Genomic DNA, 57,671 nt, shown 5'->3' with positions numbered 1-57,671 from the left:
CGGCATCCCCAATGCCATTGGAGACGGCTTGCGCCGCGCTCTGTCCGTCGAAGCCGTCGTTGACGATCAGCGGGCCGTGAAAATGGCGGCGTGCCAGCGCAAAGGCGTCCAGTGCGGGATCAGGAGAGCGGCTCACGTGCAGATACGCGAGGCCCATTGGCGATACGGCGTCGAGCAACGCGCCGTAGGTGGCGGCCGGATCGTCGTCTTGCATGTCGTTGTAGGGGTTGCCAGGACAGATGCGCAAGCCGACCCGCCCAGCACCGACTGCAGCGGCGATGGCTTCGAGCGTCTCGACCGGGAAGCGAATCCGTCCTTGCAGTGTCTGGCCGTATTCGTCGGTGCGCCGGTTCGAGCATGCGAGCAGGAACTGCATCGGCAGATAGCCGCTGCTGCAATGCAGTTCGACGCCGTCGAAGCCGGCGGCCATCGCATTGAGGGCGCCGCGACGATACTCGTTGATCACGCTGGCGATCCCGGAGCCGGTGAGCGCGCGCGGCACGTCCATTTCGACGGCGCCATACGTGTCGGAATAAAGCGCTCCACGCGCGTGAATCGCCGACGGCGCGACCGTTTGCGCGTCGGGCGCCTTGTTGTGGCGCGTCGCAATCCGCCCGACATGCATCAGCTGGAGAACGATCTTGGCGCCGCGTTCGTGTACTGTGTCGGTCACGCGGCGCCATGCGCCGATCTGGGCATCGGTGACGATACCCGGGGTGCGGCAGTAGCCTTTGCCGTGATGGCTCGGGTAGGTGCCCTCGGCAACGATCAGCCCCGCACTTGCGCGCTGCGCGTAATAGGTGACGTGCAGGTGGTCCGGTGCATCGTTTTCGTTCGCACGACTACGCGTCATCGGCGCCATCACGACACGGTTGGCAAGCGCGAGTTCGCCGAGCTGTACGGGTTCAAACAGGTTTGCTGTCATGCTGGGTATTCCGTGCTGTCTTCAACGCGTGCGGATCTTCGGCACGGGCGAGCCGCGCCGCATGCTCTCCAGAAATGCCCCGAGCGGCGCGGGGGCGGCAACGTCCGGCAGTTCGCCGGTGGGCTTGTTGTTCCAGAACGCCTTCCATGAAGGCCAGAGATCGTGCCACGAGCCATCGTAGAGTTCGCGGCCCGGCCAGCGCATCTTCTTGTCTCCGATCGGCGGCTTGTTCAGGTCGCTCGCGTACAGATAGCACGGCAAACGGCGCCTGAAATACCAGCGGCCGTCGATGCGTTCGTAGTCGTCCCAGTAGAGCATCTGCATGATGACCCACTCGGGACCGGTCTCATGCTCGTTCTTCGAATAGACCACGCCGCTCGCGTGATCCGCGTCCTTGAACTCGATGATGTGGCCGCCGATGTGATGCGATGTCACGGTGAACTGGTTACGCAACGTGTCGTCGATCCATTGCTTCAGATGGGCGCGTCCGACCCGCTCCTTGCCAACCACGACGTCTTCCGGAAACAGGCTTGTCCACGCGTCGAGGTCGCGCATGTCGAGCGCCAAGGCATACTTGGCGGGCAACATGCGGATCTCTTCGATGGATTCGAGGCGATCGATTCGCTCGAGTAGTGACGAATCATGCATTTTCGCGCAGGTCCTTTAAGCTGGCTGCACCGCTCACGAGGCGGTGCCACGCCGCTCGGCAGAGGTTTCGGAGACGTAGTCGGTGGCGCCCACATCGAGCCGGCAGGTCTTGCCACCGTCGACGACCAGGCTTTGTCCGGTGATATACGACGCTTCGCCGGAGACGAGGAACAGGATGGCATTGGCGACTTCGAGCGGCTCGCCGATGCGCATCATCGGCACCGAGCGCGCCGTGCCCTCGGCAGTTTGGGCGTCGCTCAGTGCTTCGCGCGTGCCCTCGCTCCAGACCACGCCGGGGATCACGACATTGACCCGGACATGGTGGGGCGCGCCTTCGAGCGCTACCGCGCGGCTGAAGTTGAGCACGCCCGCCTTGGCGGCGCCGTAAGCGGACAAGCCCGGACTCCCCAGCAATCCCGCGACCGAACCGAGATTGACGATCGCGCCGCCGCCGCGCGCCTTCATCACGCGCAACGCCGCGCGGGTGCCGAAGAACGCCACGTCGAGGCTGCCGCGCAGGCACTGGTGCCACGCGTCGGTGCTGACCTGATCCAGCATGCCCCATGTGTAGTTCACGGCATTGTTGACCATGATGTCGAGACCGCCGAAGCGCTCGACGGTGGCGCTCACTGCCCGCTCGACCGACTGCTCGTCGGTGACGTCGGCCTGAATCCAGGCCGCGTTCGCGCCCTGTGCCACGATTTCGGCCACGACCCGTTCGAGCGGCTCGCGCCGCCGGCCGCAAATCATAACGGTGGCCCCCTCCGCTGCGAAGCGCTTCGCGGTGGCTTCGCCGATGCCGGTTCCCGCACCGCTGACCCATGCGATCTTTCCCTGCAAACGTCCGTTCAATGTGGACTCCTGAGTCTTGTGATCAAATCGCGTGCAGCTGACTGACGGCCTGCGCGGGCACTTCGGACAGCGTTTGCCATTCACCGTCCTTGCACTGAAAGACCTTCTTCTCATGCAGATTGCGAGGGAGGTCCGCAACGTCCGTGTAGAACTGCCGATACCATTCGCGAAGCTGATAGATCGGGCCGTCGCCTTCGCACAGGACCGGGCGCTCGATGCGCGTCTTGTTGTGCCAGATCTCGACGTCCTGGAAGAAGGACTTGTGGGCCTGCTCCACGTAGGCATCGGCGATCTCGCGGTTCTGGTCATCGGAGAGGCCGGGCATCTTCTTGATCATCACGCCGTAGCGCAGGTCGAAGCTGTGCTGGTTGATCGGCACATGACAGTTGAGCAGGATGCTGTGTAGCGGATTCCCGTCGACTTCGGCGCTCATGTGGGTGATGTGATAAGCCGGGCCGAAGTAGGCACTGTCTGCGATCAGCGTGCTGCCCAGAAGCTCGCTCTGCGCACCGTGAAACATCTGGTGGCCGACGTGGCCGACGAACGTGTTGCAGAAGTAACTGGCGGGAGAGCCGTGCACGGGGCCGAAGTGCGCTGCATCGGCGAGATTGTCGACGAGTTCGCGGCAGTGCGTCTGGATGGTCATCTTGCGGACGGCCCACGGCATCCATTCGTCCGAAAAGCAGGCGCGGATGCGGGGGATCGCGACTTCAGGAGCGGGCGGTGCGCCCTCCGGATCGTTCCAGACGAACAGAAGGTTATTTTGCTCGCAGCTGTGCCACGTATTGACGCGCGCTTTCGCTGGCACGCGCTTGCAATAGGGAATGCTGTTGCACGCACCGTCGCCGCCCCAGCTCCAATGGTGGAACGGGCAGACCACCGAGTTGCCTTGCACCGTTCCCGAGGCCAGATCCGCGCCCATGTGCGGACACCATCCATCGAGGATGCGGATGTGACCGTCGTCGCCCGCAAAAGCAACCAGACGCTGGCCGAAAATATCGAGACCGTGAGGCTTGCCGTCCTTGTATTCAGATGCCAGTCCGAGGCAATGCCAGCCTCTGGCGTAGCGTTCCGGTGGTGCAGTTGCTCCGGCAGAGCGAGGAAATGCCATGGTGTCCCTCCGTGGTCGTTATGTGCATGAGCTCATTTTGCTCCGCAGCCGCAACGGCAACATAACCCATACGGACTAGTCCATCATGCTCGAGCGCATCTCCATCGAGATCCCGGGATTATCAAATTTTGATAGCGAATCAAGACATTGAAATAATATGTCGGCATCCTTATTGATCAGGCGTTGACGGCGCCGAGGTACATCGGGCGTTCGCCACCGCCTTCGAGACGGAGATTCGTGCCGGACGTGTACGCGGCCAGCGGCGACGAAAGAAAAAGGCACGCGTCGGCCACGTCGTCCGGGGTCGCGAGCCGGCCAGCTGGAATCGTCTTGCAGATGGCGTCTAGCGCGTTGTCGTCGCCGTAGTGTCCGCTGGTCGCCGATGCGGTTTGCACAAGGCTTGGGCTCACCGCGCAAATCCGCACGCGCGGCGCCCACTCCACCGCGAGCGATGCAACGGCATTCACGATCCCGGCTTTCGCGGCACCATAGGCGGCAGTACCGGGAGAGGGGCGTGAGGCGCTGACGCTGCCGATGAAGAGGATGACCCCTCCGTCTTCCTGCTGTTGCATCATCGCGTTCGCACGTTGCGCGAGTTCCAGAGGTGCAATGAGATTGAGGCGGATGATCGCCTCTGTGAAGCGCGGCGAAGCATCGGCTGCCGCGACGAACGGCGAGCCGCCGGCATTGTTGACAACGACATCGAGACGTCCCGTTTCGGCGCGGATGCTGGCGAGCAGCGCATCGACCTGCCCGCTATCGCGCAGGTCGGCGGCAATGAACGTGGCGGCGCTGTTGCCGGCGCAAGGGAGCGTCTCGGGGGAGGAGCGGCCGCATACGAAGACGCGTGCGCCGGCGGCGAGGTAGCGCTCGGCGATCCTGTAGCCGATACCTTTGGTTCCTCCGGTTACCAGGACCGTCTTGCCGCTGAAGTCGAGCGTTGTCATTCCGAGTCTCCATTATCGTCTGTGCCGATGATAGATGCAGCGGTGTTTTTTCTCGTAGTCTGAAAGGACGATGTCGCGACGTGGGAACTGGGGGTGAAGATGCATGGGCGGGTCACGCTCGGGCGGAAATCTTCACCGAAGCCTCTCATGTGGTTTTACTGATTCGAGGGGAGTTGATACGTTGTACTATGTGTATTCGACCGCCGTCGTGGTCTGCGATGGCACAATCGGCGAAGGATGCTATGCCGGTCCGCACGCAAGCCTGCGCGGCGATGTCGTCGATCATCGCCGTGCGCGGCGGCGCACGCACTCAGCCCAGAGGCATGAGGCTGCCGAGCACGACGCCCACGAGCATGGCCTGTCGGGTGACGCCCGTCTTCGAAAAGATCGCCCGCAGATGCGCTCGTGCTGTGTTTTTGCTGATTCCAGACTCGTCGGCCGCTTCTTCGAGTGTCAGGCCATTCGCGAGCAGCATCACGAGTGACGTTTCGGCTTGTGTCAGATCGAACAGTTTGCGCAAGGTCTCCTGCGTGCCTTGAGGCTTGCGATCCGGATCACGTAGAAACAGCGCGACCGCGGCACGGTGCTTGCCGGCATCTGACCACTCCGATAACGGAATCGTACGTATCAGCACCCCGAGCCTGGGCTGTTGCCCGCTGCGCGTAATGGGCATCGCCTCAATAACAGGCGCAGCCGTTCCGAGGTGACCCATCACCGCATGCCGTACGATTCGCTTGAGCGTGCGGTTCTCTCGCGCATCCGTGGCCTCGATCGATCCGTACGCGACACGCAGTCCGTCGCGCTGAGCGAGGATGTCGTCGGCGGTGCGATTCTTGCCGATGATCGCGCCGTTCACGTCAAGCAGCACGGAGCCGACCTGCATGTGATCGACGGTGTTCGCGTACATCGAGCGTTCGACCACGGCAGTATCCAGACGCGAATGCAGTTCGACCGCGCGCCTGAGATGGGGGAGCAGCAGTGTGCATAATGCCCTGTCGCGCGCGCTGAAGTCGTCCGATGCATGGTCGCGGGAGACGCGAAAGCGGCACTCGACGCCCGATTCCGTGCGAAGATCCGCGCCCAGCACGTACCGGACGTCGACCGGTTTCTGCCATTGTTTATAGAGTTCGGACGACAGCCAACCGGTCTCTCCAAACATCTCGTCGACGGTGACGACACGGTCTCCTGGTAGACCGACGAATGGATCGAGCGCGTAATAGCAGGTGTTGTAAGCGACTTCGTCCGGCACCAGGCCCGACGCGCCTGCATTGATCATCACCCCGCGCCGCTCGCGTGAGGCACTGCGCAAGATGAGTGTGACGTAGCTCGAGTCGAGGTATCGCCGGATCCACTCCAACGCGTCAGTCCACGGCACTTCCTGCAATGGCCCCTGGTAGATTCGCGCCATGAGCTCGCTGAATTGGGGCACGTCGAGCCCCGCCAGTTCGCCCATCATCTGCACTGTGTCGGGCGCCAATTCTACTTCCATTAACTCGCTCCATCCTCAATGCGCATTCGCTCGAGCGAGACGCCTGGCTGTCATCACCCGCGAGCGCGATTGTGATCCAGCGTGCTGTCGTTTGTAGCACGCACTCTGTTTGCCACTGTATTTCTTCTGTGATATCGACAACCGGCGCGCAGCCGCTGATGCACCCGCTCCCTTGCTCGTTGCGAGCTTCACCGCCTCATTTCAGACGGTATTGGGGATTCGGCTCAAGTATGCCTCCATTCCTGAATTGTACGGAATGTTGGCTTTCACTTTTTCCGGTGGAGCTCAGCAGGATACAAGGTGCTACGGTCTCCTCGCCGCGATCAAGCGGGCTCGGCGTCGGACCGGACGCGGTCGGTTCTGTCTTCAAGCGCTCCGGCTCAGCGACGATCAGGTTTTTCGCGCCGATACTGAATTGGCGAGACGCCACGAGTCGATTTGAAGGCGCGACTGAAGGAAAATTCAGACTGGTATCCAACACGCGATGCGATCTCGCCAAGTCGCAAATCGGTCTGCTCGAGTAGTTGAGCGGCAATGCCCATGCGCCAGCGCGTTAGATAGCTGTGCGGTGGTTCACCTACTGAATTGCTGAAGTTGCGTGCGAACGCAGCGCGCGACAACCCAGCTACTTTGGCGAGTTCCTCCAGTGTCCACGCACGTTCGGGTTCTTCGTGCATGCGCGCGAGAACCCGTGTCACGTGCGGCGTTCGCAGAGCCGAAAACCAGTCGTTTGTTGCGGGAGAGGCGGCGTCGGCCCAATCGCGTATGAAGTAGACGAACATGGACGAGAGAAGGTTGCGAACCACGATCTGATTCCCGAAGTTCGGCGCCTCCACTTCATGACGAAGCATGCGTAGCGTGTCGCTTAACGGTGAGCATCCAGGTTCCGTTCCGGCGCGGAGCGACACGGCTTGTGGTAGCGCCCGCAGAGCGGGAAGCGCCAGGTGCTGGTCTATGTCGAACTGGCCGCAAATCAGCGTGGTGGCCTTTGGATTGCGGTCGACGACACCATTACGCATGGACAGGAACACATCTAGCGGCACGGCTTTGCCTTGCCCGGAATGCGCTACCTCATGTGCGCTGCCACGCGGGAACAGGACCAGTTCACCAGCCCGCAATTCGATCGTTTCCATCTCGGGTTGGCGCACGAAGGCACGTCCTTCCGCCACGAAATGGAACACCGCGGCGTCGCGAGGTTGCACCTCGAACCCCCATGGGCCTGCCACGCGTGTGCGCACCAGCACCAGGCCATCGGCACGGACCGCCTTTAACCAACCGTTCAACGCATCCATGATCGCATCGTACCAGAATGAGACGAATTGCTATGTTTTCGCGCTGCATGGGTATGGACCATCTTCCAGAGAGCCCTTCCAATGAGAGGGTACAAACCCGGAGATGAAATCATGAATAGAGAGCATGTCCTGCAAGTGCTTAACACTATCTACGAGAAGATCTTCAACGAGGGCCAGGCAGACCTGTATCCGGGTTTTGTGAGCGGGCCATACATTCAACACAATCCGCTTTTCCCTGATGGGCTGGATGACATCCTCGGTTACATCAAGCAGGCCGGGCGCATTCCGTGCGAAGTTAAACGCATTGCGATAGACGGCGATCTTGCTTTTGTACACGTGCGCTACCTGGAATGGGCCGGTCAGGAGACCGCGGGTGTCGACATCTTCCGCTTCGATGCCAACGGCAAGATAGTGGAGCACTGGGACGTGCTGCAGCCCGTGCCGAAGACGGCTAACAATGCGAATACGATGTTCTGAACCGATCACCGGGAGGCGGTTTCCAGGGATGACCGGATGCCCCAACGTCCAGACTCCGATGACAATGGATGACTTTTCCTGGCCGGTTGCACCCGCTGGTGCGTTGCTCCCTGAACATTAACGCTCACATTGAATTCCGGGTTCCGCTCGACTAGTCTGAACGAAACGCACTGGTGGAGTTTCCACACCTGCACCATGTACTCGGAGCGTCATGGGTAACGATCTGGCGCGGAAGTCAGGCAGGGGCGGTCGGCCTTCGCGGCACGACGCGGAGGTTCGCGCGCAGGTCGTGCTCGACGTGGCAAAGGAGAGATTCCTTTCGGCCGGCTATCGGGAAACGAGCCTCGACGCGATCTCCCGCGACGCTGGAGTGGCGAAAAAGACGCTTTATTGCCACTTCGGCAGCAAAGCGGGATTGTTTGATGCCATCGTGCGGACGCTGGCCGATGCGTGGGTAGAGGAACTCCGGAAAATCGTTGCCAACGATAACGGGCCGGTTGCCGTGCTCGAAGCCGTGGCGCTGCGACTTCTCGACGTCGGCACGCAGAGTGACATGATCGAGCTGTACCGGACGCTCATCGTCGAGTCGCGCCGATTTCCGGCCCTTGTCGACGCTTATCTCGACCGCTGCGGCAACCTGGCGGGCACGGAGCCGCTGACGGATTACCTGCGGCGCACCGTGGAGCGCGGCGAGTTCACGATTGCGGACGTCGATCTCGCCGTGGAGCAGTTCGTCTATCTGGTGCTCGGCGGCGTGCGTGCGCGGATGCTGCTCGGCTGTACCGCCCGTCCGAACGCGGCAACCCGGCGGCGCATCGCGCGGCAGGCGGTCCGCATTTTCGTGTCTGGCTGCGCAACCTGATTCACCCTTTTGTAAGCTTTCATCTTTCAGTTATATAGGCATCCGAAATACATCATTCGTTTTGTCGGAGTTGCCGTGGATTCTGTAGAGATGCGCATGAAGAAAAATCCGCGCACCGTGGCCTTTGCAGCGAGTGGCACCGCGCGGCCAGGGCGGTGGTACCTTCGCGGCGGCGCGGCACTCGTGCTCGCCCTCTGGCTCGCGGGCTGCATGGTCGGCCCCGACTATCGCAGGCCCGAGGTGCAGGTACCCGAGAGCTTCAAGGAAGGCGTGGACTGGCAGCGCGCCCAGGTCAATCCGGCGGCCTCGCTCTCCAGCACGTGGTGGCACATGTATCAGGACGCGACGCTCGACGATCTCGTCGATCGCTCGCTGAAGGCGAATCAGTCGATCGCGGCGGCCGAGGCCGCGTATCGCGTCGCGCTCGCCACCGTCGAATCCAACACCGCAGGCCTCTTCCCGATTGTAACGGGCGATCTTTCGGCCTCGCGCACCGGCTTCGGCAAGGGCGTGACCCAGGTGCCCGGCAGCTCGTCGTCCGTTGGGGGCTCGGGCGGGGGCGTGGTCAACAACGTGGTTGCACAGGTCTCTGCGAGCTGGGAGATCGACCTGTGGGGCTCGATTCGCCGTCAGATCGAATCCTCCCAGGAAAGCGCTCAGGCGAGCGACGCACAGCTGGCGGGCGAGCGGCTCTCGATCGAGGCGAGCGTGGCCGGGGATTACCTCGCGCTGCGTCAGGCCGACTACGACATCCGGTCGCTCACGAGGCAGCAGGAGATCGATGCCCGGATTCTCGAGATGACCCAGGCCTCGTACCGCGCGGGCGCGGCTTCGAGCGACCAGGTGCTCGTGGCCCAGGACGACCTCGAAACCGTCGTCGCCCAGTTGCAGCTCACCAAAATATCCCGCGAGCAGGACGAGCATGCGCTAGCCGTGCTGACCGGCGTGCCGCCCGCGGGGTTCGAGATCGCCCCGGATCCGGACCACGTTTTCGTGATTCCGGACGTGCCGCTCGGGCTGCCTTCGGAACTGCTCGAGCGCCGCTATGACGTGGTGAGCGCCGAACGCACGGCCGCAGCCGCGAATTCCAGAATCGGCGTAGCCGAGGCGGCATTCTTTCCCAGCCTGACGCTGTCGGCGGAAGGCGGCTTCCAGCACAACACGTTCGCCCATCTTTTTTCGCTGCCGAACCGCTTCTGGACGCTCGGCCCCGAGCTTGCCGAAACGATTTTCGATGCCGGCGCACGCACCGCCGCGGTGAGGCAGGCTCGTGCCACCTATGACGGGGACGTGGCGACCTATCGCAACACGGTGCTGACCGCCTTCGGCAGCGTGGAGGACAGTCTTTCAGCGGTCAACCATCTGCGCGTGCAGGCATCCTCGTACGCCGCTATCCTGCAGCGCAACCAGCAACTCTTCGCCAGCGTTCGGGCGCAGCGCGACGTTGGCTCGGCTAGCGAGCAGGATCTGCTCAACCAGCAGCTCACGTTGATCGAGGCGGAGCAGAACCTGCGCGACACCCAATCGTTGCTCGCCCAAAGCAGCGTCACGCTGGTCAAGAACCTCGGCGGCGGCTGGCAATGGGACGACAACAAGGCGGCCTCGGCGACGGGCCACCCCCTGTCGTCGACGGCGTTTTCGTCGATCGATTCGCAGGCGCGCCGGCAGGACGCCGGATCGCCTCCTAACTGAATGAAGTGCTTCTGACTGGAGTCTCCATCTCATGAAGTCACTGCCCGCCAGCGTGCCCGTGCTTTGCGCGAGTCTGTGCCTCCTCGCACTCGCGGCCTGCACGAAGAGCAAGCCCCCAGCGCCGCCCCCGCCGCAGGTGGCCGTGACGACGGCGCATCCGCAGACCGTGCCGCTGACGCGCCAGTTCGTCGGACGCCTTTCGCCGTACTACAGCGCCAACGTCACCGCGCGCGTGTCGGGTGTGCTGGTCAAACGGGTCTATGCCGAGGGCAGCGAAGTCCGGCAGGGGCAGGTGCTGTTCGAGATCGACCCGTCGTATTACAAGGCCCAGCTCGACAACGACATCGCGCAGCAGGCGCTGGATCAGGCCACCTACGTCAACGACCATATCACCGCGGAGCGCAACCGCAAGCTGCTACCCGTCGGTTCGGTGTCGCAGCAGACCGTCGACAACTCCAATGCGGCCGAGCGCAGTGCGGCGGCCAAGGTGCAGGCGGATCAGGCGCTGGTCCAGAGCGCACGCATCAGTCTCGGCTACACGCGGGTGACTTCGCCGATCAGCGGCATCGCGGGGCAGCAACAGGTGACCGCGGGCGCGGTGGTCGGCAGCAGCACGACTGACGCCGGGACGAGCGGCACACTGCTGACCACCGTTCAGCAGGTCGACCCGGTGTACGTCAACTTCACGATCAGCGCGGCCGATCTGATCACGCTGCGGCAATCGCAGGGCAGCGGCTCCGTGGCTCTCGCGCAGCAAGACTCGACGACCGTCCAGGTGAGCCTCCCCAACGGCACGCCATACGAGCAGCCCGGCAAGCTCGACTTTTCGGACCCCGCCGTCAACGCCACAACGGGCACCGTCAACCTGCGCGCGCTCCTTGCCAATCCGCAGCATCTGCTCCTGCCCGGCATGTACGTGACGCTGGTTGTCCGCTTCGGTGAACAGAACAACGTCTTCCTGATCCCGCAGCAGGCGCTGCTGCGGGATACGCAGGGAGCGTATCTGCTGGTGGTCGGGCAGGGCGGCAAGGTGGTGCGCAAGGACGTCGAAACGAACGCCAGCGTCGGCAATGACTGGATCGTCACGAAAGGCATCGCCGAGGGCGACAAGGTGATCGTCACAGGTGTGCAGGTCGCGCATGAGGGCATGCAGGTCAACGCCAGTCCGTGGCAGCCGCCTGCTCAGCCGCTGGCGGCGGCGCCCGACAGCCCGCCCGCCAGCGCCGCGCACTAGGAGATCCCCCCATGCCGAGTTTTTTCATTGAACGGCCGATATTCGCGTGGGTGGTCGCGATCCTGATCTCGCTGTTCGGCATCATCTCCATGCGCAGCATGGGGATCGATTCGTATCCAGACATCGCGCCACCGCAGGTGACCATTACCTCGACCTATCCGGGCGCGAGCGCCGCGACGATGGAATCGACGGTGACCCAGGTCATCGAGCAGCAGCTCACCGGCATCGACAACCTCCTGTACTTCAGCTCGAGTTCGAGTTCCAACGGCCAGAGTGTCATCACGCTCAGCTTTGCGATCGGCACCAACCCGGACATTGCGCAGGTGCAGGTGCAGAACAAGGTTCAGATCGCCGAGCCGTTGCTGCCCTCGCAGGTGACGCAGCAAGGCGTGGTGGTCGCGAAGTCGAGCCCGGACATCCTGTTGTTCGTCGCGCTGCGCTCGAACAGTCCGGGCATTGACGCGGCGCGACTTTCGGACATCGTTGCGTCACAGATCCAGCCGGTGATCGGGCGCATCAGCGGTGTCGGCAATACCACGCTGCTCGGCTCCGAATACGCAGTGCGCATCTGGATCGACCCCGACAAGCTGCAGGGCTACGGACTCTCGACCACCCAGGTCCTCAACGCAGTGAATGCCCAGAATGCGCAGTTTGCGGCCGGTTCTCTCGGTGCGGATCCGGCGGTGAAGGGGCAAGTCTTCACAGCGACGGTGTCCGGCGACATGCGGTTCTCTTCGCTGCAGCAGTTCCGCGACATCATTTTGCTGGCGAACAGCAACGGCACGACGGTACGGCTCTCGGACGTCGCGCGCGTCAGTTTCGGTCCGCAGACCAATGGCCTGGCGTCGGTCTACGACGGCAAGCCCGCAGGCGGCATGGGCGTGTTCCTGCTGCCGGGCGCCAACGCGCTCAAGGTGGCCAAAGTCGTCAAGTCCACCATGGCGGATCTCGCGAAGGACCTGCCGCCGGGCGTGACATGGGACATCCCGTACGACACCACGCCGTTCATCACGGCTTCCATTACCGACGTGGTCAAGACACTGATCGAAGCCGTCGTGCTGGTGTTCTTCGTGATGCTGATCTTCCTGCAGAACTTCCGGGCCACGCTCATCCCGACCCTCGTGATTCCGGTTGCGCTGCTCGGCACGTTCATCGGGCTTGCGGCGCTGAATTTCACGCTAAACCAGCTGACGCTGTTCGGCATGGTGCTTGCGATCGGCATCGTGGTGGACGACGCGATTGTGGTGATCGAGAACGTCGAGCGGATCATGAGCGAGGAGCATCTGGAGCCGAAAGCGGCCACGCGCAAGGCCATGGCGCAGATCACGGGCGCCATCGTCGCGATCACGGTCGTGCTGTCGGCCGTATTCGTGCCGTCCGCGCTGCAACCCGGTGCGAACGGCATCATCTATGCGCAGTTCGCGCTCACCATCGCGGTCTCGATGGTGTTCTCCGCGTTTCTGGCGATGTCGTTCACGCCGTCGCTGTGCGCGGCCATCCTGAAGCCGGTTCACGAGCATGAGAAGGGCGTGCTGTTCCGCTGGTTCGACCGCGGCTTCGACCGGATGTCCCACACCTATCTGGGACACGTCGGACGGGCCGTGCGTCACGCGCCCCGCTGGATGATGGCCTTCGTGCTCGTGGTCGTGCTGACCGGATTCCTCTACACGAAATTGCCGACAGGCTTCGTGCCCGACGAAGACCAGGGTTTCATGCTGGCGCTCGTGAACCTGCCGCCGGGCTCGACGCTGCAGAGTACGAACCGCGTGATGGGCGAAGTGCGCGACAAGCTGGTCCATAGCGACATCGGCAGGGATATCTACGCCATGTTCCAGCCGGAAGGCTACAGCTTCGTCGGTACCAACGAAAATGTCGGTATGACGTTCATCAAGCTCGTCGAATGGAACAAGCGTGGGCGAACGGCGATGGAGCTGATCCCGCAGGCCAACAAAATCCTGCACAGCATTCCGGACGCCCAACTGTTCGTTGTGAATCTGCCGACGATCCGCGGGCTGAGCCAGTTCGGCGGCGTCGACATGTATCTTCAGGCGCGCGCAGGCCAGTCGCGCGCGGAACTGGGTGCCGCCGAAGCGACGCTGCTCGAGAACGCCAGCAAGAACGACGTTCTTTTCGGCGTCCGACCGAACTCGCTACCCAACGCGCCGCAACTGCAGATCGCGGTGGATCGCCCTCAGGCACAGTCGATGGGGCTGTCGCTGACGGATGTCTACCAGACGATCGGCACGGAGCTGGCGCCGTTCTACGTGAACCAGTTTACCTACGGCGGTCGCGTGAAGAAGGTGTTCCTCCAGGCGGATGCGCCGTATCGAATGGGCCTCGATGCATTCCAGCACCTCTACACGCCATCGGGTATCACCAACGCCGCGTCGGGCACTGCCAGCACGGCAGGGACGGTGACCAACACGAGTGGCTATCTGACCCAGGTTGACCCGTCGGTGGCGAACACGTCGATCAGCCCGTACAACATGGTGCCGCTGTCGAGCGTCGTCACGACCAACTGGTACAACGGGCCGACCGTGCTGCCGCGCTACAACGGCTATTCCGCAGTCGAAGTCGTCGGCAATTCGGCGCCCGGCTATTCAACGGGCCAGGCGATGCAGGCGCTGCAGGGCATCGTCAATCAAAAGCTGCCGCACGGATTCGATGCGGATTGGACCGGGCAGTCCTACCAGGAAATACTGTCGGGAAGCTCGGCGACCGCACTCATGGCGTTGTCGATCCTGGTGGTCTTTCTGTGTCTGGCGGCGCTCTATGAGAGCTGGTCGATTCCGGCTGCGGTGCTGCTCGTGGTACCGCTCGGGATGCTCGGCATGCTGGCGTTCTGTCTGTGGCGCGACGTGCCTAACGACATCTACTTCAAGATCGGTCTCGTCACGGTTATCGGCCTGGCCGCGAAGAACGCAATTCTGATCGTCGAATTCGCGGTCGAAGGGCAGGCGAACGGGATGACGCTCTACGATGCGGTCACGACCGCGGCACGGCTGCGCTTGCGCCCGATCCTGATGACTTCGATGGCCTTTATTCTGGGCGTGTTCCCACTCGTCATCTCCACCGGGGCCGGCGCTTCGTCCCGGCACGAGATCGGCACGGGCGTAATTGGCGGGATGCTCTTCGCGACATTCTTCGGGCTGCTGCTGATTCCGGTGTTCTATGTGACGGTGCGACGACTGCTCGGTGACAAGCTCGATGTGGTCACGCACAAACTGAAGCATCATGCCGGCGGGGCAACGGCGGCACACGCCCCCGCGCGCGAGGGCGGCGACGATATCGGTCAATATCGGTGATCGGGACCGCGACCGTAACAGGCCTCTGCGAATACACGTGCGATATGGACCGCGTGCGCGAGCGTTTGCGCAACGCGGCGCACGATGGGCACGAGATGCTTGAACGCGGTCTGCGCAACGCAATCGACAAAGGGCAGTTGTCACAGGACCTTGATACGGCGCGCGCGGCGGATGTGGTCCATGCGTTCCCCAGCGCGCGCGGTCACGATCCCTCCGATTTAGCCAACGCTTCGGCCGCTTTGCCGACGCGTTTCATAAAGCGGCGGCGATACCAGAACGTCCACAGCGTCAGCGCGCCATAGACAGCATAGCCCACCACCGCTGACACCGTGGCGGGTTCCGGCTTGCCGGCCCACGTCCAGACGATCCAGCAGCGCAGCACGTTCTCCGCGACGAGGCCGACGCCCCAGACGACTGTCATCCGGCGGATTACCGCGACGAGGCCCGGGTGCTCGCGCCAGTGCTGCTCGAATTCGGCGGCGCCGTCGCGATTCTTCCGCGTGACCTTCGAGCGCGCGAGGTAGAACACGAGCGGGCGTGGCAGCAAGAGCGAGAGCAGGAACACGATGCCGATCGAGCCCGAGATCATTGGCGCCTCAGCCGCATGCTCTAGCGGCGCGCGCCCAAGCAGCGTCAGCGCGAGCGACAGCGTGATGCTGACGAGCACCAGCGCGGAGAGCGCATCGAAGTGCCGCAAGCGGATGTAGTCGTACGCCATCCAGGCGAGGGGCGGCAGCGCCGACGCCGCGAGCGCCTGCAGGTAGCCCCAGTGCGGCAGCGCCAGCCGGTACGCGAGCCACGGCAGCAGCACGTTGATGCAGAGGGCGGACAGATAGCGGAATGGGTGCTTCATGCCAGCCCTCCGGCGCCCGGCGGGATTCTGACGGCAGCGGGCGTAGTGGCAGTGTCCAGTCTAGTTCACGAACAGGCCAAACGTTAGATGAGCCGTTTTGACGCGATAAAAAGGCCGGTCCCGCCCCGCGAAGACGCGAGTTTTTCAACTCAATAGGTGTGTAACAGTCGTTCAAGGCGCACGTTGGTCTGCGCGCGAACGCGTCGGTGGAGACGTTCATCCCAGTCACCGGGTCCCTGTTTTGGGGAGTGAACGTCTCGTCAGCGCACTGTGATGCGCAGCACATTCACTCCCCTAGAGGCTGATTCCCGGCTAAGTTACCGCTGGAGCCTGTTCGACTGACGATTCACCCTGCACCGACCGGCGCGTCAAGTTGAACAGCAGCAGTTCTATTGCGACCAGTGCGATGGCCGCATAGCCAATCGCACCGAAGCCGATGAACCTGACCAGCGTTCCGCCAAGAAACGGAGCGATGGCGGCGCCCACCATGAGCATGGCCGGTGTGGCCGCCACAGCGCGTCCGGTCGTATCCAGTCGCGCGAGCAGGCCAAACGCATAGGTATGCGTGAACAGAATCGTGAATGCCATTAGCGCCCCTGAAGCGGCAAACAACGGATAACTCCAGGTATGCGTCACGATCATGGCAAACACAGCCTGCATGATAGGACCGATTGAAATAACCGTTGTTGCCCTGATGCGCTTTTCAAGCAAACCCGCCAACGGTGCCGGAAATAGCGTGACAATGCCATAGATCACGAGCGCCAGCGTCACCAGTTCCCGGCCAAAGCCGCGTGCCATCCCAATCCGCTCGTAGAAGCTGAGCGTCATGGCTTGCGTCATCGCGAGCAACGCGATTCCGACGATCGAATACCAGACCGCCCGCGAAAGCGGCTGAACCTGCACGAGAGCGCCGTGGCGATCCTCCGCGCCCTGCCGGCTCGGGCGCGGGAAAAACAGGAGTCCCGTCAAGGCTGCCAGCCCCATGACTCCAGCAAAAACGATGAATAAGGCCGCGCCTCCGAATCTGGCCAGTATCCCAGGCGTACCGCCGAGAAAGGCAACGCCGAATACGCCAATGGCCAGCCCGGCCCATGCAAATACGCGATGAGGATTGCGCGCATGTCCAATCGTGCCGTGCGTAAAACTGAGCGCAGTTCCTGCGGCCAGTCCGCCGGCAAAATGCAGGGGCGCAAGCACGGCCATGGTCGTCTGACCGATACATAGCGCGAAGGCCAACGCACCGGCGGCGAAGCCAAGTACCGCAGCCCACTTCGCGTTCACGCGGTTGAAGCGGGGGGCAAAAAATACGCTGGATAACGATGCTCCGATGAGAAACAGCGTCGGCAGCGTGCCTGCCTGTTGAGGATTGAACCGATAATGCGCGACCAGTGTACCTACCCATAGCGGCAGTGCAACCAGGTCCAACATGCCTGCGCAATGGGCAACCATCAGCGCCGCAATGCCGCGAGCACTTTCGATTACCGGTAAGTTGCCTACCTTTTGCATGTTCGTCTCCTGGTCAGAACGCATGAATCCAGCGCAGGTTCACGTGAGTGCCGGAGTAGGTATTGCGCTCCACCACCGGAAAATAGAGGTTCGCGAACACGAAGTTCTTGCGATCGATGGTCCACTCGACACCAGGGCCCAGCGACAGGTTCGTGGTGCGGGCAGCGGGCTGGCTTGCGCCGTTGACACGGTCATCGGTAATCTGGCGGAACCAGAAGCCGTTCAGGCCGACATCGAGGTTCGGCAATATCTTGTAAGAGGCCGCAAAGTTGGCCCACACCGCCTGGCCGGCCTGAAAGTTCACGATGCCTGGGACTTCGAACGGATTGTTGATACCTGGATTGGTGTTCTTCAGGTTGTACAGATAGTGCATACGCACTGACACTTCCGTCTGCGGCGTAGGCAGAACCGTCACCGACCAGTGCGGGTCCAGCGACCAGAAGCCTGAACTTGGATTAACCAGCTTGTTCGGATCATAGGCGCCGGTAGGCGCGGTTACGTCGAACTCGAAACGCTGCACAAAGACCGGACGACCGTTGCTGATCACCGGTGCCATTTGCAAAAACGGGCCGAACGTAATGTCACCCACTCCTGAACGCGCAGTCAGTGTTGGAGCATAGGGATTGAATTCGGTCGAGTGTGCGTTCAGCGATGCAACCGGCAGCATCGCCGTGAAGCCGAGCGCGCCGCCCAGTACGTGAATCGGCGACGTGTAGACGATCTGCGGCAGCCACACGAACGCATTGAGCTGCGCGTCCTTGAACGCCGGACTTTTCGCGCCGGTATTGGTGTAAAAGTTCGTGTTGTGTTCGTACTGAAGGAGCTGGATCGACGTCCAGCCTGGCTCCATACTGCCGAACGCATCGTTGAACGTTGTCGCGCCGAGATCGATGCCGGCCGGCTGATAGGTCGACGCTTGCCCCACACATGACATCGCAACCAGTGTCGCTCCAGCAACGGCCCGCCCGTATCGCGCAAACCTGCTTTGATACCCCATTCCTTTCGTCATTTCGTCTCCTGTATATAGTTTTACTATTTTTCAAAGATAGATTTTCACTTTCAAAACCGATTTGAAATCCCTTTCTATAATATTAAGTAATGCAAAATGAACGGCTGGGAAGCCGTTCACGTGCATACAGACTGAACTCGTCGAACTCAGCTACGGCCAATAAACCTTCGTTTATCTGGAGGATGACGCAAAAGGCAGCATGAGACGTGACAGATGCGTGGAGTCCCGATAAATGGTGTGAGTGACTGCCCGCCCAACGGGAAGATGAAATGCATCGGGTGGCAACAGGGAGTTGTGCTCATCCACCATCGGCTCATCGCACATCAGCTCGACAACCAGCTTGTGTCCCGCCTTGAATTCGTTGGCGAAGGGGTAGAGTCGAATGACGTATTCGTTGATCACGCCAGGCTCGACAGGCACGCTACGGGTGTGTGGGTGATATGGATTACCTTCGCGGGTTCGTTCGTCCAGTTCGCGATGCGATGCCTTGAGGAAGCCCGTCGTGACCAGTTGACGCTTGCCGGAGGGGGCCTCGTCCCACAGTCGCAGGATGAAGTTCGTATCGTCCTGATCAATGGCCGCGAAGAGATGCGCCGCGCCCACGCCATGAACCGACGTTGCATTCTGGAAGGGCTCGGTGGACCAGGTCAGCTTTTCCACCTTGTCCACGACGGTCAGCGGCGCCTGATAAAAGCCATCGGCATGCGCATGCTCGACGCTCAGGGGCTCGGGTTCAAATGCCAGCTTGCCGCGGGTACGCAAGTACAGTGGCCGGTACTCGACGGGCGTCACGGGCCAATGCTCACCGGTCATCCATGTGCGGCTGCCTTCAACGTGCACCTTCACCTGCGGCTCGTCCATGATGCCGTTGTCGATGCCCTTGAGCCAGTAGTCGTACCAGCGGAACATGGTGTCATGCTCGTCCACCCAGGGGCGCGTCTGCATCGGCGGGTACGGTCCGATCTCCAGCTTCTTGGGGCCTTTCAGCACATCGAAGAGTTCGATCGTGCCGTCGACAGTCCAACCGCGGCCCTGATTGATCTGCAGGTACACCGGGATATCGATGTTGCTGGCCAGGTTGATCGGATTCTGTTCTTCGTACCACTCGCCGTCGAGGTGGTTGGTCACGATGTCGAACCACGATTCATGATGAATCGGATAATTCAGCACATGCACGAGGTTGGGCCAGGCTGCTACGTCGGGGTCGGCGAGTCGCCTGGCCACGCGCTCCTTGATTTCATTCTCGGAGTAAGTCTCCAGCATGCGAGACTTGTGACGATGCGTGAAAGCCCAGCCCGAATCGCCGCCACGGCCCTCGCGCGCAGCGCGCGGCATGAACCACATGACGCCGCCGTGATAGGTCGTCTCGTAGAAGTCGAAGTGGCCGCCACTGACGAAAATCGCCTTGAGATGGGGAGGGCGCTCGGCCGCTGCGAAGATCTGCATGGAGCCAAAGTACGAAATGCCGATCATCCCGACCACGCCGTTGCACCATGGCTGCGCAGCAACCCACTCGATGAAATCGTAGGCATCCTTCCCGAGAGGAACGCCGCCGGCGTTGTAGTTGCCGATGTGTTCACCCTCGGAAGCGCCCGAGCCGCGCACGTCACCGATCACGTGCACATAGCCTTCCTTCACCACGCGGGCAATGTCGCCCGCCTCGATGCAGCCGTCCCACAGCGGGGAGGGGCGCCGCTGCGGAGGCAGGGTGAGGGCCAGCGCCTGAAGCTCTTTGCCGTAGGGGCTTAACGCGACCAGCGCCGGGCGAGGCATATCGCCTTTTGCATGATAGGCATCCGCGGCCAGGTGGATGCCGTCGCGCATGGGTATGCGCAGGTCTTTGTGTACGATCATGACCGATAACCCTTGTGGAAGTAGCCGTGCATAGTGGTGAAAAACGGTGAAGGTTCGAGCGTTGGATCGCCCTCGTAGCGCAAGTGCTGCGCAATACAGCAAAAGGGGGAACAGGAAGCCCTGGCAACAGCGGCGTCGTCGAGGCCAAATTGTTCGGTAGCGGCACGCACCCGGGCCTCGATGTCGAGGCTTTCCTGGATCTTTGCTGCCGCCTGTTCGCGGTCGAGCACGACGCCCTGTGATTCGACGCCCTGGCTGCGATAGGGATGGCCGAGGAACAGGCGGTTGGGCTTGACGTGGTCGCGCAGGTGCAGCAGGCTCGCGCGGTACGCATCCGGATCGGCGTAACTGGGAAAGCCGTTGGCGGCGCCGTGGATCTGAACGGCGTCGCCGACGAAGACATCGCGCTGGCCTTCCACCACGTACGCGACCGAGCCTGCCGTGTGACCCGGCACGGAATGCACCGTGATCGTCACATCCGACCCCAGCGATATTTCGTCGCCATGGCGAACCACCAGGTCAGGTTCCATCTCGCCAGAGATGGCTGCCTGGCAGGCGGCCGCCAACTTCGCCTCCGCTTGCGGGTCGTCGATATAGCGGCCACGAGCCGCCAGATATTCCTCGACATGCGTGCGGCGCGAACGAAGGAACGGGGCGTCTGCCTCGTGGATAACGACTTTGGCTTTCCTGCCCGTCAGTTCCCACAACGCATGGGCACCGCCGATGTGATCGATGTGCCCGTGAGTCAGAAGAATCCAGCGCACGTCTTCAATGCGACGGCCCAGTTGCTCCAGGGCCGGCGCGATGCCGCCGGCCGGCGACGAAGTGATACCCGTATCGACAATCGCCGGTTCGCTTCCGTCGATGAAAAAACTGTAGAGGCCAAACCGGCCCCACTGGGAGAACAGCGGGTGGATATCGACGACTTTCATCATTCAAGATTCCTGATGAAATCGGCGGTCTCGGCAAACACCCCCTGGAACTCGGGCAACCAGGAAAAATGCTGGACAAAGCCATGAGCCGCCGACTCGTAGCGATGGATGGTTGCCGGAACGCCCGCTTGTTCCAGTTTGCGGCCATACAGCTCGCCCTCGTCGCGAAGCGGATCGTATTCCGCTGTGACAATGAGTGCAGGAGGCAGTCCGGAAAGATCCGCCCGCTTGATGGGGGATGCGAGGGGATCGGCAGGGTCGGCGCCACTGTCGATGTAGAACGCGTTAAATGGCTTCAGCATCGCCGTCTCCAGCCCATTGCCGACTGCGTTGGTTTTCAGCGACGCGTAGCGCTCGACATCAAAGTCGAGATCGAGCGACGGGTAATAGAGCACCTGGTGCGTGATGCATTTCAAGCCGGCGTCAAGCGCCTTCGCTGCGACAGCCGCCGCGATATTGCCACCGGAGCTGTCGCCTGCCACAACCAGGGTTTGACCATCCCAGCCGATCCCGTTGCCCGGCGCGCGGCCGTTCTTTTCGATCCACTCGACCACGGCGTAGCAGTCGCTCAGACCCGCAGGAAAGGCGTGCTCGGGAGCAAGCCGATAGCCGACCGAAACCACGGCACATTGCGTGGCATGGGCCAGCGCGCGCGCGACATGATCGTGCGTGTTGAGGCTGCCGAGAAAGAACGCGCCACCGTGGAAATAAACCAGCACCGGATGGGTGTCCGCCGCCGACGGCTGATAGACGCGCACGGGAACATCACCGGCAGGCGTGGGCAAGACCTGGTCGCGAACCGAATGCACGGGAAGCCGCTGCTCGACGGGCGCAACGTGACTTTCGTCGGCCGCCCGCATCGCTTCGGGGTTGAGCGGTCCCGGCGGCGCGGGCGGCAAGGACGCGATGAACTGGGCAACAGCAGGATGCAATGCCATGATTTAGCTCCTCGCCGCGAGTTCGCCTTGATGCTGGCTGGGGAAGACACTCTCGACTTCGTCTTCACTCCAGCCTTGACGCGACAGGCGTTGCAGTTCGTCGGTGACCGGCTTGCGGCTGGCCTGATATTGGGCCAGCGCTTCGGGAATGGAGCCGGCCTCACTGAGGCTGGCTGCCAGCGCACCGGCATCGAGCACCGCCGAGTTGGCGCCCTGGCCCTGATGGTGCAGCATCGCGTGAGCCGCATCGCCAATCAGCACCACGGAACTGGAGTGCCAGTTGGACACCGGGTCGATGTCGTAGACGGCGCGCAGGTTTACTTTGCCCATATCGAGTCCTTCGGCGATTGCGATCAGTCGCGGATCGAAGCCCGCCACGACTTGCAGAAGTTGATCCTTGCTCGCGAGAGGCGCTGGCGTGGAGTCAGTCGCAAGGCAGGTGACGTCAAAAGAGACTTCGTCGCGATGCTGTAGCGGCAACAGGTAGATCTTGGTCCCGTGCCCCACGTACATGCGCAGGTTGCCGTCAGCCACCATGCCGTAGGTGTCGGCAGCGGGGATCACGGCGCGATACGCGTGTTCGCCGGCAAAAACCGGCGGCTTGTCGCTGAACAGATGCTGGCGCACCTGCGAGCGGATGCCGTCGGCGCCGACGATCAGATCGGCGTTCACCGTCACGCCGTTTTCGAATACGGCGGTGGCGCTGCTGCCGTTGTCGACGATCTTGCTCAGGCGGTGGTTCAGTTTCACCATGCCGTCGGGAAGTACGCCGAGCAGAACATCGATGAAGTCGCCGCGGTGCACGAAACGCGTGGTGGCGCTAAAGGCTTCTTTCTCGGGCCATTCCTCCATGGCGATTCGTTGCCCGTTAGCCGTGAGGATTTCGAAGTAATCGCTTGCCGATGTCACAGCCGCGATGAGGTCGAAGATTCCGAGCTTGCGGAACTGGTCCATCGTGGAGGGGCGCAGGCCGATCCCGGCGCCGACCTCTTTCACTTCCTGCGCCTGTTCGTAGACCGTCACCGTGGCGCCTAGCCGGCTGAGGGCCAGCGCTGCGGTTGCACCGGCGTAACCGGCGCCGATAACGGCGATATTGAGGTTCTTCAACGTACCGGGTGTCATGATGTGTCTCTTGGATCGATTTCTTTGTCAATGATTGGGGTTCGGCGTCAAGGCGAGAAATTCGGCCGTGTTATGAACGAATAACTGGTCGATGACTGAATCGTCGACACCTTCGGCACGCAGATCAGGAAGGAGTTGCTCGAACAGATAGTTCACCGTGTGGCCCTTGACGCCCGGCCAACCCAGCGGCGAGCAATTCGCGTCTGCCGATGCAAGAACCTGTTTCGTCAGGCCGCTGTTGAGGAATCTCAGGAAGTGTTTGAGACGCTCCTGACGATGGCGGCCCCAGAATGGTGGATCGGGCAATTCAAGGTCATAGCCGAAGGTGTCGAAGCCAATGCGCCCGCCCGCGGCCAGAATGCCTTTCTCGTTGACCAGCCCCTGGCTCACGCCATCATCGGCGTGCCCGAACAACACGCGGTGGCAGGGCAACGCTTCTTCCGCAAAGATATTCAGAGCCGGTGCGGAGTCGACGGCGAGATGGGTGAAAATCGGCGCGCCCGTGATCCTGGACGCGCGTGCTGCCGCGCGATAGATGCGCAGGTCGAGTTCCTTCATCTTGAAGCCGCGGCTCACGCCAACCTTGATGATCCCGGCTTTTGCACCGGTGTCGCCGATGCCGACGGTGATCTCGTGAACGAACTGGTCGGTCAGATACTCGACGCTCGCCCGCTCGAAGAACGGCAATGCCGTGTCGCCACCGACAAAGCCCGTGCTGGCGACGATGTGCACGCCGGTCTTGTCGGACAGGGATTTGTAGTAGTCGATGTCGCGACCGTTGCAGATGCCTGTCGCTTCCACGAACGTCGCCGCGCCCCACGGTTTGGTGTTCACGTGAAACTGGCGCAGCTTGGGCACCGTCTCCTCATAGCGCTGCTCCGGCGTTTTCCACCAGCGGCTGTCCAGCTCGCAGCCGGGCATGCCGTAGCCGATGTGCTCGTGAATCGCAACAAAGCCAAGCTCCGAAGCCGAAATAGTGCCCAGCACTGTATTTACGCGTGTCATTTGACTTCCCCGTTGACGCTCAGGAGCTGTGCGGTGTTGACGATCAGCATTTGTACGATGTGTTCTTGCGACACCCCCGCCGCCTGAAGCATGGGCACGAACTTCGTTAGTACGTCGCAGTAGGGCAGGTTGTTGCCAGATTCGCCAAAAGCCACCCCGGTTGCGCTCGACGACAAAATGATGCGATCGGCAAAGCCCGCCTCGATCAATTCAAGGATCAATGCGACCCGTTCGGCATCCTTAAGGTAGAGCGCGTCGGTCGAGCCGACGTGGTCCACGCCCACTCGGGCGCCTGCGCGTGCGACCGCCATCGGCCAGCCTTTGGCGATTGCGTCGCGGCGATCCATCCCGCCCATGACCAGGCGGTCCGGGCTGAGCACCTCGTCGATGGCTAACTGCATCTCTTCCAGCGCATCGGCGCCGCATCGGATGAATACAGGCACGCCATAGGTCGAGCCGGCGCGAGCAGCACCGCGTACCAGGCTGCCATCGGTCGGCGTCATGCCGCTGTGCGTGACCGCCGTGGCCACCATGCCGGCAGGCGCGCGGCGCTCCAGACGGGGCACCACCATGCCTTCATTGACCTCGCGCCCAAACATCTCGGCGAACTTCGCTGCTGGCCAGGGGGCGGGGGGATTGGTTTGCGGCGTCAGGAAGTAACCACCCAGCATGGCTTCCGGCCCTTGCCCGGTAGAGGCGACGATATGAACGCCGGTGACGCGTGACAGCGCCTCATACAGGCGTAGGTCACGCCCCTGGAACATGCCGGTCGCATCGACGATGGTGCCGCCGCCTGCCGCCTTGAAGGCTCGCAGCTTGCTCGCGATCGCATCGAACACTTCGGCGCGATCGATCCGGATGTCGTAGGCGTACTGTGCACCAGGCAGCACGTACATCAGCGACTCGCTGAGCAGCGTGATGCCAAGCTGCCGGGCGTCGACCGGGCCGAGCACCGTGTTGACCAGTGCTGCATCGACGCCCCTGTCGTTGGGCGGGTCGAGAAGGAGGGAGGTAAACGGCAGAGCCGGTTCAGGCGCGCCCTGGCTGTGTTTAATGCACATGCTGGCCTCCGATGAGCACCGGTGCGTAATGCACGTCACCAGCAGTAGAAACGGTCATGCCACTCAAGAGTTTTTCTCCTGTTCATTAAGTACAACGATGTATTACTGTGCCAAAGCATGGCGCCAAAAAAGTCAGTTACCGGCTCAGACCAAACGCGTACTTGAAGCCTTTGGCTCCATGCACGGCGCTGACGCGCTCAAGCTCTTCGACTGTTGGAGCCTCGACCAACCCGAGCTGCAAAGCAGGAGCTTCGTATCGGCATTAGCTTCTCCCGGTTACGGGTTGCACGCGGTCAGGCGGCGTAGCTTCGGAATCGGAATCCGATAGTCGAGCGCGACAGCGGTCGCCGCACCATCCGGTTGTCGCCAGCGAAGCACGCCCTGCTCGACCGTGCCTTCCACGACCTCTGGCTCACCAACGACCGGCGTCGGCCCGATGGCCTTGAGGGAGATGCCGAAAGCCTCCGTCCAGAAGTATTGCTGGAACGCGAGTTCCGGCGCATCTGGCCTGAGAAGCGCGGCGGCGGCCACCTTCGCTTGATCGATGGCGCTCGTCCACAGTGGAACACGGGCGACGCGCCCCGCGTGCGGAAAGGCAGCGACATCTCCTGCGGCTGCTATGTTCGGGCGAACGAGCCCGCGCCTGTCCACCACAAGCGCGCCGCCGGTGAGCAGCTCGCTGGAGGCTAGCCACTCAACGTTGGGGGCGTCGCCGATGGCAGAGACGATCACCTCCGCTTCAATGACGGTGCCGTCGCCAAGGGCCACCACGGCTACACCGTCACGCATCACGATCTCCGCGGAGCCTGCCGTAACGATCGTGAGGCCCTGTGCAAGTGCGGCAGCATGGAACGGCGCCGCAAGCAACTCGCCGAGCTGGGAAGCGAGCGGCATCCCTTTCGAAACGAGTGTCGTCGCGCACCCGGCCGCAACCGCGCCGGATGCGATCTCCATGCCGAGGGGACCGCCACCCACGACCACTACGGAAGGTCGCGACGCGAGTCGTGCACGCAGCGCGAGCGCATCGGCGAGCGTGCGAACGGTGTATTCGTCGTTGCCATGAGCGCGACCGAGGCGCCTGGCGCGCGTGCCGGTGGCGATCACCAGCGCGTCATACGGCGCTTCGTCGCCGTCCGCGAGACGCACGCGTTGCCGATCGACATCGACGCCAACAGCAGCAATGCCGCGCCGTTCGGTCGCGCCGTGCGTCGCCTCTGGCAGCAAGTGCGAGGTGAGGTCATCCCCATCGCGCAGCAAGGCCTTGGACAAGGCCGGGCGGCTGTACGGCGCGACCGGTTCGTCGCCGATGACCGTGATCCGGCCATCGAATCCTTCGGCGCGCAGGGTGTCGCAAGCGGTCAATCCCGCGATACCGTTGCCCACCACCACGATGTCGCGCGGTGCCTTCCGAAGCGTATCCATCAAGTCGCCTCGCCCTCGACGAGCTTGAGCGCCGCTACCGGGCAGACGCGCGCCGCAGCTTGAGCCGCTGCGAGGTTCGCAGTGCTGATCTCGTTCACGTCGATGGCGGCATAGCCTTCGTCGTCGATGTGAAGAAGCTGCGCGGCGACCTCTTCGCACAGGCCATGACCTTCGCAACGAGGGCGGTCAAGAATCAGCTTGATCATGCGGCCTCCAGGTCCAGGACAGGAACCGTATCGAATGACACCGTGACGTTGCTCGGCACGCGGGCGACCTCTCCGATACGGAACGATTTGATCTGCGTCGCAAGCGCCTCGATGATCGCCGCGCCCTCCATGCGGGCAAGACCTTGCCCGGCGCAACCGTGCGGGCCGTAGCCGAACGAGAGATGGTCGATCGGGTTGCGTGTCACGTCGAAGACCTCAGGGTTCGGGTAATGACGCGGATCGCGGTTGCCCGCGCCCAGCATGAGCGCAACGCGCGAGCCGCGCGGAATCTTCACGCCGGCGACTTCCACATCTTGCGTCGTCACGCGACTCCAGACATGGACGGGCGAGTAGTAGCGCAGCACCTCGTTGAACGCCGACGGAACGAGCGAGAGATCGGCGCGCACCTTGGCGAACGCTTCAGGGAAGCGCCCGAAGAGGGCGACGGTATTGCCGATCGCGGCAAGTGTCGTGTCAAGACCCGCACCGAGATACTGGTGGATGATGTGGCGCGCGGCGCCTGCTGGAATCACCCCTTTGTTCTCAGCCTCGAAGACACCCCAGCCGACCGAGCCAGCGGTGAGCGCGTCCTGGGTGATTTGCGAGCAGTATCCGTAAAGCTCGCCCGCGATGGGGAAATTCTCCGCTGTGCGCTGGTTCATGGGCCCGATGACTTCCATCGCGGCCTGCCCCCAGCGGAGCATATTCGCCCTGGCCTCACCCTGAAAACCAACGAGGTCGGCGACAACCCCGATCGGAAAGCGCCGGGCAATTTCGTCGATCGCGTCGAAGGACGGTTGTTTGACGAGCCGGGCCACGAGCGCCTGCGCATTGGCCTTGATCTGCTCGCCCAGACCACGCAATGCCCGTGGCGTGAGGTTTTCAGAAAGTGCGGCGCGCAACTGCGTATGCGTCGGCGGGTCGGAAGCCAGCGAGGTTCCCTGCAAGGCCTGGTTCACGTCGTCGTTGAAGCCGATGCCCTGTGCGGAAGAGAATCGCGTTGGGTCGGCAAGCGCGTCCTTGATGACATCGTAGCCAGTGAGGGCGTAGAGCTTCGAGTGCGTGAGGTAGACGACATCGCCGAGTTCGCGCAATGCCCGGTATGTCGGGTAGGGATCGACGAGCACATCGGCGGCCCAAAGGTCGATGCCGGATTGGTGGGGAGTCACAGGCCAGATCCTCGTAATGGATGGATAGCCTGTATTTTTAATTTGGCTTTACACGATGTAAAGCCAATGGATACCATAACAGGGTAATCCCTGGGTTATGGTTCGCCCAGCATCTTCCACCACAATTCGGTCAGCACCTCGAGCGCCGGTTCGGCAGTCAAATCCAGATCGCCGCGCATCCATGAGAGCGCGGTCTGATCTAGCGCGACGTAAGCCAATTCACCGCGAAAATGCCGCGTGCCCGGCTCATAGCGGTTGGCTGCATCAAGACCTTCGCAGATGTCTGCCACCACCTCTTCAATCCAGCCGCGCATCAGCGAGCGCATTTCAGCGTCCACCGCGGCGGCCTCGGTTACCGCCAGAAGATATGGCTTGATCAATGGCCAGCGCACAGCCTGCTCGCGCAGCCAGCCGCCCAGTTTTTCGCGTGAGCCTTCGCGCACCGCCGCCACCAGCAAACTGGCCGTGGAGTTGCGGCCTGGTTCGTCATGCCGATCGAGGATGCTGTTGAGTTCGTGAATCAACGCGCGCATCAATTCGCGGCGCGACTCGAAGTGAGAGTAGAAGGTGACACGTGTGGTATTCGCGGCGGCGGCAATGTCGTCGATGGTGGTGGCGACGTAGCCGCGCGAAACAAACAATTCGAGCGCCGTTGAAAGGATGCGCTGCCGGGTCGCTTCCTTCTGGATTTGTCGTTGGTTTTTGCGTTGTTCTGTCATGGCGGTAACGATAACACCATCATCGCCCCTTTGGACTTCCCCCCACATTTCGCCTTCCAGCAGCCCGTGTGGAAAGTCGACCGAAGGCCGTCGACCGGCGCAGCTGGACGCGGTGGAGATAGAGATTGGTGCCGTAGCTATGGGCGTCCTGGGGGCATCGGGAAAATTGCCGCCGTCTGCAGGCTCTCCGCGCGTACAACGCGATTGCGGCAGGATCGACGTCGTTTTCGCCGATGCGTGCATCTCTCAATCCGCACCGATCGGTACGACCGTCAAGGGCCTGGTTTTTACCTTGGCATAGCGGCCACGCGACTAGCAGACGCTGCCCACTCGTTAGCCGTCCAGACACGCGCGCAACGTCCGCGCGAGGCGGCTCGCTTCACTTGCATTTGCGATGTTTGCGAAGCCCATCACCAGGCCGCGCGGCGTGCGACGCGTGCGGCCATTCGCGTACCAGATCGAAAGCGGCAGTACGGCGAGCCCCGCCTCGCGGGCGCGCGCGGCAACCGCTACGTCGTCGACCGCACCACTGGGGCCTTCCGTGAATCGCGCCGCGAACTGGATTCCCCCTGGCGGCAATTCGACGATCAGCCGTTCGCCGAACGCCTGCTCCAGCGCACGCACGATCAGCACGCGCCGCTCGGCGTACAGCGCACGCATGCGCTTCAGATGCCGTGCAAAATGCCCCCGCTCGATGAAATCGGCCAAAGCGGCCTGTAACAGGGTCGGCGATCCGGCATTCATGCTGCGCGCCACCCGCCCGACGCGCTCGACGGCGCGCTCCGGCACGACCGTATACGCGAGCCGCAAACCGGGAAACATCACCTTGCTGAAGGTGCCGCAATAGATCACATGATCGTGCCGGTCGAGGCTCTTCAATGCCGGCAATGGCCTGCCCAGATAACGGAACTCGCTGTCGTAGTCATCTTCGACGATCCAGCTCGATGCTTGTCGCGCCCAGTCCAGCAGCGCCATGCGCCGCGCGAGCGATAACGTGTGCCCGAGCGGGCTCTGGTGCGACGGTGTGACCAGCGCGAAGCGCGCCTGCGCATCGAGCTGTGTGCCGCGTTCGACGTCGATCCCTTCGTTGTCGACTGGCACGGCGATGAGCTGCACGCCGGTTTCGGCCAGAAAACCGCGCGCGAGCAGATAGCCTGGATCTTCGTACCACACGCTGTCGTTCGGACGGGCGAGACTGCGCAACACAAGCTCGAGCGTCGCGCGGTAGCCGCCGGTTACGAACACCTGTTCCGGCAGGCAGGTCACGCCGCGCGACAGCCCGAGATATGTAGCGATGTGTTCGCGCAGCGGCCGGTAGCCGGCAGGATCCGGGTACGCGAGCATCTCACGCTCGCCGCCGCGCGCGCGATGCGAAACGAGACGATTCCAAACCTTGACCGGAAATGCATCGAGTGCGGGTAGCCCAGGTTGCAGCGGCCGTGGCTCGCCGCTCATGGCGGCGGCAATGGCAAGCGGCCGTGCTGCCGCTTGAACGCCGCTCGATTCGCCTCGCGCTTGAGGCGCTGCCGATCCTTTCGTGCTCTGCCTGCCGTTCGAATCCCGGGCGCTTTGCGTACGCGATGAGCGCGTCACCGATGCTGGCAGCGAGGGCGACACAAACGTGCCGGCCGCACCGCGCATCTGGAGATAGCCCTCGTCGACCAGGATCGTATAGGCCAGCTCAACCGTGCCTCGAGCCGTGTTCAGTTGCGTGGCGAGGCTGCGCAGCGCGGGCACGCGATCGCCCGGACGCAGATGTCCCGCCGCGATCGCGGTTCTGAAACGCGCACAGATCTGCATGTAGATCGGCAACTGCAATTGCCGATCGATGCTGACGGAGAATTCGGTGGGCGGCACGGTCATGACGGTCTTGCCGGCAAGCAAAGCGGAATCCACATGTCCTGGTCCGATCGGCAATTCTTGGCACTTTTCGATAGTTCATGATCTTCCCACAATAGCTTCACACGACGCGACGGCTGCATGTGGTCTCACGAGACGCAACGGCCGCGAGTCGCATACCCGTGTCAACTGACTCTCATCTGGAGAATATGTCATGAAGATCGTCGTAATCGGTGGATCCGGCCTGATTGGCTCGCGTCTTGTCTCGCTGCTTGGCGAGGCGGGGCATGAGGCACTTGCTGCGTCGCCGCGCAATGGCGTGAATGCGGTGACGGGGGAAGGCCTGAGCAACGCGCTGGTGGGCGCCGATGTCGTAGTGGATGTGGCTAATGCGCCTTCGTGGGAGCCCCAAGCGGTGCTCGACTTTTTCCGCACCTCGACGCGCAACCTCGGCAAGGCTGAGGTGGCCGCAGGGGTACGCCATCACGTCGCGCTGTCCATCGTCGGCTGTGAGCGCACGCCGGAAAACGCCTATTTCGTCGCCAAGGTCGCGCAGGAAGAGGCGATTGAAGCGGCGGGCGTGCCGTACACGATCGTGCGCGCGACCCAGTTCATGGAATTCATCGGCGCGATTGCCGATTCCGGCACAGAAGATGCGACCGTGCGCGTTGGGGACGGCCTGTTTCAGCCGATAGCCGCAGATGACGTCGCGGCTTGCCTGGCGCAGGTCGCGCTTGCCGCGCCACTGAACGGCACCGTCGATATCGCGGGCCCGGACCGTGAGCCGTTCGCCGCGATCATCAGACGTTATCTGAAGTCGGTCGGCGACTCTCGCTCGGTGGTGACGGATCAGGAAGCACGCTACTACGGCGGTCGCGTCGAGGAACAGTCGCTCGTACCGCTCGGCGACGCGCGGATCGGCCGCGTGAGCCTGGCCCAGTGGCTCGCGCAAGCCAACAAGGGGTGATTTCAGGTCTTTGCGAAACCTGATTCAGCGTGTCTGCGTTTGGCTTGATAGAAGCCGGCAGTTCGGCGGGCATCGAAGCCGGGCGAACAATCTCCCGGTAAAACATGAGCACATCACAAAAAGTTGTCGTCATGACCGGTGCCTCGCGGGGCATAGGCGCCGAAGTCGTCAACGCATTTCGCAAGCGCGACTATTGCATCGTTGCGCAGCACCCCTCAGGCTCGCAAAGCCTTTAGCGTGTTGCATCGACCGGTTGAATCCGCCGTTTACAACAGCCGCTCGGACACTGGATGCCTTCGCAGTCTCATAATCTTGCTCGCAACTACACGTATAACGTGCTTTCGCGCGACACCTTCGGCTGCTCGATGAAAGCGATCTACTCGGAGGTCGGCGATGAAAAGATCGAGATCCTCAAGGATCCGGCGACCGACGACGGCACAAAGAAGTCGGCCAAGGGTCTGCTTCGGGGCGAGAAGGTTGGCAACGACTACGTGTTGCACAATCAGCAAACCTTGGAGCAGGTCAATTCGGGCGAGTACCGCACGGTGTTCCGCAACAACTAGATCATGGTGCGGAACAAAAGTCCTTGATCCGCGCAGGCGGTCCCTCCCTGATATTTGTGCCGGCTGTGCCGGGCATTGGTTGGAAGACCGTCAAAGCGGCAGATCGAGAAGTCCCTCTGGCGAATAGTCGTAGAGCGACACCGAACATTTATTCGCCCGCAAAGGAACATTTAATGCCGAACATCAAACTATCTGCAGGATGACATCTGACGCGGTAACGCGGCGTAATAATGCAACATAATTCGACACAAGGATGGCCTCAATCACCACACATTGGCTCGTGTTCCTCGCTTGTCGAATGCATGTTGCGAGTACGGCACCCTAACCGGCCGATGCGGAGAACGCAGTGCGCATATGCGCGAAGTTTTCCGCCTCACTTTCGGGGAGACTGACATGATCCGCGATACGCCCCCCGAGTCAAGCCAGCTGAGTCGCGGACGACTCCACACCCCATATTAGCCACAACTTCCAGTTTGTCTGCCGAACTGCCTCAGCATGATATTAGGTATCCTGATTAATAAGTTATTCATGGTTAAAGGAGCTTCACTATGAAAACCCTTGCATATCTTGTCCTCGCCAGCTGTGCGCTTGCCGGCCCAGTCGTCAGCTTCGCGCAGAGCACCGCGCCCGTCACCGGTGCGCAGGTGCGTGCGGAAATCATCCGCCTCGAGCAAGCCGGCTATCGCCTGGACGACGGCGACCAGACAAAGTATCCCGAGCAAATCCAGGCTGCTGAAGCGAAGATTGCGGCACAGGACGGCCCGCAGGCGGGCGACAGCGACGTTGGCGGCACGACGGCCAACGGCAGCTCGGATTCCGGAAATGTCCAGCAAGGTTCGAAGCCCTCGACAGCGCCGTGCGTCGGCCCTGTAAGTTACTGCAACCTTTTCTTCGGTAGTTGATCGCCGATGGCTCGCCGACACCGCCCCGACGATCCCGGTAACGTGCATGGATCGCCTGGGGGTGTCCTCAACGGCGGAGTCTGAATCTTCGGTTATTCAGCGCCGCGTCACAGCCGGTATCGCGCCCGATAGTGGTGCACCCCGTTCATTCGGACGAGGAAACTTCATCGTTCAATCAAGTTAAGCGCATCGGTTCATGACGCGGAGATGAACATGAAAAGCAAGCATCTAACCGTTTTGCCTGCGACAGCAATTGTTCTTTTACTTCTCAGTGTCGGCGCAAGGGCCGCCAGTACGTGTTCGGCCGAGATGCTAAAAGGAACGTACGCGTTTAGCGCCCAGGGGGAAGTGCTGGGATTGATCGATCCACAAGGAAAGACCCATCTTTTTGCCACGCCATCTGTCCTCGATGACGTCGCCATCGTGACGTTCGACGGCGTAGCGCATTTCACGCGCACCGACTTCGGTAATATCAACGGGGTTCCGAAAACGACCGATTTCAATTCGGATCAGATGGGTGCCTATACGGTGAAACCCGATTGCACGGGTACGATGACCATCAAGTACCCGAGCGGCGTCGAGCTCGACTTGAGAATGGTCATTGGCGATGACGGGACTGTCGTCAAAGCCCTTATCGCCACTGAGACTGTCCCGTCATCTACGCCGGCCGAAGACAAGACCCCCTGTGAATCAAGCTGCGGGCAGGCCGTGCAAGTCACCTTTGAAGGTAAAAAGGTGTTCCGCGAGCATCACGACTGACCAGCGGACCTTCGGTAGCTGCAGTTCGCTCGCCGGCGCGCCGATTGGCAGCACCGGAGCGCCATGAGTCCGTCGGCCGACACGCGGACGTTCAAACGTGCAACGCAGCAGACAACGCACGCATCAGCCGAAAAATGCGATTACCCGACTCACGAACTCCCCGGAAAGGAGAGTCAAATGCATTTGCTGCACTCCAAAACCGTAGGTTCGACTCCGAGGGCGTCTTCAGAGGCGTCGGTGGTCAAGACATTTTGCGTGCTGCTTGCGTTCCAGTGTCTGGGTGAGACGATCTCGTACGTAACCGCAGCGCCCGTTCCCGGCCCTGTTCTCGGGATGGTCCTTTTCCTGTGCGTACTGTGCGCGGTGCCATCTCTCCTGCAACATGTCGAAAACGTGTCGCGCAGCTTGCTGAATCATCTTTCGCTTCTCTTCGTTCCCGCCGGAGTCGGCGTCATGGTATTCGCTGAGGAGTTGAAGGTTCAACTACTGGCGATCGGAGTTGCCCTGACTGTCAGCACCATCCTGGCAATCGCCGTCGCGGCTCTCGTCACCAGAGCGTTGATGGTTCGAGCCGAACGAAAGAATGCGCGTGTAGACGGGCTGCAAGCCAGCAATCACGCTGATGCCCACCCGGACTGAAGGGAAGGGAAATTGTCATGAGTGTCCAGGACATGCCCGGTATCGCAACCGCGTTCATCAGTAGTTCGCCAGTGCCGGCGCTCACGGCGACGCTTGGTGTCTATCTGGTCGCGTGCAGGCTGCACGCGCTGGCCCGGCGAAATCCATTGGCCAATCCCGTTGCGATCTCCGTTGTGCTTCTCATCGGCCTTCTCCGATTGACAGGTACGCCATACAGTACCTATTTCAACGGAGCGAGATTCGTTCACTTCCTGTTGGGGCCGGCTATTGTTGCGCTTGCCGTACCGCTCTACCGACAGATGCCGAAGCTTCGCGGCGCCCTCGTGCCGCTTCTTGCTGGCCTCGTGGCAGGGTCGGTCACGGCCGTTGTTTCGGCGGTGACGATCGCCATGATGCTGGGTCTGCCGGCGAGGACAGTTGCTTCCATCGCGCCCAAGTCAGTCACGGCGGCCATCGCCATGTTGATTTCAGCCACGATAGGTGGCGTTCCGCCATTGACCGCCGCCATGGTCATTGCCACCGGCATTTTGGGTGCAGTGCTCGGAAGCTTTGTGCTGGGCTCGCTCGGCGTTCGCCGCGACGATGTGTGTGGATTTGCACTAGGCATTGCCGCTCACGGCATCGGCACCGCGCGTGCGCTCCAGATCAGCGAGGAGGCAGGGGCGTTCGCTGGGCTCGGCATGGCTGTGAACGGCATCCTGTCGGCCTTCGTGCTGCCGCTCGTTTTCCCGATCGTGATGGCATGGGTGTCGACATAGCCGCCATACGGTCACTCCGGCGGGCCGCTGCGTGTGGCGTCGTTAGGTCGCTCCTTTATGAGTGTACGCATCGGTTGGCAGTGAACCCGACTTTCGCGGGCGCGAGGCATGGAACGACAGAAAAGAAACCTGAAGCTGCCTTACCAAGGGCAAAGCCCGAACGTGCGCATTGGCCGAATTGCGCGCGTAGCGCGTCCGTAAGGTTCCGGAGTTCTGCAGCCGATCAACCGACAGGTTTCCCTGCTCGCTGAACGACAGGTTGTGGCCGGGTCTGGCCTGTTGGGGTTCCGCAGGACACGACCCGTTCGTGTCAGCCCCGACTCGAGAAATCGCACCTCTGCTACAAGATAACCATCTTGACGGACTGGTAGCGTTGTATCGAAAGAACGCCGCGTTTGTAAGGTTGCTGTGCAACACTTCGATGTCACCCTAACGTCGCCGCAGGTGAATGCGATGGATCAGCCACGTACTGTCATTACCGATCCCATTCTTTTCGCTGACTCGGCTGTGTGGTTTTCCGCCTATGGGTTCGGCTGGGGATACCATGCTTTCGCGCTGCCATTTGAAGTCGTTTGCGAAGAGTTCGGTGCTCGCAATGAGACCGTACAGCAGGTGTGTCTCGCGTTCGAGTTGAACAAACGCCGACTTCTAGCGGCCGTGCAACAATATCGAGTAGCACCTGCATCCGGCGAGCGCATAACACTCTCGGTCACGGATCTTCAGCGCGTGACGCCCGAATTCGACTACTTCGGAGCCTAAATCCGGCAGATTGCGCCTGGCCGGCCTCTGACTGCCGGCGATCGGCCGAACGCGTTAAGGCTTATCCGACGCCTGCCCACACGCGCCGCAGCACAATCACAGCCATGTGAATGAGGGCAGACGTCGAATAACCCTTAACAATCACGGCTGCTCCACGAGTTCTTTCCCCGGAAGTCCGCAAGGAGCAAAAGAAAAACCCCTCTCCATTCGGAAGAAGGGCTTTCGCCGAACGTGTGAGGCGTTATGGCGACTGGCGCGCCGGATTTCGAGCGCTACGGGCAGAAAAATCTGACCGACAGGCCACGTAGGTCGCTTCGATGTACAGGTCCTGGCGGTACGCATCCACCCCGAGCCGCCCGCGAGGCCATGCAAGCCGGCTCGTCAACGCAATGGCTTACTGACCGACGTAAATCGGCTTCAAGCCAGGAATGGTCGCGGGCGCACCAGACGCAGACGTCCCGCTGACCACCCCGCCGTAACTGCTCGCGCCGCCTTGCGCGGCCACGCGCGCTTCGGCAGCCTGGATATCCGCTGGATAGTTTGCATTGTCGCCGTCACCGACGTGATAGCCAGCCTGTTCGAGCTGGACGAGCTCGGCGCGGACTTGTTCTGTTGTCACGGCGCTGTTCGATTGTGCGAACGAGATAACTGGAGCAGCCATAACGGTAAGCATAACGACAGTTTGAACAAGGGATTTCATGATGAGCTACCTCCAACGATTGCCACGTATGACGCGACGAGCCTTCTTGTATGCAGTCGTGCTAACGACCCGTCGATGCAGTGAAGCAGGGGGCGTTCAAGAGAGCTAGCCGCACATCCGACTGACCTCGGCGGTAGGGGAGCCGCCCAATAACGCGAGCGGTGCCAGGACACGCCGGTTCACTTCGCTGATTTTCGTAATTTGCGTACCGCAAAACCGATGATCGGTGGTGACGAATGCTCGCGGGTACTCACGCCGCCCGTCGGTCCAGCATGGTGCATAGCCAGTGCCGACGTGGCACGCCGACAGTGACGACTGTATTCGCCGACCACATGCACATGAATAAGGCGCCCGTCCCAAAAGCGGCTAGGGGATTGCCTTATTCAGCGGCGGGCTCATCCTTATTGGCTCTCGATCTACTAAATTGCGAACTGAATCAGCTCATTGCAGTGACAGATGTTCAGCTTTGCTTTGATATTGGCTTGTTTGTGGCACCCAACGCGTTAATCAAACACTACACAGCGCTCCTTGTGCGTGAAGTACCTCAACTTACGGTAGAAGGCTGATGACGGTCACCAACACCGCAACCGTTGAACTGCTAACGTCCTCAGGTCGTAGTGCGGTCTCGGTTCGTCTTTCAATAGCATCGACAAATAGCGTGGCACAAGCGACCGGTAATATTCACGTCGCTTCGCTTGCACGGGCTGATCCAGACTGTTGCCCAGAAACCTCCCCCCAGTGCGAAGTATCTCCCGGCATTCCGGATTGCTATCCTGACCGATAAAGGACAGAACGAAATCCAGCGCATTGAGGCATCGAAGCATGTTTCTGGATGGCTGGACGACGACTACTTCGCAACGTTCCTTGTGCAGGTCGCGTATGCCTGACCACGCATCGTTGCGTGCGCTCATCAACCGCCTTCAGTTTGAAGCCAGATACCCTTGCGTCGCCGACAGAGACGCGGTCGCGCTCTGTCCCGCGTCCTCGAGAGTGGCGAAATCCGCAGTCTGAAGTGCAGCGGTGTCAGCGCCCGCCATCGGGCGTTTGCGCATCGCCCGACTCAGGATGTGAGCCTTGTGCTGATAAAAGAGTTCGAGCTGCCGCGCATCCGATGCATGAGGTGTCAAGTCGAAAGCCTCCTCAAGCGCCTGGCGTGGGATATGAAAACGTTGAAGTCCGCGAACCACGCGAACCTGGAACACAACCCCATCGCTGTTGTGAGGGATCGCTGCCCAAACTAGCGCGCTGCCCATGACATGCCCCCATTTCGCTGCAAACCGGATTCAAAGTTCGTTGCCCTATGATGGTCCTCAAAAAATACATTTCAAAAATACGACCGCCTGGCTTTGACGTTTTCACAACACGAGGGTTGTGAACGTTGAAGGCATAACCCGCATGGGCGACGGTGCCCGGCGCGGCAGCGCAACCGTCATCATCGAAAGCTCTTGAGCAGGATGCTCGTCTCGGTGTGCCGGATGCCTTTGATGAGTCTTACGCGCTCCAGCACGCGCGACAGCTCAGCGGGCGAGCCCGTCCGCAATTCAGCCAGCAGGTCCCATCGGCCGTTGGTGTCGTGCAGCGCGGAGAGCGCCGGCTCGCCCATCAGGCTCGCCACCACCTCATGCGTGCGGTTGCCGTCGACCTGCACACCCATCCAGGCGCGGAGATGGTCGGGCTCGGCTTCGGGCCGCAGTATGACCGTATATCCGACGATCACGTGTGCGTCTTCCAGCCGGCGCAGACGCGCAGTGACCGTACCGCGCGCCACGCCCAGCTTGGCGGCGAGCGTCGCGACGCTCAGACGCGCATCGGTGCGCAGGAGCGCGATCAGCTTCGTGTCGATTTCGTCCATTGTGCAAGTGGCCCGGCGTGCGAAACTGTCCGGGCCGTCCTTCGTTCAGTCCCGCAGATAGCGCTCTGCAAGCAGTGCCCAGTACGCGCCGCCCACCGCGATGTTGTCGTCGTTGAAGTCGTAGCCCGGGTTGTGCACCATGCAACCGCCGTCGCCCGCGCCATTGCCGATCAGCAGATAGCTCCCGGGGCAATGCTCGAGCATGACCGCGAAGTCCTCGCTGCCGGTCAACGCGCCGCCGTCACGCGTGACACCTTGCTCGCCGAGCAACTCGAGCGCGACTTCGCGCGCGAACGTGGTTTCCGCCGTCGTGTTCACCAGCACTGGGTAGTCACGCTTGTACTGCACTTGCGCGTGGACTCCGAAGCTTTGCGCCTGCATCTCGACGAGCGCGCGAATGCGCGCTTCCAGCAGGTCACGCACCTCGCGGTCGAGTGCCCGCACGCTCAGCTCGAGCCGTGCGCGCTCCGGTATCACGTTGTTCGCGCGGCCGGCCGAGAGTTCGCCCACGGTGACCACGGCCGTTTGCTGTGGGTCCACGTTGCGCGAGACCACAGTCTGCAGCGCCATGACGATACTCGCCGCGGCCACTACGGGGTCGGTCGCGCGATGCGGCATGGCGCCGTGTCCGCCACGCCCCGTCAGCACGATCGTGACGTCGTCGCTCGATGCCATCATCGCGCCGTCGCGGAAGACCAGATGGCCTTGAGCGATGCCCGGCATGTTATGCATCGCGAAGATCGCGTCGCACGGAAAGCGCTCGAACAGGCCTTCCTCGATCATGATCTTCGCGCCGCCCGGATGCTCTTCGGCCGGCTGGAAGACGAGATTGAGCGTGCCCGAAAACTCGCCGCGCTCCACCAGATAGCGCGCCGCTGCCATCAGCATCGCCGTATGGCCATCGTGGCCGCAGGCGTGCATCACGCCTTCGTGCTGGCTTTGCCAGGGAAGTCCGGTTGCCTCGCGTATCGGCAGCGCGTCCAGATCGGCGCGCAGGCCGAGGCGCCTGCGCCCCGTGCCGCGTGTGAGCGTGGCGACGATGCCGGTTTTCGCGAGGCCGCGATGCACCTCGTAACCCCACCCGGCAAGCCGTTGCGCAAGCAGCGAGGACGTGCGCGTTTCCTCCAGGCCGAGTTCAGGATGGCGATGAAGGTCGCGGCGCAATTCGATGAACTCGCCCGCATAGGCACGGATCGTTTCGAGAATCGGATGAACCATGGGCAGTCTCAGAAGGCGAGCGGCATCTGCGCGCGCTGCTCGATCGCCTCGCCGGCCGCCAGGCACAGGTCTTCGCGAAACGCGCTGGAAACGATCTGCACACCGACGGGCACGCCTTCGTGCAGCCCGATCGGCACGCTGAGCCCTGGCAGATTCAACGCGGAGATCAGCTTGAGCGGTAACTGGGCATCGAGGATGCGCGCCATGACCGCTACGCCTTCGCGGTCCATGCCCCACTGGAACGGCAGATCGAGCGAGGTCGGCATCAGCACGAGCGGGTACTGCTCGAAGAAGGCGTTCCAGCGGCGGCGCAAGCGGTCGCGTCGCGACAAGCCGGTCATGTAACGCTCGAGCGTGGGTTCGCCGCCGTATTTCGCTAGCATCGCGTGCAACGCTTCGCGCGCGCCGTCGTCGCCGTATTCGTCGATCGTCTGCGCAAAACTTTGGCTGATCTCCGTCATGGCGACATCCATCCAGATATCGAAACCTTCGCGCGGATCGGGCGGCGTGGCGCGATCGACCGCGTAGCCTGCGTCTTCGAGCCAGCGTGCCGCATGCTGGAGGGCTTCGCGGATGGGCGGCGCGATCGTCATTCCTTCGATTTCGTCGACCAGCGCCACACGCAACGGACCGGCGATCGCCGGGCCTTCCAGCGGCGCGGGCACCCAGTTCGGGTCGCGCGTGTCGCGGGCGGACATTGCCGCCAGGCTCACGCGCAGGTCATGCACGGAACGCGCAATCGGACCCTGAACCGCGTAGAACTGTGCGGCAAACGTGCGCAGCTCGCCGGAGCTCGGCGTCCACGAAGGCACACGGCCGGCCGTGGGGCGAAGGCCCGTGACGCCGCACGCGTAAGCCGGATAGCGGACCGAACCCGCGAGGTCGTTGCCGTGCGCGACCGGACACATGCCCGCCGCGACCGCCGCCGAGGCGCCGCCCGACGATCCACCGGGCGTGATGTCGCTGCGCCACGGGTTCAGCGTGCGGCCGTGAAGGGCGTTCTCCGTGAACCAGCGCATCGAGAACGCCGGCGTGTTGGTGCGCCCGACGATCACGGCGCCGGCCTTCAGCATGTTCGACGTCACCGGGCTATGCGTTTGCGCGATCAGGTCGCGCTTGGCGAGCACGCCGTGCGTTGTCGGCTCGCCGGTGACGTCGACGTTGCATTTGATCGTGACGGGCACGCCATGCAGCGCGCCGAGCGGTTCACCGCTCGCGCGCTTCGTGTCCGCCTCGTCGGCCGCGCGCAGCGCCGACTCGCGGTTGATGTGCGTGAGCGCATTGATCTGCGGATTGACGGCATCGATCCGTTGCAGGCAGCTCGTGACGGCCTCGCGACTCGATATCTCGCCGCGTGCGATGGCTTCGGCAATTTGCCAGGCCTCCCAGCGCCAGATGTCGGTGGGCAGCGCGGTGCGCGCGATGCGTGAGTGCATGCGTTCCATACTCAATTCCTCCAGTGAACAAAGCCCGGTGCCGCGCCAAACCGCACGCGAACGTCGGGCGCGCCGGCGAAGTGCGCCGGCAACACATCAAAACAGATGGCGGATCCCCACACGCGACACGAACTGGCGATCGGTGGAAGAGGGCGCGGTGAGCGCGATCGATGCCACCGTTCCCGGGCCGCTCGCCTTTTGTGCGTCCAGATCGAGATAGACGTCTGTGCGCTTGGAGATCAGATAGTCGATGCCTGCAGTCGCCGTGTACCAGCGGGACGCTTCGAAGCGGTCGAACGAAAGCTTGGCCGCCAGCACGAGGGACGGCTGCACATGCCAGTCGCCGCCCACGTGCAGCACCTGGTCGGTGCTAGCGCGGCCGGCGAGTTCGAGCCGCGTGTTCGCGTAGAGCGCCGCAGCGCTCCAGTTGCCCAACGCCCAGGTGGCGCCAATGCCCAGGATGCGCTGTTGGTCGACCACCAGGGGTACCGCGGGATTCACGCTCTGGCCGAGCACGGTGGGCGCGCCGAGCAGGCCCGCGAATGTCGGCGCCTTGTTGATGTCGGTGAGCACGACGGCAGCAGAAAACGGGCCGTAGGTGTATTGGACATTTGCGCTGAGCGCACGCCCGAGATTCGTCGATTGCGCGCCGGCGTTCTGCCCGAACGCGTACATCGCACCCGCCTTGAGTCCTGCGACGGTGGGCGTGACGTACTGCAAGGCATTGTTCAGCCGTTCGCCAGAGACGCGGTCGAAGTCCGCGTTCTGGACGCCGTACAGTCCGCAGTTGAGGCACGGTAGATAGTGCTCGAGCAGCACCGTGAAATCGTATTGTCGACCGAGTGAGAGCTCGCCGAGCGAGCGCTGTCCAATGCCGACATAGGCCTGCTTGCCGAACATGAGGCCGCCCTGGCCGAGTGCGCCGGTATTCGCACTGAAGCCGTTTTCGAGCTTGAAGAACGCGCGCATGCCGCCGCCCAGGTCTTCGGAGCCGAGAAAGCCGAGCGCATTCGCCTTGTTCACGCCGTCCTGCATCTTGATGAGCGAATGACCACCGTAGTTGTTGACGTAGGTGAGACCGTTGTCGACGCTGCCGAACAAGGTCACCGACGATTGCGCCATCGCGCCGTGCGCGATGCCCGAAAGCAGAAGCCATGCTGCGATGTGGCGTCTCACGAGAGGATCTCCGTAATGGTTTTATGGTTGTGTGGCGGGGAAGGCAGGAGGCGCGTGCGCGAAGTGCGGGCGCGCGCATGCCCCGGTCGGCCGGCGCGTGGCCGGCAACCTGTGGAGCTTGAATTCCCGGGATTACCTGCTGAAACGGAGCGCGACGCGCTCCGCGTGCGTCACACGTGCTGCTGCGCCTCGTGACTTTGGGCCTCGGGCTGCGTCATGGCCAGCACGCCGACCGTGCCGATCACGACGCTGACTGCGATATACCAGGCCGGCGCAAGGCGATCACCCGTCATGCGTGTCAGCCATGCATTGATGAGCGGCGCGAGACCGCCGAAGCACAGCGCCCCGAGGTTGTAGACGATGGCCATGCCCGTCGAACGGATCTGCACCGGAAATGCTTCGGCCAGCGCCGCCGCAGAGGGCCCCCAGAAAAAGCTCATAAGGGCGGCGCTCACCAGTTCGAAGCGGATCAGGTTCGCGGTGCTCGGTGTATTGACCAGCGCGCCAAGCAGCGGCCATACCAGCACGCCATAGGCAATCATGGCGGGGACCATCACGCGGCGGCGTCCGAAACGGTCAGCCAGCATGCCGGTAAGCGGGCAGGTCACGAGCAGGACGAGCGCGCCCGCGAGCATGCCGAGCTGGCCTGCGCCGGCATCGAGTCCGAGCTGACCGCTCGCGAAGAGTGGAATATAGATGAGGCCGACATAAGAAGACGTCGTGCACACGGCGACGATGCCCAGTGTGCCGAGCAGCTCACGGGGGTACCGCCCGACGATGCTGGCGAGCGAGAGCCGCTCGTGGCGTACGCTGCGACGATGGGTGAGGAGTGCAGAGAATTCCGGCGACTCATCAACGCGCAGGCGAATGTAGTAGCCGATGGGGCCGATCAGTGCGCCGAACAGGAACGGCAGGCGCCAGCCCCAGGAATGGAGCGCAGCGGGCTCCAGGGAGTGCAACAGCAGATACGCTACTGCACCGCCCAGCGCGAACGAGAGCGCCTGAGAGCAGGCCTGAAAGCTGCCGATGAGGTTGCGCCGTCCGGCGGGGGAATATTCGAGCAGCATGGCGGTGGCACTCGCGAATTCGCCGCCCGCCGAAAATCCCTGCAGCATGCGCGCGCCCACGATGAGCACCGAGGCCGCAATACCGATCGACGCATAGGACGGCGTGAGACCAATGAGCAGGGTGCCGCCCGACATCATGAGGATGATTGCCGAAAGCGCCGCCTTGCGGCCGGCGCGGTCGGCGTACATTCCGAGCAGGACACCTCCGACCGGACGCACGATGAAGGCGATCCCGAACGAAGCAAAGGCGACGAGCGACATGGCCACGCCATCCTGTGGCGGAAACATCAGGCGTGAAATGATGAGGGAGAAACTGCTGAAAATACCGAAGTCGAACCATTCGAGACCGTTGCCGATCACCGACGACACAATCGCCCGGCGACGCGCGCGCGGATCGATCGACGGACCAGAATGTGAGTCTTGCATTGCCATATGCGTTCCGTGGCTTGAGTTCGAAATGAGCCTGCGCCGGGCTGGCCGCAAACCGTTGCCACGATCGTAGGGCGGTGCGTGCAAGTCTCCTAGCCAACGAAACAATTAGGTGTAAAGTTTTACTTTACACTCGCGTACGCTCCCTCATTCCGCGGTGTCGACGAACTCCACCGAGCTCATCATGCGGCGCACGGCGGGCTCGGGGCTGTGCTGGCATGCGCTGGCCGCGTCCATCATGCATTCCGCCATCAGTTGCGCCGCCGCACTGAGTGTGTCGCCGCGGCGCATGACGAGGCTCGTGACCATTTCCGGCATCGCGTCCTTGATCGGCAGCGCAATCAAGCGGCCACGCATCAGTGGCGATTCGACGAGCGGCCACGGGCACACGGTCAGCATGTCGCTGCCTTCCATCATCGCTATCGAGATGAGCGTGGAGCGCGCGTAGTGGACCTGGCTGGCGGAGAGCTTGACGCCGTGACGACCAAGCATCGTGCTATGGCGCTGCTCGTGGGCGTCTTCGCGCATGGTCATGACCCAGCGCTGGCCGTCCAGTTCGCGCAACGACGTTGTGTTCGCAAGCGGGTGGCCAACGCGCCCGATAATCGCGAGGCCGCAGCGGAACAGCTCGCGCGACACGAAATTCGCACTCAGCGCGCGCGGTGCGGCAAGACCGATCAGGAAGTCGAGTGTGCCGTCGCGCAACCCTTCGTGCGAGGCGCCAATCGCCTCGTTGCAGTCGAGGCGTACGTCGGGACGCAGGCGCTGAAATTCGGCGAGCGCGCCTGGCAGGATAGTTTGCGAAACCCAGGGCGTTACGCCGATCGTTACGGCGCCGCCGGTGAGCCCCTGGATTTGCTCGATCTCTTCCTCGGCGCGATCGATCTGCGCGAGTATCAGGCGCGCGTGCGCGAGCAGGCGCCGACCGGCGTAGGTAAGTTGTACGCCTTGCGGCTGGCGGGAGAAGAGCGGGGCCCGTGTGTGCCGCTCCAGCTCGCGCAGAGCGAGGCTCACAGCGGTTGCCGAGAGGCCGAGGTGTTCCGCCGCGGCACGCATGCTGCCTTTTTCCGCCACGCTGACGAAACAGCGCAGATGCTGGATTTTCATGGGAGGAAGACGTTAAGGCAAACCACCATGATAATGTGAGGCGTGCTCGACACGAACCGTGGAGACGCCGCGAGGCGCGCAATTCGTTTTCCAGGGATCGCGAAGTTCTGAGCGCGTGGCACGCGATGTATGGCCATGAGTGGTGGCCGCTAGCCACTGCACACCGGCCATTCGAGCGTCAGCTCGCGCACGCAGCCGGGTGACGGCAGTTGGCCGACTGTACTCATTTACAGAAGCCGCCCGAAAGCTGCCGTTGAAGATTTCAACGGCAGCACTACAGAACATCCATTGAACTGGTGTTCTCGGCCACGATCCGCCGTTCACATTCGGCGTCGGTCGAACATTCAGGCGTCGGCGTCGGTACCGGTAACCGGACCCCTGGAAGGGTAAAAGGCGCTTCACGCTCGGTGAAAAAGCCGTTGTGTGGCGGGGCACGTTCAGCCGGGCGCACTGCTGATTAACCACATCGCACCGGGCAATCGCACGCTCGCGCCGTTCGCATAGGGCGCAAGCGCCTCGTGAATAGAGGCAGTGGCGGCGGAGACGACCCCTGCCGGCTGGTTGCGCAACCAGCTATTTACAGCGCCGATTTGGGTTGACTGAATGACCGCCTCATCCAGCCCGCGGCCGGCGGCGATATCGAGGTCCATGTCGAGTTTCTCGAAGCGCGGCGGCGCCCAACCGGCCGCCGTGACAACTTCAGTGACGTGGTCCCTATCGGCGAAGGCGAACATTCCCGGAGCGTTCGGCACCGGCTGCGGCCTCGGTGGCAGGTACCGCGCGGCAGCAGCCATCGGCACTTCCATCCACGGGTTTTCGGCCAGCGAGCGCCAACACACGAGCGCCATGCGAGCGTCCGGCGCGGCGGCTCGGCGCATATTGGCGAACGCTGCCACCCGGTCGCCGAAGAACATCGCTCCGAAGGCGGAGATCAGCAAATCGTATTCGTCCAGCGCGGCTGTTGCCGGATCGGTATGTCGCCAATCGACATGGGCGATCCCGGCGGCGTTCGCTCGCCTTTTCCCCTCAGCAAGCATCGGCCCGGAAATGTCCAACCCCGCCACGTGGCCCGACGGACCCACGGCGCGCGCGAATTCCAGCGTCGGCGCGCCACAGCCACAGCCGATATCCACCACCCGTTCGCCGGCACGCGGAGCGGCAAAGACAAGCAGGGCGTTTGTCACCGGTGCGAGCGTAATGTCGGTGTGCTCCTGTCGAGCCACCCAGGTGTCGCCGCCGTTCCCGTTCCAGAACGCAAGCATGTCGGCGTTGATCTCTTCAGGCGAGGCCATTTGGGTTCTCCTGCCAGGCGGGTGAGCATGTTGCGGCTTCTCGGGCATGCGGCAGGCGGTATCGCACCCCTGCTTGGAGCATATGCGAAATCCACGGCTTATACGGGCTGGAAAGCAGCATAAGCGCCAAACGTGGCATGAACATGTGGCCGCGGTATCGGACACCGCGAGCTCCGCGTTGCAGCAGGCGACGGGGCGCGCCGCTGGTTGGTCGTCAGGTCGGCACGGTTCGATTCCGGCGTGCTTCGGATACCCGGTGACGAACGCCTGCACTGAGTCGCTGAAAAACCTGTCGTAGGATGAATCGCCTCAGCCGGACTTCCATTTCTGCGCGAGTCGACGAACGACCGCTGTACGTTGGAAGCCGTGATGGGTCGGGTGCCGTCTTCCGGGGCGGCGAAAAGCTGTCATTCGAAGTAACAGGTTGCCCAATGATCGCAGAGCAACCCGTAGCGACCCTTGAGCGGCGATCAACCCAACTGCCGCAATGGCCGAATGAACAGACCTTAAGAATTGCGCGCGTAGCGCGTCCGTCAGGTTCCGGAGTACTGCAGCCGTTCAAATGGCAGGTTTTCCCGCTTGCTGAACGACAGGTTGTGGCCGGCTGCACGCAGTTACGATCATCGCTCGACTCACACGCGACAAGATATCTGCAATGTCAAATCCCACAATCCGCGATGGGTATTGGCCGGCCAGTTCATGACGTTCCTTGCGGTGCCGTCGCCCAGTGTTCCTTTTATTTCATCCACCGAGGCACCGGGCGCGCCATGTGACTGACCTGACTCTAGCCCCGCACCCAGCACGACTTGAAACCCCGATGGCGAGGGATGGTCAGAGATCTCCGCGCACTTCACCGGTTCCCAACACGTTCCGCCGCCGGTTGACCTCCGCCCAAAGCTCATCGCTGTCGTCATTGCGCAGCAGGACCACCCAGTCGAGTTGATTGTCGGCCACGCCGAAGTATTCCAGGATTTCCCTGCGAACGGTATCGACGAACTGCGCGTATTCCGGGGTTGCCTGGGCTTGCGCGTGCAAGGCGTCGTATGCCGCATCGTCCGCGCCGCCGCCGTGCTCGTCGATGTAGCGCGAGATCCACTGGTCCCGTTCGCGGTCGTAGTCGGCCTCGGCGCGCATCGCCTGCACAGCCGTGTAGAGGTCCAGTTGGGCAAAGGCGGCGATCGCCGCCGTTGTTGCCTCGTCGAATGGAGTTGTCATTCCATAGCTCATGTTGGCCGTGGTGCATCGCGAAGCGCTAATCCAGCGCTGCGACCTTACGGGGCTGGCGCGCTTTCGGCTTCACCGCAGGAACGTCAATGGGACTCGGCAAACACGCCCGTACGATGGTCTCGACAAGGGCCTGAAGCTCCTCGTGCTTTTCGCCCGATGAGACATCGAACAACTCGAATACGCCCAGGCCGCGGAGCGTGGAAAACACCGAGGCGGTGAAACCTTTCGGATGCGGATGATGTTGCTCGAGTTCGGGAAACGCCGACATAAACAGCAAAAAGAACTTCTTGTCCTCACTCGCGCGCTTGGCGTCGATGCCGCTGAAAATCGATGGTGTGGCCTTGCAGCCGAAGAACAGACTCCACGCCGTGAGGTAACTGGGTGAGCCAAAAATTTGCTTCCATGCCTGCAGGACGAATGCTTCTGCCCGCTCGCGCAGTGGAAGGGCAGGGTCCGGCCAGACGCCACCGTGGTCGCTCAATGGCGCCATGGCTTCGTCGACCAGGCGCTCCATCAGGACGTCCCGACTTTCAAAGTGGTGCTGCAAGGCGCCAAGCGAGACGTTTGCCCCCCGCGCGATCTTCTGCAGCGTCGCGCTTTTGAAGCCTTCTTCGCGCAGCAGTCGCTGCGCGGATTCGATGATCTTGCGTTGCGTCGCCTCAATGCGTTCGCTTTGCGGCGTTCGCGTACGCGACGGTTGCGAGGGTGATTCCATGGTTATCCGCCTGTTTCAGTCACACGAAAACAATAATAAATACTTCTCGGTTATTCGCAATCCCAATCCGCAAGGTGCAGCGAGCAATGCGTCGCCACCCGCCGCTGGTATTGCCCCTTTTTGCGGTCGGCTCTGCCTGCGACTGACCTTCCACGGGCCAGGTACAAATACTAGTAATAATAATTTATTGTTTTTGTATAGTTGGGGTGTCCGCCGCCACTTCGCGGTCTCCTGCCACCCCATCTGGATCTGACATGCCTCGCCTGATTGACCGCCTTCCGAACGACGACCACACCAACGGCTGGAGCGCCTTGCTTCCCGGGCGTTTGCCGCGGCCGTCACTCGTCGGCGAGCGGGATTTCGACTGGGTGGTCATTGGGGCTGGATACGCGGGACTGGCAGCCGCCCGCAGGCTGGCTGCGCTTCGGCCGGGTGAGTCGATCGCCGTGATCGAGAGCGGCGTGGTTGGCGAAAATGCCTCTGGGCGCAACTCGGGATTTGCGATCGACCTGCCGCACGCACCCTCGACTTCGGCGGCGTCCGTAGAGCAGGGCCGCCGCGCGATCCGCGTCGGCCGCTTTGCGCTCGCTGAACTCGAGCGACTCATCCAGGACCATCGCATCGCATGCGACTGGGAGCGGCGCGGCCGCTATCACGCTGCGGTGACGGGAGAGGTGGCCGGGAAAGTGCTCGACACGTACGCCGCGAACCTGTATGCGTGGGGCGAAGCGTTCGAACCGCTGTCGCGCGACGAACTCGAGAGCCGCCTTGGCACGCGCTACTACCACTCGGCGATCTACACACCGGGCACCTGTCTCATGAATCCCGCGGCGCTCGTGCGCGGTCTCGCGGACAGCCTGCCGCCCGAAGTCGAACTGTTCGAAAACTCCCCCGTGATCGAGGTCGAATTCGACGGACCTGCGCCGTTTGTTCGCACCGCCGCGGGCCGGATCCGGTTCGGCAAGCTCATCCTCGCCGTGAATGCGTTCGCGCCGTCCTTTGGCGTCTTTCAGGACAGGCAGATCCCGGTGCTCCTCTTCGCGAGCCTCACGAAGCCGCTGACGCCAGTACAGCAGGCACGACTTGGCACCGACGAGAGCTGGGGCATTACGCCCGCGCATGGCGTGGCCGGTTCGACGCTTCGGCTCACCGTGGACAAGCGACTGCTGATCCGCCAGGGCTTCGACTATTCGCCTTCGCTCACCACCAACGAGGCGCGTCGCGATGCGGCCCGTGCCAGGCATACGGAACTGCTCGCGCGTCGCTTTGCACACCTCGGCGCCCCGCTCGACATCGAACACTTCTGGATGGGTTGGCTCGCCGTTTCGCACAACCACGCGCCCGCCTTCGGCCAGGTCAGCGACAACGTCTATGCCGCCGCCTGCTGCAACGGCGCGGGCATCGTGCGCCACACCGCGGCAGGGATGCTGATCGCGGAACTCGCAAACGGTCAGCGCAGCGAGTTGACCGACGACTTTCTGGTTCAGGGCACGGCCAGCTATATCCCGCCCAGGCCGATCCGCGACATCGGCGTGCATCTGACACTGATGCGCGAGCGGGCTTCCGGCCGGCACGAAATCTAGCGCAAGCGCACTCGCGCACCACCTCTATTCAATCAAGGAGACATAGCAATGCGCAGCATCCGACTGATCAAGAGCGGCTCGATTCAGAGCAGGGACCGTGGCGGCGCCGCCGACGGCACGGCAGAGATATCGTGGGCCATTTCCGACCAGGACGGCGCGGTCCTGCCTTGCGGTTTTGGCCGCTGGCACGAAGCGCTGTGCGAGCCCAAGACGCTCACCTATGACGAAGTGATCCTCGTGCTCGACGGCGTGTTCGGCGTCGAAGCCAGCGACGGCACGCGGGTCGAAGGCTGTCCGGGCGACGTGATCGAGCTCTGCAAAGGCGCCACCGTCAAATACTTCGGCACAAACGCGAAGCTGTTCTTCGTGATCAACTGACACGTCGGGAGAACGGCATGCAAACCCATTCCGCCCACGGGCACCTTGAGCGCAAGCTCAGGAATCGGCACATCCAGTTGATCGCGCTCGGCGGCACGATCGGCACTGGTCTCTTTCTCGGCTCCGCCGGCGTCCTCGAACTTGCCGGCCCCTCAATGCTGCTCGGTTACGCAATCGGCGGACTGGTGGCATTCCTCATCATGCGTTTTCTCGGCGAGATGCTGGTCGAGGAGCCGTGTTCTGGCTCGTTCAGCCACTTTGCCAATCGCTATGGCTCGCGCTTCGCCGGGTTCCTCTCGGGCTGGAATTGCGTCGCGCTGTATGTGCTCGTCGGCATGCTCGAACTGACGGCGGTGGGGAAGTTCGTCCAGTTCTGGTGGCCCGGCATTCCGACGTGGGTCACCGCGCTCGTGTTCTTCGTGATCATCAACGGCGTGAACTTCATCAACGTGAAGATTTACGGCGAGGTCGAATTCTGGTTCGCGCTGGTCAAGATCGTCGCCGTGATCGCGATGATCGTGGTAGGCATCTACATGATCGCGAGCACCAGTCATCCGGGGCAGTCGGTCAGCAATCTCTGGTCGCACGGCGGGTTCTTCCCGCACGGCGTTTCCGGCCTCGTGATGGCGATGGCGTTCATCATGTTCTCGTTCGGCGGCGTCGAGATGCTTGGCTTTACCGCCGCTGAAGCCGACAAGCCGCGCCAGGTCATTCCAAGGGCGATCAACCAGCTGATCTTCCGCGTGCTGGTGTTCTACATCGGTTCGATGGCGGTGCTGCTCGCGCTTTCGCCGTGGGACCATTTGCTTGCTCAACTCCAGTCTGGCGGCGGCACATACAGCAACAGCCCGTTCGTGCTCGTCTTCTCGGGCATCGGCGCAAACCTGGCGGCACATGTTCTCAACTTCGTGATCCTGACGGCGACGCTCTCTGTCTATAACAGCATGGTGTATTGCAACAGCCGGCTGCTCTACGGCATGGCAAGTGAAGGCAATGCGCCGAAGTCGCTGATGAAGGTCAACGCTCGAGGCGTGCCGGTGCGGGCCATCATCTATCCCGCAATCTTTACCGGGCTGTGCATTGTGCTGAATTACGTCGCTCCGGCGAGCGTGATTGAAATCCTGATGTCGCTGATTGTGGCCGCTCTCGTCATCACATGGGTCACCATCATCGTGACGCATCTGCGCTTCCGGAAGGCGAGCGTGGGGCGCGATTTGAAGTCGGGCTTTCCTGCACCCTTTGCACCTCTGACCAACTATCTGTGCCTCGCGTTCATGGCGCTGATCGTCGGCGTCATGCTGCTGACACCGGCCATCCGGGCTTCCGCGTTTGCGATTCCGGTGTGGATCGGCGTCGTGTACTTCGCGTACCGCTGTGTCCGGGCTCGTCACGCCGAACCCGTCATGGCCTCGTCCTGATTCACGTTGCTTCTGGAATATTGTCATGTCTGATCTCTATGAAAACCCGATGGGCCTGATGGGCTTCGAGTTCGTCGAATTTGTTTCGCCCACGCCCGGCGTGCTCGAACCTCTCTTCGAGAAACTCGGCTTCACGCTGGTCGCGCGGCATCGCAGCAAGCAGGTTGTTTTGTACCGCCAGGGCGATATCAACTTCATCGTCAACAACGAGCCAAACAGCGTCGCGTCGTACTTCGGCGCAGAACATGGCCCCTCTGCGTGTGGTCTGGCATTCCGCGTGAAGGATGCTCATCAGGCCTATGCCCGGGCGCTCGAACTCGGCGCGCAGCCTGTCGATATTCCGACGGGACCGATGGAACTGCGCCTGCCTGCCATCAAGGGCATTGGCGGCGCGCCCCTCTGCCTGATCGATCGTTTCGAGGACGGCAAGAGCATTTACGACATCGACTTCGAGTACCTGCCTGGTGTCGACTGTCACCCGGTCGGACACGGTTCAAGGTTGTCGACCATCTCACGCACAACGTCTATCGTGGCCGCATGGCGCACTGGGCGTCGTTCTACGAGAAGTTCTCGTTGTCGACGACCGCACTTCCTATGGTCAGGGTCTGGCCGACGTCGTCGTCAAGGAACCGAAGGCCGCGGGCGTTGATGTCGTGGACCGCGAATTCGTTTCAGACAAAACCGTGGACTTCCGTGGCATTCTCACATCGATCAAATCGAAGGATGCGCAGGCCGTGTTCTATGGCGGTGTCGACGCTCAGGCTGGCCCGCTTCGCAAGCAGATGACAGGGCTGGCGATGAAGATTCCGCTCGTTGGGTCGGCGATCGAAACGGACAAGTTCGTCGAGTTGGCTGGCACGGCTGCCTTCGACGCGAAAGGCGACCTTCGCGCTGCGACAGTGACGCTCTATCAGGCCAAAAGCGGCAAGTTCCCGCACGTGGGGTGACCCGCGAGATGCTCGAGAAGGCGATATCAGAGGATCCGGCGATCACTGGAGGGCAGCTTGCTGAGCGTATCGGGGTATCGCCGACAATATTGCAACGATCATTTCCGGACATTGCACTTGATCTTCACGTCAGGTTTCTCGAGCGACGGAGCCAGGCGGCATGGCGACGATTGCTCCGTGACGCTCGCAAATTACGGGACGCCAGTCGACGTCTTGTCGATGCAGGCCTACCCTTGACGCGAAACAATCTTTTTAAGGAGTACGGTATATATGTGAGTTTCGATGCTAAGACTCAGGAATTTTTCAAACGAGTGAAAGTGAAGGCTCAAGCTGGCAAGTATCCTGTGCACAGACATGGCGGCGACAATTAAAGCAATAGTTGGCAGTTTGTCGCAGTTAAGCGAAAGGTGACTATCCGTTCACTTTTTGCTTAATTTGTCAAGTTGCGCACACAACGAAATCCCGCATAGACATATTGATAATGCGGTTGAAACCAGTTGCGGAACGTCGGGCGTATCATGCAGGCCGCCGTGCGGGCGGAGCCGCCTTTCATCGCATAGTGCTGACCGTCGAAGAAATTCGCCGAATAGCCTTCGTAGAAGGGAAACGGCTCGAAGCCGGGGAGGGGGCCGAATGGCGTCGACGTCCATTCCCAGCCGTTGCCGTATAGCCCCTCGACGCCCCACGTGCTGGCGCTGTCCGGCGTCGCGTCCACGGCGACGGGGTTCCAGCGCCGGAAGTCGAAGTTGTCGGTGGCGCCAGGCAACGCGCCGTGCGCCGCGCGCTGCCATTCGGCCTCGGTCGGCAAGCGGGCACCGCGCCAGCGCGCGAAGGCGCTCGCTTCCGCGTGGCTCACATAGACCGGCCACGCGAGCGGCAGCGCGATGTCTTCGAACATCGTGCGCAGGCGCCAGCCGTCTGCATCGCGCACCCAGAAGACCGGATATTCAATGCCTTCGGCTTCCTTCCAGGCCCAATTGGCGTCGTCCCAAAGGTCCTTGCGCCGATAGCCGCCGTCGGCCATGAAATCGAGCCATGCGCCGTTGGTCACCATGTAGCGGTCGATCTCGAACGCCTCCACCGCCACTTGCTCCTCGCCGAATTCGTTGTCCCAGCCGAAGACGCCGCGCTCGTGCGTCATGCCGAGTTCGGTGCGCCCGGCCGGCACGCTGACCGTCGATGGCGTCGCCGCATACAGATGATCGGCAATTTCGCGTGCGCCGGCGGGTGCGAGCTTCTGCGCAAACGGCAACTGGTGGAGCATGTAGGCGAGTGTCTCGACGTGCATCAGGCGATGCTCGATGGCCACGTTCAGCAATTGCGCCGCGGTGCTGTGCTGCGAGGCGCCGGGCGGCAGGTCGAGCGCGGCGAGTTGCGCGTCGATGCGCGAGCGGTTGTCGCCCGCATAGTCACGGACTTCATCGAGGCGCGGCCAGTCGGCTGGTATATCGGTGGGCAGCGCACCGTCGACGGGGTCGATGCCGAACGCGAACAAGTGGTCGAGCCGCGGGTCGACGGATGGCAGATCGAAGAGGCGCTTGTCGAGAAGATTGCGGTCGAACGCCTCAAGATGGCCAATATAGAACACGATGCGATGGCGCTCGCGAATCGGGCGCTCGTAGAGGTGTTCGGGCTTGACGATGGCGAAAAGCGCGTCGCTGGCGGCACGGGCGTGGCCAAGGCGCGCGGCGAACGTGGGTGAGGACGGGAACTGCATTGCGGCGAGTCTCCGGACTTGAGCGGTGAACAAGACTTTACCGCTGCGCAGGAGTCGTGCCAACGTGTCGCCCGACGCGCGCACCGCCTTCCAGGGTTGAAGGGGGCGCGAACGAGGGCGGCTAATGAGGATGCACTATTTGGGACGCCCCAATGGGGACGCACTTGAGCGCGCGCCGCCAGCGGGGGCGGCACGCATGGGGCCGTGCGCTTACAGGTGCCGCAGGCCTTCGATGTCGATGATGCGGATGAGCTTGCCCTGCGTGTCGATCAGGCCACGCTTTTGAAATCTTGACAGGGTGCGGCTGACCGTTTCGAGCGTCATGCCGAGATAGCTGCCCATATCCTCGCGCGTCATGCGCAGATTGAACTCCGCGTGCGAGTAGCCGCGCTGTCCGTTGCGCTCGGAGACGTCGAGCAGGAAGGCCGCCACGCGCTCGTCGGCGGAAAGCGAACCCAGCACCATCATCTGCGACGACTCACGGATGAGCTGGTCGCTCATGAGCCGGTGCAGGCGGTCCTGCATGGCGCCCGTTTCGCGGCACAGGTGCTTGAGCGCCGAGTAGGGGATGATGCACACGGAGCTGTCTTCCAGCGCTACGGCGCTGCAGGTGTGGAGGTCGGTGCTGATGCCGTCGATGCCGAGCGGGTCGCCGGCGAGGCGCAGGCCCGTGACCTGCTCGCGGCCATCGCGGTGCGCCATGACGGTCTTCAGCGACCCCGAGCGAACGGCGTAGAGCGTATCGAACGGATCGCCGGCGCGATAGAGCGCTTCGCCGCGCCGCACGCTGCGCGCGTTGCAGATGAGTGCTTCGAGCTTGGGCAAATCGTCGAGCGCGAGTCCCTGAGGCATGCACAGATGGCGCATTGCACAAGTCGAGCAGCGCGCGGTGCTGCGCGGGCTCGTGGCGGCGTTGCGGGTAGCACGACGCACGGTGGAGTGGGATACGACGGTAGGGGTCAGCATGGCTTGCTCCTGTAATCGACTTTTGGAGCATTGTCACACCGCGTTTAAATCTTAAAATGGCGGCAAAACGCCGCGCATTTGAGATGAACCCGCTTGAGCCTTGTCAGAAGCCAGTTTCGCGGCAAGTGATCGTGCGCAAGCGGGTTCAAAAAGACATGAATTGGAGCGTTATCTCGTAATTCGTCTTTATCCGGCATCTGTTATTCGGAGTCGGCTGCGGATGCGCCCGCGGCGGAAGGAATTAGCAGGACTGGCAGGGTCGATTGCCGGACGCAGCGCTCGGCCACGCTGCCGAGAATCAGCCGCTGGAAACCGCGTCGCCCGTGCGTGCCCATCACGATCAGGTCAGAGCCATTGGCCTTTGCGGCGCTGAGCACGAGCGCGGGCACGTCGTCGAGCGAGGACGCCTCCGCGGTCAGCATCTGGCCTTGCACGCCGTGCTCGGCCAGCTGCTTGTTCATCTGCTCGGCGAGCTCCCTGCCCTGGGCAATCATCTGGTTGCGCAGGATGGACGGATCGTAGCCCGGGGCGTCGAAATACATTGGCGTGTTCTCGATCACGTAGAACGGCTGCAGTGTCGAACCCATCGCCTTCGCCAATTCGAGTGCGGCGTCGAATGCGCGGCGCGACGTTTCGCTGCCGTCGACCGCAACCAGGATGCGTTGATACATGGAGCCTCCGCTTGAGTGGAACCGGAACGTATATGGCCTTGGGTTGACTTACGCCCGTGGCCTTGTGCTGCAATGATTGAACTTTAAAAAGCTTAAATGATTGTTCAGAAAGTTGCAGTGCCACAGTATGAAAAGTGGAAGATATAGGAAGGAAGATCAAGATTTTTGCGTCGGAGATTGGCGCGTGGCCATTTTCGACGTATGGAGTTGCCACCGCTCGCCGCGCGCGTTTCGCCCGTCGTCCGGTTGCGCGGGGCGCGCCGTCCCGCTATCTTTGCGTCTCTTTCGCACTTGCGCGCCGCAGCATTCCGATCCGTGACTTCCACCCATACCCCCTTGCCGTTTCGCGACGCGCTGCTGGCCATGCTCGGCATCGGCCTCGTCAACATGCTGGTCGCGCTCGATCAGACCGTCGTCAGCACGGCATTGCCGTCGATCGTCGCCGAGCTGCACGGCTTCCAGTACTACGCATGGATCGCGAGCGCCTATCTGCTGGCATCGGTCGTGACCGTGCCGGTGTTCGGGCGTCTGGGTGACTACTTCGGGCGCAAGCGCTTCGTGATCGCCGCGGTGATCGTGTTCACCGTCGCCTCGGCGTTGTGCGGGCTCGCCACGGACATGCGCTTTCTGGCGGTGGCGCGCGCGCTGCAGGGCGTGGGCGGCGGGATGATGGTGGGCACCGCGTTCGCCTCGATTCCCGATCTCTTCCCCGATCCGCGCGCGCGGGTGCGCTGGCAGGTGGTGATGGCGGCCGCCTACGGCATCGGCACGGCGGCGGGCCCTTCGCTGGGCGGCTGGCTCTCCGAGCATTTCGGCTGGCGCTCGACTTTCCTCGTGAATCTGCCGGTCGGCGCGCTGGCACTGTATTTCATCTGGGCGCATCTGCCGGCCTACCGCCAGGCGCGCACGGGCGAGGTGCGCATCGACTGGACCGGCGCCGCGCTGGTCGCGATCGTGCTGGGCGCCTTCCAGACCGTGATCGAGGCGGTGCCGAAGGACGGCGTGACGCCGGGCAATCTCGCGTTGATCGCTGTTGTGGCGGTGAGCGCCGCGGCGTTGCTGGCTTGCGAGCGGCGCGCGACGCATCCAATCATTCCGCTCGACCTCTTTCGCGATCCGCAACTGGTCACGCTGTTTGCACTCTCGACGCTCTCCGGCTTCGTGATGTTCTCGCTGATCTTCTTCGCGCCATTGCTGCTGCAGGGCGGCTTCGGCCTCTCGCCTCAGGAGGCCGGCCTGCTGGCGACGCCGATCGCCGCGTGCATCGCGCTCGGCAGTCTCGTCAACACGCGCATCGTGATCCATCTGAAGAAGCCGACGACCATCCTGACCGTCGGCTTTGGCCTGCTCGTGTGCGCTTCGGTGGGGCTCGCCTTCGCCACGCGCGTGACGCCGCACCTGTGGCTCGAGCTCGCGATGGCCGCCGTGGGCATCGGCCTCGGTTTCATTCTCAACAATCTCAACGTGTTCGGACAGGAGATTGCTGGACGCGAGCGTTTCGGCATCACGACGGCGCTGCTGCAATCCACGCGCATGGTGGGCGGCATGCTCGGGACGAGCATCGTGGCGACGATCGTGAACCATCGCTATGCCGCGGGCGTCGGCGACGCGCTCGCGGTGCTCGGGGCGCCTGGCGCTGCGCGCTGGCAGCCGCAGCTTGCGGATCCGCGCGTGCTGATCGATCCGGCGCTGCGCGGCGCGCTGACGACACAAATGAAGGCGGCGGGACTCGACGGAGCGGCGCTCATCGAGGCGGTGCGGCACGTGCTGGTGGACGCCATTCATCTTGGCATCGGCCTGACCGGCTTCGCCGCGCTCGTGGCGGCGCTGAGCGTGCGCCGCATCGCGCATATCCGCTTCGGCCGTGCCGCTGCGACAACGGCACAGCCGAGTGCGCCGGTTCAGGCGGAGTGACGGCGTGGCCGTCCAGGATCCATTACTTGCGTGCGCGGCTCG

Annotated in this window: 53 protein-coding genes and 1 pseudogene (1 of these 54 only partly in view); 19 read left to right on the top strand and 35 right to left on the bottom strand. The window is 62.4% G+C overall.

Annotated elements, in window-relative coordinates; genetic code table 11:
• The 7 genes from E1956_RS20155 to E1956_RS20120 all read right to left on the bottom strand — a co-directional run.
• Positions 1-925 carry the 5' portion of an alkene reductase gene (locus E1956_RS20155; RefSeq protein WP_134752279.1) on the bottom strand. The gene continues 179 nt to the left of window position 1, outside the view, so 925 of the gene's 1,104 nt are visible here — the first part of the coding sequence; its start codon is at positions 923-925; its stop codon lies off the left edge, out of view.
• 21 nt (positions 926-946) lie between these two features.
• Positions 947-1,573 (bottom strand): nuclear transport factor 2 family protein, encoded by a 627-nt coding sequence (locus E1956_RS20150; protein ID WP_134752277.1) that lies wholly within the window; start codon positions 1,571-1,573, stop codon positions 947-949.
• Positions 1,574-1,606: 33 nt separating this feature from the next.
• Complete coding sequence (locus E1956_RS20145) at positions 1,607-2,425, bottom strand: SDR family NAD(P)-dependent oxidoreductase (protein WP_134752275.1); 819 nt, start codon at positions 2,423-2,425, stop codon at positions 1,607-1,609.
• Positions 2,426-2,447: 22 nt separating this feature from the next.
• Positions 2,448-3,536, bottom strand: coding sequence for a Rieske 2Fe-2S domain-containing protein (locus E1956_RS20140; protein WP_134752273.1), 1,089 nt, complete (start codon positions 3,534-3,536; stop codon positions 2,448-2,450).
• 176 nt (positions 3,537-3,712) lie between these two features.
• Entirely contained in the window at positions 3,713-4,483 is a 771-nt protein-coding gene (locus tag E1956_RS20135; protein WP_134752271.1) for an SDR family oxidoreductase, read from the bottom strand.
• A gap of 310 nt (positions 4,484-4,793) precedes the next feature.
• A complete protein-coding gene (locus E1956_RS20125) occupies positions 4,794-5,972 on the bottom strand; it encodes a helix-turn-helix transcriptional regulator (protein ID WP_134752269.1) in 1,179 nt (392 codons plus the stop codon).
• Between the two features lie 380 nt (positions 5,973-6,352).
• Positions 6,353-7,264: an AraC family transcriptional regulator gene (locus E1956_RS20120; RefSeq protein ID WP_134752268.1), complete on the bottom strand. Its 912-nt coding sequence runs from the start codon at positions 7,262-7,264 to the stop codon at positions 6,353-6,355.
• A 111-nt stretch (positions 7,265-7,375) separates the two neighbouring features.
• Between E1956_RS20120 and E1956_RS20115 the strand changes: the two genes are divergently transcribed.
• The 6 genes from E1956_RS20115 to E1956_RS20090 all read left to right on the top strand — a co-directional run bounded on the left by E1956_RS20115 (position 7,376) and on the right by E1956_RS20090 (position 15,136).
• Positions 7,376-7,741 (top strand): nuclear transport factor 2 family protein, encoded by a 366-nt coding sequence (locus E1956_RS20115; RefSeq protein ID WP_134752266.1) that lies wholly within the window; start codon positions 7,376-7,378, stop codon positions 7,739-7,741.
• 211 nt (positions 7,742-7,952) lie between these two features.
• Positions 7,953-8,603, top strand: a complete 651-nt coding sequence (locus E1956_RS20110; RefSeq protein WP_134752264.1) for a TetR/AcrR family transcriptional regulator — start codon at positions 7,953-7,955, stop codon at positions 8,601-8,603.
• Positions 8,604-8,699: 96 nt separating this feature from the next.
• A complete protein-coding gene (locus E1956_RS20105; RefSeq protein ID WP_134752262.1) occupies positions 8,700-10,295 on the top strand; it encodes an efflux transporter outer membrane subunit in 1,596 nt (531 codons plus the stop codon).
• 31 nt (positions 10,296-10,326) lie between these two features.
• A complete protein-coding gene (locus E1956_RS20100; protein ID WP_134752260.1) occupies positions 10,327-11,529 on the top strand; it encodes an efflux RND transporter periplasmic adaptor subunit in 1,203 nt (400 codons plus the stop codon).
• Positions 11,530-11,540: 11 nt separating this feature from the next.
• On the top strand, positions 11,541-14,834 hold the full coding sequence (locus E1956_RS20095; protein ID WP_134752258.1) for an efflux RND transporter permease subunit: 3,294 nt from the start codon (positions 11,541-11,543) through the stop codon (positions 14,832-14,834).
• Between the two features lie 44 nt (positions 14,835-14,878).
• Positions 14,879-15,136 (top strand): TetR family transcriptional regulator C-terminal domain-containing protein, encoded by a 258-nt coding sequence (locus E1956_RS20090; RefSeq protein WP_134754647.1) that lies wholly within the window; start codon positions 14,879-14,881, stop codon positions 15,134-15,136.
• Here the strand turns inward: E1956_RS20090 and E1956_RS20085 are convergent.
• The 14 genes from E1956_RS20085 to pdxR form a co-directional block, all read right to left on the bottom strand.
• On the bottom strand, positions 15,037-15,687 hold the full coding sequence (locus E1956_RS20085) for a VC0807 family protein (protein WP_134752256.1): 651 nt from the start codon (positions 15,685-15,687) through the stop codon (positions 15,037-15,039). The genes E1956_RS20090 and E1956_RS20085 overlap by 100 nt on opposite strands.
• A gap of 312 nt (positions 15,688-15,999) precedes the next feature.
• The gene (locus E1956_RS20080; protein ID WP_134752254.1) at positions 16,000-17,193 is read right to left on the bottom strand and encodes an MFS transporter; all 1,194 of its coding nucleotides are present in this window, start codon (positions 17,191-17,193) and stop codon (positions 16,000-16,002) included.
• Positions 17,194-17,206: 13 nt separating this feature from the next.
• Entirely contained in the window at positions 17,207-18,202 is a 996-nt protein-coding gene (locus tag E1956_RS20075) for a SphA family protein (protein ID WP_232071746.1), read from the bottom strand.
• Between the two features lie 171 nt (positions 18,203-18,373).
• A complete protein-coding gene (locus E1956_RS20070; protein WP_134752250.1) occupies positions 18,374-20,056 on the bottom strand; it encodes a CocE/NonD family hydrolase in 1,683 nt (560 codons plus the stop codon).
• Positions 20,053-20,991, bottom strand: coding sequence for an MBL fold metallo-hydrolase (locus tag E1956_RS20065; RefSeq protein WP_134752248.1), 939 nt, complete (start codon positions 20,989-20,991; stop codon positions 20,053-20,055). The genes E1956_RS20070 and E1956_RS20065 overlap by 4 nt, the downstream gene beginning before the upstream one ends.
• Positions 20,988-21,926 carry an alpha/beta hydrolase gene (locus tag E1956_RS20060; RefSeq protein ID WP_134752246.1) on the bottom strand — a complete coding sequence of 313 codons (939 nt, stop codon included), beginning with the start codon at positions 21,924-21,926 and terminating at the stop codon, positions 20,988-20,990. Before E1956_RS20060 ends, E1956_RS20065 begins: the two co-directional genes overlap by 4 nt.
• A 3-nt stretch (positions 21,927-21,929) precedes the next feature.
• Entirely contained in the window at positions 21,930-23,048 is a 1,119-nt protein-coding gene (locus tag E1956_RS20055; RefSeq protein WP_134752244.1) for an FAD-dependent monooxygenase, read from the bottom strand.
• 27 nt (positions 23,049-23,075) lie between these two features.
• Positions 23,076-24,053, bottom strand: a complete 978-nt coding sequence (locus tag E1956_RS20050) for a phosphotriesterase family protein (RefSeq protein WP_134752242.1) — start codon at positions 24,051-24,053, stop codon at positions 23,076-23,078.
• Entirely contained in the window at positions 24,050-25,114 is a 1,065-nt protein-coding gene (locus E1956_RS20045; protein WP_134752240.1) for a phosphotriesterase family protein, read from the bottom strand. The genes E1956_RS20050 and E1956_RS20045 overlap by 4 nt, the downstream gene beginning before the upstream one ends.
• Positions 25,115-25,390: 276 nt before the next feature.
• Positions 25,391-26,536 carry an NAD(P)/FAD-dependent oxidoreductase gene (locus E1956_RS20040; protein WP_134752238.1) on the bottom strand — a complete coding sequence of 382 codons (1,146 nt, stop codon included), beginning with the start codon at positions 26,534-26,536 and terminating at the stop codon, positions 25,391-25,393.
• Positions 26,536-26,742, bottom strand: a complete 207-nt coding sequence (locus E1956_RS20035) for a ferredoxin (RefSeq protein WP_043285708.1) — start codon at positions 26,740-26,742, stop codon at positions 26,536-26,538. Before E1956_RS20035 ends, E1956_RS20040 begins: the two co-directional genes overlap by 1 nt.
• Positions 26,739-27,911, bottom strand: coding sequence for a cytochrome P450 (locus tag E1956_RS20030; protein WP_134752236.1), 1,173 nt, complete (start codon positions 27,909-27,911; stop codon positions 26,739-26,741). Before E1956_RS20030 ends, E1956_RS20035 begins: the two co-directional genes overlap by 4 nt.
• A 95-nt stretch (positions 27,912-28,006) precedes the next feature.
• Positions 28,007-28,630: a TetR/AcrR family transcriptional regulator gene (locus tag E1956_RS20025; protein ID WP_134752234.1), complete on the bottom strand. Its 624-nt coding sequence runs from the start codon at positions 28,628-28,630 to the stop codon at positions 28,007-28,009.
• A gap of 333 nt (positions 28,631-28,963) precedes the next feature.
• Positions 28,964-30,493 (bottom strand): MocR-like pyridoxine biosynthesis transcription factor PdxR, encoded by a 1,530-nt coding sequence (gene pdxR, locus E1956_RS20020; RefSeq protein ID WP_134754645.1) that lies wholly within the window; start codon positions 30,491-30,493, stop codon positions 28,964-28,966.
• Between the two features lie 190 nt (positions 30,494-30,683).
• Here pdxR and E1956_RS20015 point away from each other — a divergent pair, with 190 nt between their 5' ends.
• The 7 genes from E1956_RS20015 to E1956_RS19980 all read left to right on the top strand — a co-directional run bounded on the left by E1956_RS20015 (position 30,684) and on the right by E1956_RS19980 (position 35,816).
• Entirely contained in the window at positions 30,684-31,436 is a 753-nt protein-coding gene (locus tag E1956_RS20015; protein ID WP_134752232.1) for an SDR family oxidoreductase, read from the top strand.
• Between the two features lie 290 nt (positions 31,437-31,726).
• Positions 31,727-31,999, top strand: a complete 273-nt coding sequence (locus tag E1956_RS20005) for a hypothetical protein (protein ID WP_134752230.1) — start codon at positions 31,727-31,729, stop codon at positions 31,997-31,999.
• Positions 32,000-32,547: 548 nt separating this feature from the next.
• Complete coding sequence (locus E1956_RS20000; RefSeq protein ID WP_134752228.1) at positions 32,548-32,901, top strand: DUF4148 domain-containing protein; 354 nt, start codon at positions 32,548-32,550, stop codon at positions 32,899-32,901.
• Between the two features lie 213 nt (positions 32,902-33,114).
• The gene (locus E1956_RS19995; RefSeq protein ID WP_134752226.1) at positions 33,115-33,660 is read left to right on the top strand and encodes a hypothetical protein; all 546 of its coding nucleotides are present in this window, start codon (positions 33,115-33,117) and stop codon (positions 33,658-33,660) included.
• A 237-nt stretch (positions 33,661-33,897) separates the two neighbouring features.
• Positions 33,898-34,299 (top strand): CidA/LrgA family protein, encoded by a 402-nt coding sequence (locus E1956_RS19990; protein WP_134754643.1) that lies wholly within the window; start codon positions 33,898-33,900, stop codon positions 34,297-34,299.
• A 17-nt stretch (positions 34,300-34,316) separates the two neighbouring features.
• A complete protein-coding gene (locus E1956_RS19985; RefSeq protein ID WP_134752224.1) occupies positions 34,317-35,057 on the top strand; it encodes an LrgB family protein in 741 nt (246 codons plus the stop codon).
• Positions 35,058-35,510: 453 nt separating this feature from the next.
• On the top strand, positions 35,511-35,816 hold the full coding sequence (locus tag E1956_RS19980; RefSeq protein ID WP_167760078.1) for a hypothetical protein: 306 nt from the start codon (positions 35,511-35,513) through the stop codon (positions 35,814-35,816).
• 394 nt (positions 35,817-36,210) lie between these two features.
• On the opposite strand, the gene E1956_RS19975 is transcribed toward E1956_RS19980, so the two are convergent.
• From E1956_RS19975 to E1956_RS19925, 11 genes are all read right to left on the bottom strand, one after another.
• The gene (locus tag E1956_RS19975) at positions 36,211-36,516 is read right to left on the bottom strand and encodes a DUF4148 domain-containing protein (protein WP_134752222.1); all 306 of its coding nucleotides are present in this window, start codon (positions 36,514-36,516) and stop codon (positions 36,211-36,213) included.
• 920 nt (positions 36,517-37,436) lie between these two features.
• Positions 37,437-37,769, bottom strand: a complete 333-nt coding sequence (locus tag E1956_RS19970) for a hypothetical protein (RefSeq protein ID WP_134752220.1) — start codon at positions 37,767-37,769, stop codon at positions 37,437-37,439.
• A 179-nt stretch (positions 37,770-37,948) separates the two neighbouring features.
• Positions 37,949-38,368: an Lrp/AsnC family transcriptional regulator gene (locus tag E1956_RS19965; RefSeq protein WP_134752218.1), complete on the bottom strand. Its 420-nt coding sequence runs from the start codon at positions 38,366-38,368 to the stop codon at positions 37,949-37,951.
• Between the two features lie 45 nt (positions 38,369-38,413).
• Positions 38,414-39,586: a M20 aminoacylase family protein gene (locus E1956_RS19960; RefSeq protein ID WP_134752216.1), complete on the bottom strand. Its 1,173-nt coding sequence runs from the start codon at positions 39,584-39,586 to the stop codon at positions 38,414-38,416.
• 8 nt (positions 39,587-39,594) lie between these two features.
• Positions 39,595-41,031 carry an amidase family protein gene (locus E1956_RS19955; protein ID WP_232071744.1) on the bottom strand — a complete coding sequence of 479 codons (1,437 nt, stop codon included), beginning with the start codon at positions 41,029-41,031 and terminating at the stop codon, positions 39,595-39,597.
• 87 nt (positions 41,032-41,118) lie between these two features.
• Positions 41,119-42,198, bottom strand: a complete 1,080-nt coding sequence (locus E1956_RS19950) for a porin (RefSeq protein ID WP_134752214.1) — start codon at positions 42,196-42,198, stop codon at positions 41,119-41,121.
• Positions 42,199-42,368: 170 nt separating this feature from the next.
• Positions 42,369-43,691, bottom strand: coding sequence for an MFS transporter (locus E1956_RS19945; protein WP_134752212.1), 1,323 nt, complete (start codon positions 43,689-43,691; stop codon positions 42,369-42,371).
• A gap of 150 nt (positions 43,692-43,841) precedes the next feature.
• On the bottom strand, positions 43,842-44,801 hold the full coding sequence (locus E1956_RS19940) for a LysR family transcriptional regulator (RefSeq protein WP_134752210.1): 960 nt from the start codon (positions 44,799-44,801) through the stop codon (positions 43,842-43,844).
• A gap of 437 nt (positions 44,802-45,238) precedes the next feature.
• Positions 45,239-46,093 (bottom strand): class I SAM-dependent methyltransferase, encoded by an 855-nt coding sequence (locus E1956_RS19935; RefSeq protein WP_167760077.1) that lies wholly within the window; start codon positions 46,091-46,093, stop codon positions 45,239-45,241.
• 831 nt (positions 46,094-46,924) lie between these two features.
• A complete protein-coding gene (locus E1956_RS19930) occupies positions 46,925-47,308 on the bottom strand; it encodes an ATP-dependent protease (RefSeq protein WP_134752206.1) in 384 nt (127 codons plus the stop codon).
• Positions 47,309-47,345: 37 nt separating this feature from the next.
• On the bottom strand, positions 47,346-48,035 hold the full coding sequence (locus E1956_RS19925) for a TetR/AcrR family transcriptional regulator (RefSeq protein WP_134752204.1): 690 nt from the start codon (positions 48,033-48,035) through the stop codon (positions 47,346-47,348).
• Positions 48,036-48,289: 254 nt separating this feature from the next.
• Here E1956_RS19925 and E1956_RS19920 point away from each other — a divergent pair, with 254 nt between their 5' ends.
• The 5 genes and pseudogenes from E1956_RS19920 (at position 48,290) to E1956_RS46195 (ending at position 52,361) form a co-directional block, all read left to right on the top strand.
• Positions 48,290-49,618: an NAD(P)/FAD-dependent oxidoreductase gene (locus E1956_RS19920; RefSeq protein WP_134752202.1), complete on the top strand. Its 1,329-nt coding sequence runs from the start codon at positions 48,290-48,292 to the stop codon at positions 49,616-49,618.
• 48 nt (positions 49,619-49,666) lie between these two features.
• Complete coding sequence (locus E1956_RS19915) at positions 49,667-49,996, top strand: cupin domain-containing protein (RefSeq protein ID WP_134752200.1); 330 nt, start codon at positions 49,667-49,669, stop codon at positions 49,994-49,996.
• A 17-nt stretch (positions 49,997-50,013) separates the two neighbouring features.
• Entirely contained in the window at positions 50,014-51,414 is a 1,401-nt protein-coding gene (locus E1956_RS19910; protein WP_134752198.1) for an amino acid permease, read from the top strand.
• Positions 51,415-51,439: 25 nt separating this feature from the next.
• A pseudogene (locus E1956_RS19905) lies at positions 51,440-51,981 on the top strand (4-hydroxyphenylpyruvate dioxygenase); the annotation flags it as partial.
• On the top strand, positions 51,960-52,361 hold the full coding sequence (locus tag E1956_RS46195; RefSeq protein WP_232071839.1) for an ABC transporter substrate-binding protein: 402 nt from the start codon (positions 51,960-51,962) through the stop codon (positions 52,359-52,361). The pseudogene E1956_RS19905 and the gene E1956_RS46195, both read left to right, overlap by 22 nt.
• Before the next feature lie 430 nt (positions 52,362-52,791).
• Here the strand turns inward: E1956_RS46195 and E1956_RS19895 are convergent, their stop codons facing one another.
• The 3 genes from E1956_RS19895 to E1956_RS19885 form a co-directional block, all read right to left on the bottom strand.
• A complete protein-coding gene (locus E1956_RS19895) occupies positions 52,792-54,078 on the bottom strand; it encodes an SUMF1/EgtB/PvdO family nonheme iron enzyme (RefSeq protein WP_134752192.1) in 1,287 nt (428 codons plus the stop codon).
• A 210-nt stretch (positions 54,079-54,288) separates the two neighbouring features.
• A complete protein-coding gene (locus E1956_RS19890; protein WP_134752190.1) occupies positions 54,289-55,044 on the bottom strand; it encodes a helix-turn-helix domain-containing protein in 756 nt (251 codons plus the stop codon).
• A gap of 200 nt (positions 55,045-55,244) precedes the next feature.
• A complete protein-coding gene (locus E1956_RS19885) occupies positions 55,245-55,715 on the bottom strand; it encodes a universal stress protein (RefSeq protein WP_134752188.1) in 471 nt (156 codons plus the stop codon).
• Positions 55,716-56,078: 363 nt separating this feature from the next.
• Here E1956_RS19885 and E1956_RS19880 point away from each other — a divergent pair, with 363 nt between their 5' ends.
• Entirely contained in the window at positions 56,079-57,629 is a 1,551-nt protein-coding gene (locus E1956_RS19880; RefSeq protein WP_134754637.1) for an MFS transporter, read from the top strand.
• The last annotated feature ends 42 nt before the right edge of the window (positions 57,630-57,671 follow it).

Source organism: Paraburkholderia pallida (assembly GCF_004524855.1).
GTDB lineage: Bacteria > Pseudomonadota > Gammaproteobacteria > Burkholderiales > Burkholderiaceae > Paraburkholderia > Paraburkholderia oxyphila.
This window is presented reverse-complemented; position numbering and strand designations above follow the sequence as displayed.

Excerpts from the sequence above, each read along its gene's own strand:
- E1956_RS20150 (WP_134752277.1), bottom strand. The coding sequence starts at position 1,573 with ATGCATGATTCGTCACTACTCGAGCGAATCGATCGCCTCGAATCCATC.
- E1956_RS20140 (WP_134752273.1), bottom strand. The coding sequence starts at position 3,536 with ATGGCATTTCCTCGCTCTGCCGGAGCAACTGCACCACCGGAACGCTAC.
- E1956_RS20135 (WP_134752271.1), bottom strand. The coding sequence starts at position 4,483 with ATGACAACGCTCGACTTCAGCGGCAAGACGGTCCTGGTAACCGGAGGA.
- E1956_RS20125 (WP_134752269.1), bottom strand. The coding sequence starts at position 5,972 with ATGGAAGTAGAATTGGCGCCCGACACAGTGCAGATGATGGGCGAACTG.
- E1956_RS20120 (WP_134752268.1), bottom strand. The coding sequence starts at position 7,264 with ATGGATGCGTTGAACGGTTGGTTAAAGGCGGTCCGTGCCGATGGCCTG.
- E1956_RS20115 (WP_134752266.1), top strand. The coding sequence starts at position 7,376 with ATGAATAGAGAGCATGTCCTGCAAGTGCTTAACACTATCTACGAGAAG.
- E1956_RS20110 (WP_134752264.1), top strand. The coding sequence starts at position 7,953 with ATGGGTAACGATCTGGCGCGGAAGTCAGGCAGGGGCGGTCGGCCTTCG.
- E1956_RS20105 (WP_134752262.1), top strand. The coding sequence starts at position 8,700 with ATGAAGAAAAATCCGCGCACCGTGGCCTTTGCAGCGAGTGGCACCGCG.
- E1956_RS20100 (WP_134752260.1), top strand. The coding sequence starts at position 10,327 with ATGAAGTCACTGCCCGCCAGCGTGCCCGTGCTTTGCGCGAGTCTGTGC.
- E1956_RS20095 (WP_134752258.1), top strand. The coding sequence starts at position 11,541 with ATGCCGAGTTTTTTCATTGAACGGCCGATATTCGCGTGGGTGGTCGCG.
- E1956_RS20090 (WP_134754647.1), top strand. The coding sequence starts at position 14,879 with ATGGACCGCGTGCGCGAGCGTTTGCGCAACGCGGCGCACGATGGGCAC.
- E1956_RS20085 (WP_134752256.1), bottom strand. The coding sequence starts at position 15,687 with ATGAAGCACCCATTCCGCTATCTGTCCGCCCTCTGCATCAACGTGCTG.
- E1956_RS20080 (WP_134752254.1), bottom strand. The coding sequence starts at position 17,193 with ATGCAAAAGGTAGGCAACTTACCGGTAATCGAAAGTGCTCGCGGCATT.
- E1956_RS20075 (WP_232071746.1), bottom strand. The coding sequence starts at position 18,202 with ATGACGAAAGGAATGGGGTATCAAAGCAGGTTTGCGCGATACGGGCGG.
- E1956_RS20070 (WP_134752250.1), bottom strand. The coding sequence starts at position 20,056 with ATGATCGTACACAAAGACCTGCGCATACCCATGCGCGACGGCATCCAC.
- E1956_RS20065 (WP_134752248.1), bottom strand. The coding sequence starts at position 20,991 with ATGATGAAAGTCGTCGATATCCACCCGCTGTTCTCCCAGTGGGGCCGG.
- E1956_RS20060 (WP_134752246.1), bottom strand. The coding sequence starts at position 21,926 with ATGGCATTGCATCCTGCTGTTGCCCAGTTCATCGCGTCCTTGCCGCCC.
- E1956_RS20055 (WP_134752244.1), bottom strand. The coding sequence starts at position 23,048 with ATGACACCCGGTACGTTGAAGAACCTCAATATCGCCGTTATCGGCGCC.
- E1956_RS20050 (WP_134752242.1), bottom strand. The coding sequence starts at position 24,053 with ATGACACGCGTAAATACAGTGCTGGGCACTATTTCGGCTTCGGAGCTT.
- E1956_RS20045 (WP_134752240.1), bottom strand. The coding sequence starts at position 25,114 with ATGTGCATTAAACACAGCCAGGGCGCGCCTGAACCGGCTCTGCCGTTT.
- E1956_RS20040 (WP_134752238.1), bottom strand. The coding sequence starts at position 26,536 with ATGGATACGCTTCGGAAGGCACCGCGCGACATCGTGGTGGTGGGCAAC.
- E1956_RS20035 (WP_043285708.1), bottom strand. The coding sequence starts at position 26,742 with ATGATCAAGCTGATTCTTGACCGCCCTCGTTGCGAAGGTCATGGCCTG.
- E1956_RS20025 (WP_134752234.1), bottom strand. The coding sequence starts at position 28,630 with ATGACAGAACAACGCAAAAACCAACGACAAATCCAGAAGGAAGCGACC.
- pdxR (WP_134754645.1), bottom strand. The coding sequence starts at position 30,493 with ATGACCGTGCCGCCCACCGAATTCTCCGTCAGCATCGATCGGCAATTG.
- E1956_RS20015 (WP_134752232.1), top strand. The coding sequence starts at position 30,684 with ATGAAGATCGTCGTAATCGGTGGATCCGGCCTGATTGGCTCGCGTCTT.
- E1956_RS20005 (WP_134752230.1), top strand. The coding sequence starts at position 31,727 with ATGCCTTCGCAGTCTCATAATCTTGCTCGCAACTACACGTATAACGTG.
- E1956_RS20000 (WP_134752228.1), top strand. The coding sequence starts at position 32,548 with ATGAAAACCCTTGCATATCTTGTCCTCGCCAGCTGTGCGCTTGCCGGC.
- E1956_RS19995 (WP_134752226.1), top strand. The coding sequence starts at position 33,115 with ATGAAAAGCAAGCATCTAACCGTTTTGCCTGCGACAGCAATTGTTCTT.
- E1956_RS19985 (WP_134752224.1), top strand. The coding sequence starts at position 34,317 with ATGAGTGTCCAGGACATGCCCGGTATCGCAACCGCGTTCATCAGTAGT.
- E1956_RS19980 (WP_167760078.1), top strand. The coding sequence starts at position 35,511 with ATGGATCAGCCACGTACTGTCATTACCGATCCCATTCTTTTCGCTGAC.
- E1956_RS19975 (WP_134752222.1), bottom strand. The coding sequence starts at position 36,516 with ATGAAATCCCTTGTTCAAACTGTCGTTATGCTTACCGTTATGGCTGCT.
- E1956_RS19970 (WP_134752220.1), bottom strand. The coding sequence starts at position 37,769 with ATGGGCAGCGCGCTAGTTTGGGCAGCGATCCCTCACAACAGCGATGGG.
- E1956_RS19965 (WP_134752218.1), bottom strand. The coding sequence starts at position 38,368 with ATGGACGAAATCGACACGAAGCTGATCGCGCTCCTGCGCACCGATGCG.
- E1956_RS19960 (WP_134752216.1), bottom strand. The coding sequence starts at position 39,586 with ATGGTTCATCCGATTCTCGAAACGATCCGTGCCTATGCGGGCGAGTTC.
- E1956_RS19955 (WP_232071744.1), bottom strand. The coding sequence starts at position 41,031 with ATGGAACGCATGCACTCACGCATCGCGCGCACCGCGCTGCCCACCGAC.
- E1956_RS19945 (WP_134752212.1), bottom strand. The coding sequence starts at position 43,691 with ATGCAAGACTCACATTCTGGTCCGTCGATCGATCCGCGCGCGCGTCGC.
- E1956_RS19940 (WP_134752210.1), bottom strand. The coding sequence starts at position 44,801 with ATGAAAATCCAGCATCTGCGCTGTTTCGTCAGCGTGGCGGAAAAAGGC.
- E1956_RS19935 (WP_167760077.1), bottom strand. The coding sequence starts at position 46,093 with ATGGCCTCGCCTGAAGAGATCAACGCCGACATGCTTGCGTTCTGGAAC.
- E1956_RS19930 (WP_134752206.1), bottom strand. The coding sequence starts at position 47,308 with ATGACAACTCCATTCGACGAGGCAACAACGGCGGCGATCGCCGCCTTT.
- E1956_RS19925 (WP_134752204.1), bottom strand. The coding sequence starts at position 48,035 with ATGGAATCACCCTCGCAACCGTCGCGTACGCGAACGCCGCAAAGCGAA.
- E1956_RS19920 (WP_134752202.1), top strand. The coding sequence starts at position 48,290 with ATGCCTCGCCTGATTGACCGCCTTCCGAACGACGACCACACCAACGGC.
- E1956_RS19915 (WP_134752200.1), top strand. The coding sequence starts at position 49,667 with ATGCGCAGCATCCGACTGATCAAGAGCGGCTCGATTCAGAGCAGGGAC.
- E1956_RS19910 (WP_134752198.1), top strand. The coding sequence starts at position 50,014 with ATGCAAACCCATTCCGCCCACGGGCACCTTGAGCGCAAGCTCAGGAAT.
- E1956_RS19895 (WP_134752192.1), bottom strand. The coding sequence starts at position 54,078 with ATGCAGTTCCCGTCCTCACCCACGTTCGCCGCGCGCCTTGGCCACGCC.
- E1956_RS19890 (WP_134752190.1), bottom strand. The coding sequence starts at position 55,044 with ATGCTGACCCCTACCGTCGTATCCCACTCCACCGTGCGTCGTGCTACC.
- E1956_RS19885 (WP_134752188.1), bottom strand. The coding sequence starts at position 55,715 with ATGTATCAACGCATCCTGGTTGCGGTCGACGGCAGCGAAACGTCGCGC.
- E1956_RS19880 (WP_134754637.1), top strand. The coding sequence starts at position 56,079 with ATGCTCGGCATCGGCCTCGTCAACATGCTGGTCGCGCTCGATCAGACC.